Below are 57,671 nucleotides of genomic sequence, written 5' to 3' on the forward strand. Positions count from 1 at the left end.
CGAGGGCTGGGAGATCGAGGACCGCTTCACCGGCACCGACATGGTGGGCTGGACCTACCAGCGCCCGTTCGAGCTGCTGTCGTGGCCGGCCCGCACCGACGGCGCGACCGACCTGCCCGACGCCCACTACGTCGTGGCCGAGGACTACGTCACCGCCGAGGACGGCACCGGGCTGGTGCACCAGTCCCCCGCGTTCGGCGAGGACGACTTCGCCTCGTGCCGCCGCAACGGCGTCGCCATGGTCAACCCGGTCACGCCGCGCGGCGAGTTCGAGGACGGCCTGCCGCTGGTCGGCGGCCAGTTCTTCCGCCACGCCAACACCGACCTGGTCGAAGACCTCACCCGGCGCGGGCTGCTCTTCCGCCACCTGCCCTACGAGCACAGCTACCCGCACTGCTGGCGCTGCCACACCTCGCTGCTCTACTACGCCCAGCCGTCGTGGTACGTCCGGACCACCGAGGTCAAGGACGACCTGCTGGCCCAGAACGAGCAGACCACCTGGTACCCCGCCACCATCAAGCACGGCCGCTACGGCGACTGGCTGACCAACAACATCGACTGGGCGCTCTCCCGCAGCCGCTACTGGGGCACACCGCTGCCGATCTGGCGCTGCGCCGAGGACCACCAGACCTGCGTCGGGTCGCTGGCCGAGCTCTCCGGGCTCACCGGCACCGACCAGTCCGGTCTCGACCCGCACCGGCCGTTCGTCGACGACGTCGCGTTCGCCTGCCCCACCTGCGGGCAGGAGGCCCGCAGGGTCCCCGAGGTCATCGACGCGTGGTTCGACTCCGGCTCGATGCCGTTCGCACAGTGGGGCTATCCCCACGTCGAGGGCTCGGCCGAGCGCCTGGAGCAGGCCTACCCGGCCGACTTCATCTGCGAGGCCATCGACCAGACCCGCGGCTGGTTCTACACGCTGATGGCCGTCGGGACGCTGGTCTTCGAGCAGTCGTCCTACCTCAACGTGCTCTGCCTGGGCCACATCCTGGCCGAGGACGGCCGCAAGATGTCCAAGCACCTCGGCAACATCCTCGAGCCGATCCCGCTGATGGACGAGCACGGCGCCGACGCGGTGCGGTGGTTCATGGCCGCCGGCGGCTCCCCCTGGGCCGCCCGCCGGGTCGGTCACACCACGATCCAGGAGACCGTCCGCAAGGTCCTGCTGACCTACTGGAACTCCGTGGCCTTCCACGTGCTCTACGCCGGCATCGCCCGGTGGACGCCCGGGGCCAGCAGCGCCCCGCCCGTCGCCGACCGCCCGGTGATGGACCGCTGGGCCCTCTCCGAGGCCCACCACCTCGTCGCCGAGGTGACCACGGCGATGGAGGGCTTCGACACCCAGCGCGCCGGGTCGCTGCTCGCGGCGTACGTCGACGACCTGAGCAACTGGTACGTCCGGCGCTCGCGCCGCCGCTTCTGGGCCGGCGACGAGTCGGCGTTCGCCACGCTGCACGAGTGCCTGCGCCTGGTCACGCAGCTGATGGCGCCGCTGGCGCCGTTCGTGACCGAGAAGGTGTGGGGCGACGTGTTCGCCGCCAGCGAGCCCGACCTGGCCGAGTCGGTCCACCTGTCCACGTGGCCCGTGGCCGAGGCGTCGTACGTCGACCGGGAGCTGTCGGCGCAGATGCTGCTCGTGCGACGGCTGGTCGAGCTGGGCCGCGCCGCGCGCGCCGACGCCAAGGTCCGGACGCGGCAGCCGCTGGGACGGGCGCTGGTCGCCTCCGGGGCACACGCCCGGTTGGGCGAGGAGCTGCGGCGCGAGATCGCCGAGGAGCTCAACGTCGGCGCCGTGGAGCCGCTCTCGGCCGCCGGGGCCGACCTGGTCGACCACAGCGCCAAGGGCAACTTCCGCGCGCTGGGCAAACGGTTCGCCAAGGACACCCCGCGCGTGGCGGCGGCGATCGCGGCGGCCGACGCCGCGACGCTGGCGGCGACCCTGGCGGCCGAGGGCCGGGCCACGGTCGAGCTCGACGGCGCGCCCGTCGAGGTGCTGCCCGACGAGGTCATCCTCTCCGAGCGGCCGCGCGAGGGCTGGTCGGTGGTCAACGAGCAGGGCGAGACGGTCGCGCTCGACCTCGAGCTGACCCCCGGGCTGCTCCGGGCCGGCACGGCCCGCGAGGTGGTCCGGATGGTGCAGGAGGCCCGGAAGGGCTCCGGCTTCGAGGTCTCGGACCGGATCGTGCTGCGCTGGCACGCCATCGACGCCGACGGCGACCTCGCACCCGCGGTCACCGAGCACGAGGACCTGATCGCCGCCGAGGTGCTCGCCACCACGGTCGAGCAGGCAGCCACCGACGACGACCTCCCCCACCGCGACGCCGACCTCGGCATCGCGTTCTCGGTGACGCGGGTCTAGCCCGGGTCCGGACGCACCACGGCCCCGACCGGAGTCCCGGTCGGGGCCGTCGTACGTCGTGGGACCTCAGGCCCCGGCGTCGTCCTGCGGGTGGCCGTGGCCGGCCGGGAGCTCCCCGCCCTCGCCGCGCCCGTCGAGCGCCTCGAGCTGCTGGGTGAAGTAGCTCTTCAGCCGGCTGCGGTACTCCCGCTCGAACGCGCGCAGGTTGTCGACCTCGGTGTCGAGGCGCTGCTTCTCGCGCTCGATGTCGGCCAGGGCCTGGCTGCGCTTGCCCTCGGTCTCGGCGTCGAGGTTCTGCGCGCGGGTGCGCGCCTCCTCGTCGAGCTGGTCGGTCCGCTGCCGGGTCTCGGCCTGGAGCTGCTCGGCCTCGGTGCGGGCCGAGGCGACGATCTCCTGTGCCTCCTGGCGGGCCTCGGCGACGACCTCGTCGGCGTTGCGGGTGGCCAGCTCGAGCAGGCGGGTGGCCGCGGAGGACGCCTCGGCCGAGGTGGTGACCCGGATCTGCTCGTGCGGGGAGGGGCGGAGGCCGGAGGCGGCAGGCGTCGCCTGGGGCTCGGCGGCCGTCTGCTCGGCCTCGCCGGAGACCGGCGGCGCCTCGGCGGCGGCCGGCTCCTCGGGCGTCTCAGCCGGGCTGGTGGCCGGGACGGCGGCCGGCGTGGCGGGAGCGCCGGTGGCCGCGTCGTCGGCCTCGGTGGCGCCGGCGCGCGAGCGCAGCTGCTCGTTCTCCTTGAGCAGGCGACCCAGCTCGGCCTCGACCTCGTCGAGGAACTGGTCGACCTCTCCCTGGTCGTATCCCTCGCGCAGCCGCGTCGGGGTGAACCTCTTGGTGCTCACGTCCTCGGGCGTCAACGGCATGACCTCACCTGGCATCCTCACGTCGTCCATCACGGGCTCGTGGAACCCTAGCGGGTCAGCCTCGGAGCAGGATGGCCTGGTTGAGCCCGCGCAGGACGTAGCACAGGATCAGCAGTGCGATGAAGCTCAGGTCGACCGCGACGCCGCCCAGACGCAGCGGCGGGATCACCCGGCGCAGCGCCTTCACCGGCGGGTCGGTGGCGGTGTAGACGCCCTCGAGCACGACCAGCGCGGGGCCACGCGGCACCCAGGAACGGGCGAAGAGCTGCACCCAGTCCACGATGAGCCGGATGAACAGCAGCACGATGAACGTGGTCAGCAGCAGATCGATGACGGAGCCGACGACAACCACGTGCTGAGCCTAGGGGGTCGGTCCAACGTCTCCGGAGGGGGTTCAGCTCTGGTTGAAGAAGCCGTTCTCGGCGATGCGCTGCTTGTCCTCGGCCGCGACCGAGACGTTGGGCGGGGAGAGCAGGAACACCTTGTTGGTGACCCGCTCGATCGAGCCGCGCACCGAGAACACCAGGCCGGCCGCGAAGTCCACCAGACGCTTGGCGTCGGTGTCGTCCATCTCGGAGAGGTTCATGATCACGGGCACGCCGTCACGGAAGTTCTCGCCGACGACGCGGGCCTCGTTGTAGGTGCGGGGGTGCAGCGTGGTGATGCGCGACATCGGGGCCACCGTCGGGGTCGGGGCCGCGGTCCGCTGGACCGGGGCCTGCGGGGCGGGACGGCGGCGCTCGGCGAGGTGGGCCACGGGGCGCGAGCGCTCCACGTCGTCCTCGTCGTCGACGTCGGTCTCCAGGCGGGTGGCCGTGCGGGCCGGGGCACGACGGGTGTCGTCGCGCTCGGCACGGGGCTCGGCGTACTCACCCTCGGCGTCCTCGAGAAGTCCGAGGTAGACGCCCATCTTCCGCATCGCGCTCATTGCCTGTTTCCTCTGCTCTCGTCACGCTCATCTGCCCGCTCGCACGTGGTGGCGGCAGGCGTTTCGGACACTACTTGCTCTCGGGTCTGGGACCGAGGACCGCCGAGCCGATGCGCAGGTGTGTCGCACCGTGCGCGATCGCCTCGTCGAGGTCGCCGCTCATGCCGGCGGAGATCCAGCTCGCCCCGGGGTGGTCGCGGCGTACGTCGGCCGCCACCTCGGCGAGCCGGGCGAAGGCCTCGCCGGCGTCGCCCCCCAGCGGGGCGACCCCCATCACGCCGCGCAGCACCAGGCCCTCGGCGTCGGCCACCCGCGCGGCGAGCGCGGCCACCTGGTCGGGATCGGCGCCGGAGCGCCCGTCGGCCCCCGGCGGGTCGAGGCTGACCTGCACCAGCACGTCGAGGTCGCGGCCGCGCTCGGTCGCCCCCCGGCTCAGCCCGTTCACCAGCTTGGCGCGGTCCAGGGAGTGCACCGCGTCGGCGTACGTCGCGACGGCTGCCGCCTTGTTGCTCTGCAGCCCGCCGATGAAGTGCCACCGCAGCGGCAGCCCGGCCAGCTCCTCGGCCTTGGCCGCGGCCTCCTGGTGACGGTTCTCCCCCACGTCGCGCACGCCGAGGTCAGCCAGGACGCGCACGTCGGAGGCCGGGAAGAACTTGGTGACCACGACGAGGGTGACCTCGTCGGCGTCGCGACCCGCCGCGCGGCACGCCGCGTCGACGCGCTCGCGGACCTCGCCCAGCCGGCGCCCGAGGTCGTCCGCCCGCTCGCTCACGACCGCCTCCGCACCAGGCCGGCCGACCGGCCGGACCGGGCGCCGTCGCGGCGGTGGGAGTAGAGGTCGGGCGACTCCAGCGTGCAGCGCGCGACGTCGTGGACGACGACACCCGCCCGCTCCAGGCGGGCGCGGACGCCGGCGCCGAGGTCGAGTGCGGGGGTGCCCCACGACGTCGTCGCCGCCGTGGCCGGCTCGAGGCCGGCCACCTCGTCACGCAGCGCGGCCGGCACCTCGTAGCAGCGCCCGCACACGTGCGGGCCGATCCAGGCCTGCAGGTCGGTGGCGCCGAGCGCGCGCATCTGCTCCACGCAGGCGTCGACCACCCCGTCGGCCAGGCCCTGCCGCCCGGCGTGGGCCGCGCCGACCACCCCGGCCGCGGCGTCGGCCAGCAGCACCGGCACGCAGTCGGCGACCCGCACCACGAGCACGACGTCGGGCTGGTCGGTGACCAGGGCGTCGCAGCGCTCGCGCGGCGCGTCGCCGGCCGTGGTCACGACCCGGCGGCCGTGGACCTGCTCCATGTCGGCGACGCGGGCGCCCGGGGCGAAGTCGTCGAGCACCAGCGCGAGGTTGCGCCGGCGGTCGGCCTCGTCGTCCTCGCCGACCAGCGCGAGGTTGAGCGAGTCGAAGGGGGCAGCACTGACCCCGTCGTGCCTGTCGGTGAACGCCAGGTCGACGGGGCCGGTGCTGCTGCGGTGGGAGTACACCCGGGGGTGACCTACTTCAGGAAGTCGGGCACGTCGAGGTCGTCGCCGTAGCCCTCGCGGGACGGCGTCGAGGCGGGGCGGCTGCCCCAGCCCGAGGTGCCGCGCGACCCCTCCTGCGGCGCGGGCTCGCGTCGCTCCGGAGCGGGGGTCGCGGCCTGCTGCTGGCCGGCGTCGTTCGAGCGCTGCGCGCCGACCGTGACCGGCTCGCGGCGGGGAGCGGCGGCGGCCTGCTCGGCGCGGCGCTGCTCGGCCAGGGCCCGGGCCGCGGCACGGGTCTCCTCCTGGCTCTGCTGGGCCGGCCGCGGACGCAGGCCCTGGCCCTCGTCGCGACGCTTGGGACGGCCACCCTCGAAGCCGGCGGCGATGACGGTCACCCGCACCTCGTCACCGAGCGCGTCGTCGATGGTCGCACCGAAGATGATGTTGGCCTCGACGTGCACCGCGTCGGCGACCATCGCGGCCGCCTCGTTGATCTCGAACAGGCCGAGGTCGGAGCCGCCGGCGATCGAGAGCAGCACGCCCTGGGCGCCGTCGATGGACTCCTCGAGCAGCGGGCTGGAGACCGCGAGCTCGGCGGCCTCGACGGCGCGGTTCTCGCCGCGGGCCGAGCCGATGCCCATCAGCGCGGAGCCGGCGTTGGACATGACCGACTTGACGTCGGCGAAGTCGAGGTTGATCAGGCCGGGGGTGGTGATCAGGTCGGTGATGCCGGAGACACCCTGCAGCAGGACCTGGTCGGCCTGCTTGAAGGCGTCGAGCATGCTCACGTTGCGGTCGCTGATCATCAGCAGCTTGTCGTTGGGGATCACGATGAGGGTGTCGACCTCCTCGCGGAGACCCTCGATGCCCTCCTCCGCGGAGGTCGCGCGGCGGCGGCCCTCGAAGGCGAAGGGGCGGGTGACCACACCGATCGTCAGCGCCCCGAGGGAGCGCGCGATCTTGGCGACGACGGGCGCGCCACCGGTGCCGGTGCCACCACCCTCACCCGCGGTGACGAAGACCATGTCGGCCCCCTTGAGGACCTCCTCGATCTCCTCAGCGTGGTCCTCGGCGGCCTGCGCACCCACGCTGGGGTTCGCACCGGCGCCGAGACCACGGGTCAGCTCGCGACCGATGTCGAGCTTGACATCGGCGTCGCTCATCAACAGGGCCTGTGCATCTGTGTTGATGGCGATGAACTCGACGCCCTTCAGCCCGACCTCGATCATCCGGTTGACGGCGTTGACTCCACCTCCACCAATACCCACGACCTTGATGACGGCGAGGTAGTTCTGGGGTGCTGCCACGGCGGTGCCTCTCACTGTGTGGTGGTGCGTCCGACGGTTGTCGGTCGACCTCGGATGTTCCTGTGGGGAAGTCCGTCCCAGGAGGGTCAGAACTCTAACCTTGAAGTAGAGGGTTATAGTTATGTCAACCTGGGGCGGTGGGATCAAGTTAGGCGGGAGGGCCCGGCCGACCGAATCGACACGCGGGGGCGCGTCGAGATTCCGCGAAATTCGTCGGGTGGTGTATGCGCGTCCGGCGGGGTGGGTCGGGCGGCCAGCACGGCGGCCCACTGGAGGCTGCGAGGGCGGCCGCGGGGGCGGCCGGGAGCGGCGTACTCCCTGAGGACCTGGCCCCGGGACGGGGCCCGTGCGGGGCGCGTACGCCAGGGACTGCCCGGCCCCGGTCGAGCGGTCCGGGCACGGCAGCTCGGGGTCAGCGGGTGGTGAGGCGGCCGGGGACGGAGACGTCGATCTCGTCGACGCCGCGCGGTAGCTGCGGCAGCATCACGGCGAGCACCTCGGCCTTGGTGCCGGACTGCTCCGCGCTCCCCCACACCACGCGGCGGCCGCTGTCCAGCACCAGGGTGATCTCGTCGACGCTGCCCACCTCGACGGTGCGGGTGCGGCGCGCCACGTCGGCCGGGAGCGCGTCGACCACGCCCGCGGCCTCGACGACCGCCTCGCGGCCGACGCCCCGGGCGGGGGCCACCAGCGGCAGCCGGGCGGGGCGCGCGTCGTAGGACCCGAAGACCACGCCCTGGGCGTCGAGCGCCTGCAGGCCGCCGGACCGCTCGAGGACCGCCACCGGCGTGCGGGGGGTGACCTCGACGTGCAGCGTGTGGGGCCAGCTGCGGGAGATCTCCGCGTGCCGCACGGCCGGGATGGCCTCGACACGTCGCTGCAGCAGGTCGGTGTCGACGCGGGCCAGGGGCGTGCCGGACGGGACCTCGGCCGCCCGGGCGACCCGGGCCTCGTCGGCCACCCCGGCGCCCGCCACCTCGACCCCGCGGGCGGTGAGGTAGGGCGAGAGAAGCAGCAGCCACGCCAGCGCACCGACCAGGGCGACGACCAGCAGCCCGAGCGCGACCCGCCCGATCGTCCGACGACGCCCCTGGTGGTGGCGCCGCCGGCGGAGGTCGTCCAGGGCGATCCGGACGGTCTGCTCGTCGGGGCCGGTCGAGGACGGCACCGACGACCTGGACCGCCCGGGACCGCGGGACCTCCGGGGCAGCAGCCGCATCAGCGGCCTCCCCCGGGACGGGACTCGTCGTCCCGCTCGGCGAGCCGCTCGAGCACCTCGGGGCCGAGCAGGGTGACGTCGCCCGCGCCGAGGGTCAGCACGAGGTCGCCGGGACGCGCCCGGTCCACCAGGTGGCCGGCCACGGCCGACCAGGAGGGCTCGAAGACGACCCGGTCGGCGGGCAGCGGCACCGCGCGCGCGACGAGCGCGCCGTCGACACCGGGCTCGGGGTCCTCGCGGGCGACGTAGACGTCCATCACGACGACCTCGTCGGCGGCGCCGAGCGCGACGCCCATGTCGTGGCCGAAGATGCGGGTGCGGGAGACCATGTGGGGCTGGAAGGCCACGATCAGCCGCCCGTCGCCGGCCACCGAGCGCGCGGCCTGGAGGTCGCCGCGGATCTCGTTGGGGTGGTGGGCGTAGGAGTCGTAGACCCGCACCTGCCCGACCTCGCCCTTGAGCTCCATCCGTCGGCGGGTGCCGCTGAAGGAGCCCAGCCCCGCGGCGAGCGCCTCGAAGTCGAAGCCGAGCCGGAGCCCGCACGCCAGGGCCGCGAGGGCGTCGAGCACGTAGTGGCGACCGGGGATGCGCAGGCGCACCTGGCCGAGCCGCTCGCCGCGGTCCAGGACGGTGAAGCTCGAGGTGGAGCCGACGAAGCGGACGTCGACCGCCCGCACCTCGGCGTCCTCGCGCTCCCCCACCCGCACCACCGTGCGGCCACGCGCGGCGGCGGTGGCGGCCAGGGCGTCGGCGCCGGGGTCGTCGGCGCACAGCACCAGGAAGCCGTCGGGGTCGACGCGGTCGACGAACTCGTCGAACGCGGCGCGGTAGGCCTCCTCGGTGCCGTAGTTGTCGAGGTGGTCGGCCTCGACGTTGGTCACGAGCGCGGCGTGCGGGGAGTAGACGAGGAAGGCGCCGTCGCTCTCGTCGGCCTCGGCGACGAACAGCTCGCCGGTGCCGTCGTGGGCGTTGGAGCCGGTCTCGTTGAGGTCGCCACCGATCGCGAAGGACGGGTCGGCGCCGCAGTGCTGCAGCGCCACGGTCAGCAGCGAGGTGGTCGTGGTCTTGCCGTGGGTGCCGGCCACCGCCACGACGCGGCGGCCCTGCATCACCGACTCGAGCGCGGCCGAGCGCGGCACCAGCCGCAGCCCGCGGGCGCGGGCGCCGACGACCTCGGGGTTGTCCTCGCGCACCGCGGTGGAGACCACGACCGTGTCGGCGTCACCGAGGTGGGCGGCGTCGTGGCCGAGGTGGCAGGTCGCGCCGAGCGCGCGCAGTGCCTCAAGGGTGCGGGAGTCCTTGGCGTCGCTGCCCGTCACGCGGATGCCGCGGGCCAGCATGATGCGCGCGATGCCGGACAGGCCGGCACCGCCGATGCCGATGAAGTGCACCGTGCCGAGCCGGTCGGCCGGCAGCAGCTCGTCGGGGACGGGGACCCTCATCGGCGTGCCTGCTTCCGGGTGTGCCAGGCCTCCACGACCAGGTCGGCGAGGAGCTCGTCGGCGTCGAGGGGGACCACGCCCGACGCGGCCGCCCCCATCGCGGCCAGCCGGGCGGGGTCGGTGAGCAGGTCGGGCAGGGCCGAGGCGACCCACTCGGGGGTGAGCGCCGCGTCGGAGACCAGCAGCCCTCCCCCGGCGTCGACGACGGGACGGGCGTTGAGGGCCTGCTCGCCGTTGCCGATCGGCAGCGGCACGTAGACCGCCGGCAGCCCGACCCCGGAGACCTCGGTCACGGTGTTGCTCCCGGCGCGGCACAGCACGGCGTCGGCCGCGGCGTAGGCGAGGTCCATCCGGCTGACGAACGCCTCCACGACGTACGCCGGTCCGTGCTCGCGCTGCTCCTCGGTCAGGGCCGGGTGGGCCTCGCCACGCGGACCGACGACGTGGAGCACCTGGACCCCCGCCGCGGCGAGGGCGGGGGCGGCGGCGGCGACCGACTCGTTGAGCCGGCGCGCACCCTGGGAGCCGCCGGTCACGAGCAGCACCGGCCGGTCGGCCGCGAGCCCGAAGTGCGCCAGCGCCTCCGCGCGCAGGGCGGCGCGGTCGAGGGTGCTGACCATCCGCCGCACCGGGAGGCCGAGGTGGCGGGCACGGGGCAGCTCGGTGCCGGGGAACGACGTGGCGACGAAGGGCGTCAGCCGCGCGCCGAGCCTGTTGGCGATGCCGGGCAGCGCGTTGCCCTCGTGGACGACCAGCGGCAGGCCGCGACGGCGGGCGGCGAGGTAGGCCGGCACCGAGACGTAGCCGCCGAAGCCGACGACCACGTCGGGGCGGACGCGGTCGAGCACCTCGAGGGTGGCGGTGAGCGCCGCGCGCACCCGGCCGGGGGTGCGCAGCAGGTCGGCGTTGGGCCGGCGCGGCAGCGGCACGGCGGGCACCAGCTCGAGCGGGTAGCCCGCCTCGGGCACGACCCGCGTCTCCAGGCCGCGGGCGGTGCCCAGCGCGGTCACCTCGACGTCGGGCAGCCGACGGCGCAGGGCGTCGGCGGTGGCCAGCAGGGGCGAGGTGTGACCGGCGCTGCCGCCCCCGGCGAGCAGCACGCGGTGGGGTCCGTGGTTCACGCCCGGCCCCGCTCGGTGGGGCGGCGGCGCGAGCGCAGGCCGCCCGCCAGGACGGCGGGAACGCCGCTGCGGGGCGTGGTGGCGTCGTCGTCGCGGGGCGACCGGTCGCGCCGGCGGGCGCGGAGAGCGGCGCGGGCCTCGGGCTCGTCGCGGGCGAAGCCGACGAGCAGGCCGAGCGCCACCAGCGAGGGCACCAGAGCCGAGCCGCCGTAGGAGACCAGCGGCAACGGGATGCCGATGACGGGCAGCAGGGCCAGCACCATGCCGATGTTGATCAGGGTCTGCGACATCAGCCAGATGCAGATGCCGGCCGAGGCGTAGCGCACGAACGGGTCGGCGGTGTTGATGGCGAGCCGGATCATGGCGTACGCCACGGCGCCGAAGAGCGCCAGCACGAGCAGCGTGCCGACCAGGCCGAGCTCCTCGCCGAGCACGGCGAAGATGAAGTCGGTGTGGGCCTCCGGGAGGCTGCCCCACTTCTGCTGGCTGGCCGAGAGGCCCTTGCCGAGCAGGCCGCCGCTGGCCATGCCGAGCAGGCCGTGACCGGCCTGCCACCCGGCGCCCTGGAAGTCGGCGAAGGGGTCGATGAAGCTCGTCAGGCGGGTACGCCGCTCGGCGTTGCTCGCCGCGAGGTAGAACGCCGCGACGCCCACGATCGACAGCGCGAGGCCGAACAGCCGGGCCGGCACGCCGACCACCCAGAGCATGCCGAGCAGGATGGCGAACAGCACGAGGGCGGTGCCGAGGTCGCGCTGGAACACGACGAGGCCGGAGATCATCACCACGACCGGGGCGACCGGCACCAGCGCCTGCATCGGGTTGCCGAGCAGCCGCTCCTTGCGGGCGTAGACGTCGGCGGCCCACAGCACCACCGAGAGCTTCGCGATCTCCGAGGGCTGCACCGTGAGCGGCCCGAGGGCCAGCCAGTTGCGGTTGCCGTTGACCGCGAAGCCGAGGCTGGTCTGGGTCAGCGCGAGCAGCAGCACGGCCAGGCCCACCGCCGGCCAGGCCAGCCGGCGCAGCCAGCGGCGGTCGATCCGGCTGGCGACCCAGGCCGCGGGAAGCCCGATCGCCACCCAGGTGAGCTGCTTGAGCACGATGTAGTAGCTGCTGTCGTGCACCTTGAACGAGTAGACGCTCGAGGCGCTCAGCACCATCATCAGGCCGATCGCCAGCAGCATCGAGGTGCCGCCGAGGATGAGGTAGTAGGAGGTCAGCGGCCGCTCCAGGCTGCGCTTGACCACGCGCCAGCGGTCGGCGAGCGGGGCGAGCGCCCCGGCCACCCGGCCTCGCGGACCGGTCGTCCTCGTGGGAGCCGGGGCCGCCGGTGGCCGGGTCTGGCTGGTGACGCTCACCGGGCTCCTCCTCGGGCCTCCCCGGGGAGGGGGCCGCTAGCTGCTCGTCCCCCGGCGGCGGTGCACCGCGGCGGCGAAGGCGTCACCGCGGGCGCCGTAGTCGGCGAACATGTCCATGGACGCGCACCCCGGCGCCAGCAGCACCGTGTCCCCCGGCCTGGCCAGGGACGCGGCACCCGCGACGACGCGGTCCATCGGTCCTTGCCCCGCATCCTCCCCGGCGGCCACCTCGATCACGGGCACATCGGGCGCGTGTCGCCGCAGCGAGTCCCGGATCACGGGGGCGTCGCGGCCGAGCAGCACGACGCCGCGCAGCCGGTCTCCGACCGCCTGCACCAGGTCGTCGAAGCGGGCGCCCTTGGCCAGGCCGCCGGCCACCCAGACCACGGGGTCGTAGGCGCGCAGCGAGGCGAGCGCCGCGTGGGGGTTGGTGGCCTTGGAGTCGTCGACCCAGCGCACCTCGTCGAGGACGGCCACCTCGGCGATCCGGTGGCCGTCGGGCCGGAACGATCGCAGCGCCTGCTGCACCGCCGCCGGCGACACGTCGTGCGAGCGCGCGAGGGCAGCCGCCGCGAGTGCGTTGGCGACGTAGTGCGGGGCGTCGCTGGCCAGCTCGCCGACGGTGCACAGCTCGGCCGCGCTGGTCTCGCGGTCGGGCACGAAGGCGCGGTCGGCGAGCACGTCGTCGACGACGCCGACCATCCCGACCGAGGGGGTGCCCAGCGTGAAGCCGATCGCCCGGGCGCCCTCGACGACGTCCGCGTCGCGCACCAGCTGCTCGGTCACCGGGTCGGCGACGTTGTAGACGCAGGCCCGCTGCACGCGCTCGTAGACGCGGCCCTTGTCGGCGGCGTAGTCGGCCATCGCGGTCGGGCCGGCGTACCAGTCCAGGTGGTCCTCGGCGACGTTGAGCACCGCCGCGGACTGCGCGGCGACCGAGTGCGTCCAGTGCAGCTGGAAGCTGGAGAGCTCGACCGCGAGCACGTCGTAGGGGTCGGGGTCCATCACCGCCTCGACGATCGGCAGCCCGACGTTGCCGGCCGCGACGGTGCGCAGGCCGCCGGCGCGCAGCATGGCCTCGAGCATCTGCACGGTGGTGGTCTTGCCGTTGGTGCCGGTCACGGCCAGCCAGGGGGCGGGCCGCTCGGGGTCGCGCAGCCGCCAGGCCAGCTCGACCTCGCCCCAGACGGGCACCCCGCGCGCGGCGGCCTGGGCGAGCAGCGGCGAGGTGGGCGACCAGCCGGGCGAGGTGACGACGAGGTCGACGTCCTCGGGCAGGGTGGCGGTGCTGCCCTCCCCCAGCCGGACGGTGGCGCCGAGGCTGTCGAGCAGGTGGGCCCGCTCGACGCGGTCCCCGGCCTGCGACTCGTCGAGCGCGGTGACGGTCGCGCCGAGGAAGGTCAGGTTGTCCGCCGCGGCGTACCCCGAGACCCCGAAGCCGGCCACGACCACGCGCACCCCGGCCCACTCGTCGGCGCGACCGAGATCGGTAACGTCGCGGCGGCTCATACGCCGGCCACCCACTCGGCGTAGAACAGGCCGAGACCGGCGGCCACGAAGATGCCCGCGATCAGCCAGAAGCGGATCACCACGGTGATCTCCTCCCAGCCGAGCATCTCGAAGTGGTGGTGCAGCGGTGCCATCCGGAAGAGCCGGCGGCCCTTGGTGGCCTTGAAGAAGCCGACCTGGAGGATCACCGAGAGGGTCTGGATCACGAACAGCCCGCCGAGCAGCGCGAGCAGGAACTCGGTGCGGGTCAGCACGGCCAGGCCGGCCAGGGCCCCGCCGAGCGCCAGCGAGCCGGTGTCGCCCATGAAGATCTTGGCCGGCGAGGCGTTCCACCACAGGAAGCCGAAGCAGGCGCCCGTGATCGCCGCGGCGAAGATCGCGAGGTCGAGCGGGTCGCGCACCTCGTAGCAGGTGGGGCCGGGCTCGCGTCCGCACCACTGGTTGTTCTGCCAGATGTTGACCAGCGTGTAGGCGCCGAAGGTCATCACCGATGCACCCGCGGCGAGCCCGTCGAGGCCGTCGGTGAGGTTGACGGCGTTGCTGGTGCCGGCGATGAGCAGCCAGATGAACAGCACCACGACGATCGCCGGGAGGGTGAGGTCCTTCGGGTCGCGGATCAGCGAGATCGTCTGGCCGGCGGGCGTCTGACCGCGGGAGTCCTCGAACCACGGCGCCAGCGCCAGGGCGCCGAAGGCCACCGCGACGAAGGTCTGCCCGATGAACTTGGCCCGGCTGCGCAGCCCGAGGCTGCGCTGCCGCGAGATCTTGATGTAGTCGTCGAGGAAGCCCACCGTGCCCAGGCCCACGAACAGGAACATCAGCAGCAGCGCCGAGGCGCTGGGGGTGCGACCGGTGACCAGGCACGCCGCGAGGTAGGACAGCACCGAGGCCAGCACGATCACCAGGCCGCCCATGGTGGGCGTGCCGCGCTTGGTGTGGTGCGTGGTGGGGCCGTCGTCGCGGATCAGCTGGCCGTAGCCGTGCCGCGCGAGCACGATGATGGCGTAGCGCGTGCCCACCAGGGTGAGCACCAGCGACAGGCCGCCGGCGAGCAGGATCGCTCTCAACGCCCACCCTCCTTTCGACGCGCGCCGGCGGTCGGCGCGTCGTGGTCCTCGAGCAGCGTCTGGGCCACCTGCTCGAGGCGGCCGGACCGCGATGCCTTCACCAGCACCACGTCCGGACCGCGGACATTCTCGCGCAACCACGCCGAGGCCTCGGCCACGCCCCGGACGTGGTGTGTCGCCGGGTGGCCCGCGTCGGCGAGCGCGTCGGCGATGCCGGCCGCCCCCTCGCCCACCACCACGACCGCGTCGAGGCCCAGCCGCGCGGCCAGGGCACCGACGGCCCGGTGCTCGGCCGCGGCGTCGGGGCCGAGCTCGCGCATCTCCCCCAGCACCGCGACCGTACGACGGCCCGAGCGCGCGCCGATGCCGGCGAGCGTCTCCACCGCCGACCGCATCGAGTCGGGGTTGGCGTTGTAGGCGTCGTTGACCACGACCAGGCCGTCGGCCCGCTCGGTCAGCTCCATCCGCCAGCGCGAGAGCGCCTCGATGCCGCGCAGGCTGGCCGCGACCTGCGGCAGCCCGAGCCCGACCGCCACCCCCACCGCGGCGGCGGCCGCGGCGTTGGTGGCCTGGTGGGCGCCGAGCAGGCGCAGCTCCACGCGCTCGGTCGCGCCGGCGTGGGCGAGGTCGAAGGCGGGTCGGCCGAGGTCGTCGAGGACGAGGTCGCCCACCCGCACGTCGGCGTCGTCGCCGGCCCCGAAGCGGACCGCCTCGACACCGGCCTCGTCGGTGACCCGCGCGTCCATGCCGGTCACCAGGGGGTCGTCGGCGTTGAGGACCGCGACGCCGTGGCCGGGGCGCAGCGCCTCGACGATCTCGCCCTTGGCCTGCGCGATGTTGGCCTGCGACCCGAACTCGCCGAGGTGGGCCTTGCCCACGTTGAGCACGAGGGCGACGTGGGGCGGCGCGATCGCGCACAGCTCGGTGAGGTGACCGATCCCCCGCGCCCCCATCTCCAGCACGAGGTAGCGGGTCCCGGTCGTCAGCCGCAGCACGGTGAGGGGCAGGCCGAGCTCGTTGTTGAACGACCCGGCCGTCGCGACGGTCGGGCCGGCGTCGGCCAGGACCCGCGCCAGCATGTCCTTGGCGCTGGTCTTGCCCTGGGAACCGGTGACGGCGACCACCACGAGGGCCTCGGGGTCCCTGAGCGGGAGCCGGCCGAGCTCGCGGTCGTCGCGGTGGCGGCGGTCCAGCACGGCGCGCGCCAGCTGCTGCAGCGCCGCCTGCGCGTCCTCGACCACGACGGTGGGCACCCCGGTCGGACGGGTGCCGAGCACGGCGACCGCGCCGGCCGCCACGGCCGCGGCCGCGTGGTCGTGGCCGTCGGCGTTCTCGCCGGCGAAGGCGACGAACAGGCCGCCGGGCTCGGGGGTGCGGGTGTCCAGGAAGGCGGGGCCTGTCACCACCGAGGTGGGGTCGGCGTCGTGCAGCACGCCGCCCACCGTCTCGGCGACCTGGGCCAGGGTCCGCTCGATCACCGCAGCGCTCCCGCGATCGCGGCCCGGAGCTCGTCGCGGTCGTCGAAGGGGTGCACCTGTCCGGCGACCTCCTGCCCGGTCTCGTGGCCCTTGCCGGCCACGACCACGGTGTCGCCGGGCCCCGCGAGCGCCACGGCCCGACGGATCGCCTCGCGGCGGCCGTCGACCTCGAGCACCTCGGCCCGGTCGGCCGCGGGCACCTCCGCGGCGCCGGCGAGCAGCGCGGCCCGGATCGCGGCGGGGTCCTCGCTGCGCGGGTTGTCGTCGGTCACCACGAGCACGTCGGCCAGCCGGGCGCCGATCTCGCCCATCACCGGGCGCTTGCCCGTGTCGCGGTCGCCGCCCGCGCCGATCACCAGCACCAGGCGTCCTCGGGTCAGCGGGCGCAGGGTGTCCATCGCGGCCTGCACGGCGTCGGGCTTGTGGGCGTAGTCGACGACCGCGAGCCAGGGCTGGCCGGCGTCGACCCGCTCCAGCCGGCCCGGCACCCCGCCGGACGCGGAGATGCCGCGGGCCACGACCTCGGGGTCCAGCCCGGCCTCGCCCGCGACCGCGATGGCGCACAGGGCGTTGGCGACGTTGAACGCCCCCGGGATCGGCACCCGGGCCCGCAGCCGCAGGCCGCGGGGGCCGAGCACCGTGAACTCCGAGCCGCCCGGCTCGCCGACCACGTCGACCGCGCGCCAGTCGGCGTCGGCACCGGTCGCGGAGAAGGTCGCCATCGGCACCGAGGCCACCCGCAGCAGCCGGCGGCCGAACTCGTCGTCGACGTTGGTCAGGCCACGCTGGGTGCGCTCGGGGGTGAACAGCGACGCCTTCGCGGCGAAGTAGTCCTCGAGGTCGCGGTGGAAGTCGAGGTGGTCGCGGCCCAGGTTGAGGAAGGCGGCGGCGTCGAAGACCACGCCGTCCACGCGTCCCATCACCAGCGCGTGGCTGGAGACCTCCATCGCGCAGGCCTCGACCCCGCGCTCGACCATCACCGCGAACAGCGCGTGCAGGTCGGGCGCCTCGGGCGTGGTCAGGGTGGAGCGGACGTCCTGACCGGCGATGCGGGTGCCGACGGTGCCGACCACCCCGGCGGTCACCCCGGCGGCGGTCAGGCCGCCCTCGAGCAGCCGGGTGGTCGTCGTCTTGCCCTGGGTGCCGGTCACGGCCACCAGGGTCAGCGCGCGGGCCGGGTCGGCGTACACCCGCGAGGCGAGGGCGCCCAGCACGGCGCGGGGCCGCTCGGCGACCAGCAGCGGGACCTGGAGGCCCGGGGCCTCCTCGGCGAGGACACGACGCACGGTCGCGGCCCCCTCGGCGTCGGTCAGGACCGCCACCGCGCCGGCGGCGACCGCCTGGGCGACGTAGGTGGCGCCGTGGGTGCGGGCGCCCGGCAGGGCGGCGTACACGTCACCGGGGCAGACGCGCTGCGAGCTCAGCGTCAGCCCGGTCACCTCGACGGCGTCGGTGCCGGCCGGGGACAGCTCGGCGCCGGTGAGGGCGCTGACCTGACCCAGCGAGAGCGGCGGCGACGAGCTCGGGCGGGTGGGGATGGTCTCGGGCTCGGGCACCGGTCGAGGCTACCTATTCGGTGCCGCTGGTCGACCCGGCGGCCGTGCCGTCCGAGGCGGCACCGGACCCGTCGGACCCGCCCTCGAGGTCGTCGCTGTCGACCTCGCCCTGCCCGGGACGCAGGCTGCTGGGCGAGGGGACACCGAGGTCCTGGCCGCTGCTCCACTCCGTGGGGATGCTGGGCGGGAGGGCGCCGGTCGGCGCCACGGCGTACTTCTGGAGCAGGTAGGCGAGGATCTTGCGGAAGATCGGACCGGTCGTGCCGGCCCCGCTGCCGCCGATCTTGGGCTTGTTGACCATCGCGTAGACGGTGAAGCGGGGGTCGTCGGCCGGGGCGAACCCGCCGAAGGAGACGGCCTTGCCGCCCATGGCGTAGCACTTGCACTCCCCGCCGGCCTGCTGCGCGGTGCCGGTCTTCCCGGCGACGCGGTAGCCCTGGATGCCGGCGCCGGGAGCGGTGCCGACGTCGGGGGTGGTGACCAGCTCCATCATCTCGGCGGTCTTGCGGGCGGCCTCGCTGCTGACCGCCCGGCGCTTGGTGGCGGTGGCGGTGCCGACCTCCTGGCCCGCCGACGTGCGCTGGCGACCCTCGACGATGCTGGGCTCGACCAGCTCCCCGTCGTTGCCGAGGGCGTTGACGGCAGCGGCCATCTGGAGGGCGTTGACCGAGATGCCCTGGCCGAACGCGATCTGCGCCCGGCTCAGCACCGACCACTGCGAGGCGTCGGTGAGCAGCCCGCGGCTCTCGCCGGGCAGGCCGACCCCGGTCTTCTGGCCGAGGCCGAAGCGGGTCAGGTGGTCGTGCAGCTCCTGCGGCGTGAACTGGCCCGCGGCGATGGCGGTGCCGATGTTGCTCGACTGCGCCAGCGCGCCGGCGACGGTCATCTTGAGCGTGCCGTGGTCGAACCAGTCGCCGATGACGCGGTCGAGCACCGGCAGCTCGCCGGGCACGGTCAGCCTGGTCTCGGGCGAGACCTTGCCGTCGTCGATCAGCGAGGAGAAGGTGAGCACCTTCTGCACCGAGCCCGGCTCGTAGACGTCGGAGACCGCGGTCGAGACGAGCTTGCGCTGCGCCTCGGCGACCTGGGCCGGGGTCATCCCCGGCGTGGTGCCCGTGCAGTCGGCCAGGGCCAGCAGCTCCCCGGTGCGGGTGTCCATGGCGATCGCGACCCCGGACTCGGCCTGCACCGTCTGGACGGTGTTGCACAGCACGCGCTGGGCGTACCACTGCACGTCGCGGTCGATGGTGAGCCGGAGGTCCTTGCCGTCGACCGGCGCGACCCGGCTGTTGTCACCGAGCGGGATCCGGTTGCCGCCGCCGACCTCGTAGGTCTCGCGGCCGTCCTTGCCGGCCAGGAGCGTGTCGAAGGCCAGCTCGAGGCCCGCGGCGGGCTTGCCGTCCTCGCCGAGGAACCCGATCACGTTGCCGGCCACGTCGCCGGAGGGGTAGCTGCGCAGCGGGTCGGGCCGGGTGTCGATGCCGGTCAGCTCCTGCTCGCGCAGCTCGGCGACGACGGAGGAGGCGAGCGTGGAGGGGATGCGGCGGGCGACGTAGGCGAACCGCGTGTCCTTCTCGGTCAGCGTCTCGCGGACCTCGAAGTAGTCGAGGTCGAGCCGGTCGGCCAGGATCCGGGCGATCGCGTCGGCGTTGGGGGCCGTGGTCTGCGGGTCGGCCACGACCATGAGGCCGGCGACCGACTCGGCCAGCGGCTCGCCGTTGCGGTCGAGGATGCGTCCGCGCTTGGCCGGCAGGTCGAGGGTCACCAGGCCGGAGGACTCGGCGCGGGCGGCGTACGACGCGGCGTCGATCCCCTGGATCTGCACCAGCCGACCGGCGAAGAGCGAGAGGAGCATCGCCACCCCGATCAGCGCCACCCGGAGGCGGAGGTGGGTCGTCCCGCGCGAGGAACGGCGGGTTGGGCTCACAGGTGGCTCCGGGGGTCGCGGGCCCGGTCAGCCCGGGCGGGTGGGCGGTGTGCTCTGTCTATCGGCTCAGGGGGTGGCGTCGGCGGCGGCGCGCGGGGTCGCCTCGACGATGACCGTGCGCCGCTCGATCTCGGCCGGCTTCTTCGACGGACCGGGCGTGACCTGGACGGCGTCGCCGCCTCCCGCCGGGGTGGGCGTGCCCAGGACGCGGCCGTCGCTGAGCCGCACGAAGGCCGGCGTCTGCGGGGCGACCATGCCGAGGTCGCGCGCGGACTGAGCCAGCTGCTGGGGGTCGCGCAGCCCGTCGAGCTCGAGGTCGAGGGCCTGCTTGCGGGCGGTGAGCTCGGTGGCACGGTCCTGCAGCGCGGTCGCGGCGAAGGAGGTCTGCTGCATCTGGGTGTTGAACATCAGCAGGCCCACCACGCCACCGGCGAGGACGACCAGGACGAGCACCGCGAACGGCGTCCGGGCGGCCTGGGTGCGGCCCAGGGACCGCGCGGGGACGACGGTGAGCCGGGCCCGCTCGACGGCGGCCTCGGCGAAGCGGGGCAGGCGGCGGCCGCTGGCGGCCTGTGAGGACGAGGTGCTCATGCGGCGTGGTCTCCCCGGTTGGTGTTGACACGTTCGACGGCGCGCAGCCGCACCGAGGCGGCTCGCGGGTTCTGGGCGATCTCCTCGGCGGTGGCCTTCTCCGACCCGCGGGTGACCGAGCGCAGCGGCGGCTCGAGGTCAGCGGGCACGACCGGGAGGTCGTGGGGGGCGGTGGAGCTCGTGCCGGCCGTGAAGACACGCTTCACGAGGCGGTCCTCGAGCGAGTGGTAGCTCATCACCACGACGCGGCCCCCGACCGGCGTCGCGGCCACGGCGGCCGGCACGGCGCGCTCGAGGACGCCGAGCTCGTCGTTGACCTCGATGCGCAGCGCCTGGAAGGTGCGCTTGGCCGGGTGTCCTCCCGTACGCCGCGCGGGCGCCGGGATGGTGTCGTAGAGCAGCTCGACCAGGCGGGCCGAGCGGGTGAACGGCTCGGTCTCGCGCGCCTTGACCACGGCGCGGGCGATCGCGCGGGCGAACTTCTCCTCGCCGTAGCGGCTCAGCACGCGGGCCAGGTCGCCCACGTCGTAGGTGTTGAGCACGTCGGCGGCGGTGCGACCGACGCTGTCGTCCATGCGCATGTCGAGCGGAGCGTCCTCGGCGTAGGCGAACCCGCGCTCGCGGACGTCGAGCTGCATCGAGGAGACCCCGAGGTCGAACAGCACGCCGTCGAGGTGGGCCAGGCCCAGGTCGTCGAGGACGTCGGGGATCTCGTCGTACACCGCGTGGACCAGGGTCAGCCGCTCGGCGTGGGGCGCGAGCCGCTCGCCGGCCAGCTCGAGGGCGTGGGGGTCGCGGTCGACGCCGACGACCCGGGCCTCGGGGCAGCGCTCGAGGACGGCCTCGGTGTGGCCGCCGAGGCCCAGGGTGGCGTCGAGGAAGGTCGCTCCGGGGCGCTGCAGGGCGGGCGCGAGGAGCGCGACGACCCGGTCGAGCATGACCGGGACGTGGCTGGGGTTCGGCATGGGCGGCGCGGACCTAGCCGGCGACCTGGACGAGGAGCATCAGCAGCAGGGCGAGCCCGCAGGAGGCCACGGCCGAGAAGGCCATCACCGCGACCTGGTCGCGGGCCTCGTGGCGCACGCGGCGACCGCCGGGACCGGCGCCGGGGGCGGGACCTCCGCGGCGGTGCGCTGGGTGTGCGTGGTGCTCACGGTGTCGACCCCCTCGGTGGAGCGCTGCTGGTGCGTGGGTGCTGCCGGGTGCGGCAGCGCGGCGGGATCGCAGGGCCAGGTTCTCCGTCCGCTCGTCCCGTGGAGGGAAGAGGTGGCCTTCTGACACCGGGGAAGGTGCGTCAGACGGCCGGGGATGAGCGGACGTGAGCCTCGCCCTGCGATCTCGCTGTGGAGTTGTGGAGTTGTGCCGGTGGTGCGGGGTGGAGCAGGACTCAGAAGCCGGGGAAGACTTCCTCGGAGAGGTTGGCGAAGGCCATCTCCTGGTCCGCGGTGTAGCGGGTCCAGGCCGACGGCTCCCAGATCTCGACGCGGTCGTAGATGCCGATGACCACGGCCTCGCGGTCGAGCCCGGCGTACGCCCGCAGCTCGGGGGTCAGCGAGACGCGGCCCTGCTTGTCCGGCACCTGCTCCGAGGCGAGCGCGAACAGCATCCGGCCGTAGGCCCGGAGACGGGCGTCGGTCTGCGAGGCGTTCTTGAACTTCTCGGTGAAGACGTCGAAGTCGGCGCGGGTGCGGAGGTCGAGGGAGCGGTCCTGGCCACGGGTGATCACGAGCCCCTCCTTCATCTCCTCGCGGAACTTCGCCGGGAGGAACAGGCGCCCCTTCTCGTCGAGCTTCGGGGTGTAGGTGCCGGAGAACATCTGCTGCTCCCCTCGCCGACCCCGAGGACTCCTGGTTCCTCCACTGCGCTCCACTTTACACCACTTCCCTCCACCAGCAACCACTTTCACGCCCCCACCCACCCCTTTCCCCCGCGTCGTCGCAGGTCGGGGCTCCCTGGGGGCCGGCCGCCGGTGGGGCGGGAGCGGCGGCGCGACCCGTGGCCCGGTGTGGCCCCATGGGGTTCACTGGTGGCCAGCCCCGCCCGTACGCCGCGACGAGGTCGCCCGACCGCCGTGGTGCGTGGTGGGTGGTGGAGCGACGTGGAGCAGGTGGAGGACGAGTGGTGAGCGACGTGACGACCCAGGGCCGTGGCAGCACCGGCCCGCGCGGCGACGGCTCCGGCGGGGTGGACGGGGTCGACGAGGTCCGCCTCGTCGCCGAGCGGGTCCAGGCCAACGTGGCCACCGTCATCGAAGGCAAGCCCGAGATCGCCCGCACCGCCCTCGTGGTGCTGCTCTCCGGGGGCCACCTGCTGATCGAGGACGTGCCAGGCGTGGGCAAGACGATGCTGAGCAAGGCCCTGGCCCGCTCCATCGACTGCAGCGTCCGGCGGATCCAGTTCACCCCCGACCTGCTGCCCTCCGACGTCACGGGCGTCTCGGTGTTCAACCAGGACACCCGGCTCTTCGAGTTCCGGCCCGGCGGGATCTTCGCCAACATCGTCGTCGGCGACGAGATCAACCGCGCCAGCCCCAAGACGCAGTCGGCGATGCTCGAGTGCATGGAGGAGGCCCAGGTCACCGTCGACGGGTCGACGTACGGCCTGGAGTCGCCGTTCATGGTGATCGCGACGCAGAACCCCATCGAGATGGAGGGCACCTACTCGCTGCCCGAGGCCCAGCGCGACCGGTTCATGGTGCGGCTCTCGATGGGCTACCCCGTCGAGTCGGCCGAGATCGCGATGCTCTCGGCCCGCGAGGGCACCAGCCCGATCGACGAGCTCGAGCCGGTCACCGACGCCGCCGAGGTGCGCAAGCTCATCGAGGTGACCGGGCGGGTGCACGTCTCCCCCGCCGTCCAGCAGTACGCCGTGGCGCTGGCCACCGCGACGCGCCGCTCCCCCGACCTCCGCCTCGGCGCCTCGCCGCGCTCCACGCTGCAGCTGGTCCGCGCCGCCCGCACGTGGGCGGCGATGCAGGGCCGTTCCTACGTGCTGCCCGACGACGTGCGCGAGCTGGCCACCCAGGTGCTGCCGCACCGGCTGCTGCTGACCATGGAGTCGACCATGGCCGGCCGCAAGGCGTTGCAGGTCGTCGAGCAGATCCTCGCGCAGGTGCCGGTCCCCGGCCCCGCCTCCGGCTCCGGTGCGGGCAGCAGGCGTGCGTGACCTGACCCTCCGGGGTCGCTGCTTCCTCGCCGCCGGGGTCGCGGCCGTCCTCTGCGGCATCCAGGTCGGCGAGCGCGACTTCGTGCGGATGGGGCTGCTGGCCGTGGCGGTCCCGCTCGTGGCCTGGCTGCTGGTGCGTCGTACGCCGCGCACGGTGTGGGTGCGCCGCAACCTCAGCTCGCTGCGGGTCGAGGCCGGCGGCACCGCCCAGGTCGAGGTGGCGCTCGGCAACGACGGCCGCACCACCGGCCGGCTGCTCGTCGAGGAGGGGCTGCCCGAGGAGCTCGGCTCGCGGCGCAGCTTCGTCGTCGACCCGCTGCCCACCGGCGGCCGCACCACGTTGGGCTACCTCATCCGCACCACCGCCCGGGGGCGGTTCCCCGTCGGGCCGGTGCACGTCCACGTCGCCGACGCCCTCGGCATGGTCGACCTCGAGCAGGAGCTCGACTCCCGCGACTCGCTGCTCGTCACCCCGCGCACGGTGCCGCTGCCGCGGATCCCGCTGACCGGCCGGTGGGCCGGCACCGGTGACAACCGCGCCCGCGAGCTGCTCGGCGGCGGCAGCCCGGACGTCACCATCCGGGAGTACCGCCTCGGCGACGACCTGCGTCGCATCCACTGGCCCAGCAGCGCCCGCAACGACGAGCTCATGGTGCGCCGCGAGGAGCAGGAGTGGCAGCTGCGCTGCACCCTGCTCCTCGACCACCGCCTGGCCAACCACCGCGGCCGCGGCGAGGACTCCTCCTGGGAGGCCGCGGTCAGCGTCGCCGCCTCGCTCGTGCAGCACCTCGCGGCCCAGGGCTTCGAGGTGCGCCTGGTCACGGCGGCCGGCGCGAGCGCGTCCCCGGAGTGGCAAGCCGGGCGCGGCAGCCTCGGCGTGCACGAGCAGCTGGAGCGGCTCGCGGTGCTGCGCGGCTCGCGGCAGGGCACGCTGGCCACCGACTGGGTCGACGAGAGCCAGCACGGCGGCCTGCTGCTGGCCGTCCTCGGCGACCTCGACGACGCCGACCGGCGCACGCTCGGCCGGCTCGCGACGGCCGGGGACGCGGCGTACGCCGTGGTGCTGGACGTCGACTCGTGGTCGACCACCGCCCGCGTCGCCGGACGCACCACCCCGACCGCCGAGCTCCGCCGCCACGGCTGGCGGGCCGCCACCCTCGCCCGCGGCGGCTCCCTGGGCGCGACCTGGCAGGAGCTCGGCCGATGACCACCACCGCCCCTCCCGCCGGCAGCGCCACCACCGGCCCCCCGTCCGAGGCCTCCCCGGCTCCCCGCCCCCGCGGTCCCTGGCGCCCGGTGCCCGCGGTCGTCGGCTTCCTCGCGGCCTGGGTGGCGCTGTTCTCGTGGAGCGGCATGATCGCCGAGCCCTCCGGCTTCCTGGTCCCCGTCGGGGTCGGCGGGCTGGTGCTGGCGCTCGTCGGCAGCCTGCTGCGGCTGGCCCGCGTGGCGTCGTACGCCGTGGCGGCGGTGCAGGCGGTCCTCGGCGTGCTGCTGCTCAACCTCTTCTTCGCCTCGGGGCAGTCGCTGCTGGGCGTCGTGCCGACCGGCGCCTCGCTGCAGCGCCTGGCGGTGCTGGTGGAGAACGGCGCCCGGGCACTGAACTACTACGCCGCACCGGTGGAGTCGTTCGCGACCTCGACGCAGGCGCTGCTCGCGGCGTGCGGGCTGCTCGTCGTGTACGCCGTCGACGTGCTCGCGCTGGGCCTGCGACGCCCGCCGCTGGCGGCGCTCCCGCTGCTCGTGGCCCTCAGCGTCCCGGTGACGATCCTGCTCGAGGACCTCGCGCTGCCGGTCTTCGTCGTCGTCGCCCTGCTCTTCGTGCGGCTGCTCGCGGCGGAGCGTCACGACCGGTGGGCCCGCGGTCGTGACGCGCTGCCGCGACGCGGCCCCGACGACGGCCGCACCGTGGCCGAGCCCGGTCGCGGCCTGGTCTGGCAGGTCTCGCTCGCGGCGGTCGCCCTGGCGCTGCTGGTGGCCCCGCTGGTGCCGGTCAGCGACGCCCTGCCCGACGACGGCACCGGCGAGGGCCCGGGCACCGGCGCGGGCGACATCCGGCTCAACACGACCGTGAACCCCTTCATCTCGCTGCGTCGGGAGCTGATCGAGCAGACCGCCACCCCGCTGGTCTACGCACGCACGGACGCCGACCAGACGGCGTACCTCCGCACGACCGTGCTCGACAGCTTCACCGGCCAGCAGTGGCGGCCCTCCCAGCGCGACCTGCCCAGCGACAACCTGGCCGACGGCGTGCTGCCCGGCCCGCCCGGCCTCGCCGCCGGCACGGGCGGTCCGGAGGCCGACTGGGACTTCGAGCTGGCGTCGGCCTACTCCACCAGCTGGCTCCCGCTGCCCTACCCGCTGCGCGAGATCGCGGTCGAGGGCAACTGGCGCTACGACGAGCGCACCTTCGACGTGGCGCTGGTCCGCGGCCGCGCCCCCCAGGGCCTGGAGTACGCCGCCCGCTCGTTCACCCCCCGCGTCACCGCCGCCCAGCTCGACTCCGCCCTGCGGCCGCCGGCCAGCGTCCGCGAGACCGGCACCGCGCTGCCGCGCGACCTGCCGCCGGTGATCGCCCAGACCGCGCGCGAGGTGACGGCGGGCGCCGACACCGCGTTCGCGCAGGCGGTGGCGCTACAGGACTGGTTCCGCACCTCCGGCGGCTTCACCTACTCGCTGGAGCAGCGCAACGGCTCGGGCATGCAGCTGCTCGCCGACTTCGTCACCACCGACCGCATCGGCTACTGCGAGCAGTTCGCCGCCGCCATGGCCACCATGGCGCGCACCCTGGGCATCCCCGCCCGGATCGCGGTCGGCTTCCTGTCGCCGGAGCAGCAGCCCGACGGCCGGCTCCTCTACACCTCCGACACCCGCCACGCCTGGCCCGAGCTCTACTTCTCCGGCGCCGGCTGGGTCCGCTTCGAGCCCACCCCGGGCGGGCGCACCGGCGCCACCCCGAGCTACACCCGGCAGTCGCCCGACGAGCCGACCGCCGCCCCCACCCCCTCGGACGAGGCGTCCCCCGAGGCCGCCCCCGAGCCCGAGCAGCTGCCCGAGGACGCCGCCGACGGCTCCGGTGGCGGCGGCCCGCTGCCCTGGGGGTCGCTGCTCGTGCCCGTCGCGCTGGTCCTGCTCGCCGGCGGTCCGACGCTCGTGCGGCGACGCCAGCGAGACCGGCGCCTCGGCGGGGCCTCCGGCAGCCCCGACGGGCCCACCGCCGAGGACGCCTGGGCCGAGCTGCGCGCCGTGGTCCTCGACGAGGGCCGCGACTGGCCGAGCACCCGGACGCCGCGGGAACAGGCCCGCCGCGTCCTCGCGCAGGCCGACGGCGCGGACCCGCAGGACCTCAGCCGGCTCGAGGCGATGCTCGTCGAGGTCGAGCGGGACCGCTACTCCGGAGCGGGCGGCGTACGGCAGGCGGTGCGGACCGAGGACGTCCGGGACACGCTGGCGACGTGGCAGCGGCTGCTGCGTCGTACGGACGAGGGGCGGGTGGCCCGCTGGCGCCGACGCTGGTGGCCCGCCTCGCTCACGACGCGCTAGGCGTGGGGCGGTGGCGGCTGCGCCTGGTGGTCAGGTCGTCGCCGGTCGCAGGACCGGGGTACGCGCGACGGCGTCGCGGCAGGTCATCGCCGGCGGACGACACCGGTGACGCGGTGGATCAGTAGCCCTGCTGGCGGCGACGCTCCCAGCGCTGCTCCATGCGCTGCATGAAGGTGCCCTGGCGAGGCGTGCTGGAGCGTCCGGAGCGGCGGGGGGCCTTGGGGCCCTTGCTGCGCTTGGTGGCACGACCGCCCTCGATGACACCGAAGCGGTGCGGGTGGTCGTCGAAGTCGAAGAGCTGCTCCTCGCCGCTCCTGGGCTGCTGGGCGGCGGGGGCGTGACGCCCGCGCCACGCGGCCAGGCCGAGGGTGGCCGAGGCGAGCATCACCAGGAAGCCGAGGACGGCGAGCCAGATCTGCTGGGCGACCGCGCCGCCCATGAGCATCCCGATGCCGAGGGCGAACACCGCGGCCGCCCCGACGGTGCGGAGCTTGGCGGTGCGCTCGAGGGCGCTGCCCCGGAGCGTGGAGGCGAACTTGGGATCCTCCTGCGCAAGCGCCTGCTCCATCTGCTCGAGCAGGCGGAGCTCCTCTTCGGAGAGTGGCACGGCGTCCTCCCACGTGGCTGGCCCGGTGATGGGCCCGGTGAATGACCCGGTGACCGTCCCTGTGCAGGGGGCGGTCGGTGTCGGTGCGTCAAGTCTAGGCAGGCGGTGGGCGTGGCGGTAGCCGAGATCACAAATAGTGGCCAGATCAGTGGTAGGAGCCCGACCCGATCCCGGTGCCGGCGTCAGGGCCGGTCCCCCTGCAGCAGCGTGGCCCGGCGCACGGCGCCGCCGCCGAACCTGCTGGCGGCCGCGTCGACCGCCCGGTCGGCGTCCTCCCAGCCCCGCTCGCGAGCCCCCAGGACGAGCTGGCGCTGGACCTGCTCCCGTGGCACCAGCCCCTCCACCCGCACCCCGACGAGGCGGATCCGGGCCCGCTGCAGGCCGAGCGCGTCGTAGAGGCCGGCCGCAGTGGCGTGGACCTCGGCCGTGACGTCGGTGGCGTCGCCGAGGGTGCGCGAGCGGGTGAGGGTGGTGAAGTCGGCGAACCGCACGCGCAGCGTGACGGTGCGGCCCGCGACCCCGGCCGTCCGCATCCGGCTGGTCACCTTGGCCGAGAGGCGGAGCAGCTCGCGGAGCACCACCGCCCGGTCGTCGGTGTCGCGGCCGAAGGTCTCGTCGGCGCCCATGCTGCGGTCGGGCTCGTGGGTCGGACGGCGGGGGGTCAGGGTGCGCCGGTCGGTGCCCCACGCGAGGTGGTGCAGGTGGGCACCGGCCGCGTTGCCGATGCCGCGCTGCAGCGTGGCCACCGGCGTGTGGGCGACCTCGCCCACCGTGCGCAGCCCGAGCCGGTGCAGCTGGTCGCGGGTCTTCTCCCCCACGCCGTAGAGCTCCCCCACGTCGAGCGGGTGCAGGAACCGGGTCACCTCGCGGGGCGGCACCACCAGCACCCCGTCGGGCTTGGCGCGCCGGCTGGCCAGCTTGGCCACCGCGACCGTCCCGGCGACCCCGACCGAGCAGGTGATCCGCTGCTCGTCCGACACGCGGGCCCGGACGTGCTCGGCGATCCGGCGCGGTGAGCCCAGGCGCCGGGTCGCCCCGGAGACGTCGAGGAACGCCTCGTCGAGGGAGGCCGCCTCGACGACCGGGGTGACCTGGCGGAAGATCTCCATCACCGAGGACGAGACGCTCTCGAAGTCGCCGTAGTCGGGGGGCAGCACGACCGCCTCGGGACACAACCGCCGGGCCCGGGTCATCGGGAGCGCCGACCGGACGCCGTAGCGCCGGGCCGGGTAGTTGGCGGCGAGCACCACACCCCGGTGGCCACCGCCCACGATCACCGGCACCGACTGCAGGTCGGGCCGGTCACGGGTGGCCACCGACGCGAAGAAGGCGTCCATGTCGACGTGCAGGATCGGGCAGTCCCACGACGGGTCCGCCGGTGCGCCGGCACCCGGACGCCCCGGTGAGCCCGGCGGGCCCGCCGGGCTCACCGGGGCCCCCGGTCCGGTGCGCCGCTCCGGCGCGGGAGGCCGGTCGGGCCGGTCGGTCCCGTGGGGTCAGGCCGGCCGGGCGGGGGTGAGCCGGGCGAGCACGTGGAGCTGGCTGGCGACGGTGAGGTACTCCGGACGCTCGGCCACCGCCCGCTCCAGCTCGAGCAGCGCCGCGCCGGCCCCCGGCTCGAGGTCGAGCAGCGAGGACGGCACGAGGTCGGTGAAGACCCGGACCCCGTGGACCGCGGTGACGTCGAACCCGGCTGCGCCGAGCCGGTCGCGCAGCTCCTCGGCGGTGAAGCGGCGCTCGGTCGCGGTGCCCCCGCCGTCGGCGGTGAGCAGGTCACGCGCCTGGGTGAAGTGGCCGGCCATGGCACGGGCCAGGACGGCCGCGTGGCGCTGCCCCACCTGGAGCGAGAGCGTGCCCCCGGGGCGCAGCACCCCGGCGATCGCCGCGAGCGCCACCGCCGGCTCGTCGACGAGACCGAGCACGCCGTGGCACAGCACCAGGTCGACGTCCTGCGCCACCTCGGCGAGGGTGCCGAGGTCGCCCTGGACCCCGGTGACGCGACCCGCCACGCCCTCGTCGTGGGCCCGGCGCCCGAGCGCGGCGAGCGCGTCGGGACTGGGGTCGACGACGGTGACGTCGTGGCCGAGCGCGGCCACCCGGACCGCGAAGCCGCCGGTGCCGCCGCCGATGTCGAGGACCCGTCGGCTGCCACCGTCGAGCACCGCCTGCACGGCGTCCCACACGACGGCGGTGCGCACGGCGTTGCGGCGTTCGAGAGGGCGCTCCATGGCGCCCACCCTAGGGGGTGCCGGTCCCCCAGGAGCGCCCGGAGCACGGGCCCGGGGCCGGGTCGCGGGGCGCTCACCCGGCGCTCCCGGGACTGCGGTGCCAGAGCGTGCGCGCCACCTCACCGGTCACCACTCCGGCGCGGCTGCCGGCGGGCGCGACGTCGGCGTAGGGGGACGTCCGGAACCCGCTGGTGTGCACCATCACCCGGCGGGGGCCGGCGTCGCCCGCGGCCCCGTCCTGCCCCGACCCGGCCGGGCCGGAGCCGCGCGGGACGCGGGCGAGCTCGTCGTGCACCGCGGCCATCCCCCCGGCCTCCCCGAGGTCCTGCAGCGCTCCGAGGTCCCACGCCCCGGTCGCGCGCAGCGAGACGCCCCGCCGGCCGGTGCGGCGCAGCACGCCACGGACCACCAGCAGCCAGGACCCGAACACCGTCGCGGCGTAGGGACCCTGGACGTCCTCGAAGAAGGTGGCGTCGACCGGCCCGGTGGCGTCGTCCAGGGTCAGGAAGACCACGCGCCGGCCCGAACGGATCGGCGGGGTCTGCGTGGCGACCTTGACCCCGGCGACCAGCAGCTCGGCACCGCTGCGCGCCCCGAGCAGACCGGCCGAGCGGGTCACGCCGAGCCGGTCCAGGAACTCGGCGTGGAAGTCGACCACGTGCCGGCTGACGTCGAGCCCGAGGACGTCGAGCTCGGCGCGCACCCGGTCGGCGGGCGTCATCTCGGGCAGCCCGCTGACCTGCGGCGCGGGACCACCGAGGTCGAGGGCGAGCTGCACCGTGTCGTCGGCGGCGGCCCCGGCCCGCCGGGTGCGGCCCAGACCACGCGCCCGGCGCAGCTCCGCGCCCGCGGCGGCCCGCTGCAGCCGGTCGAGGTCGCCGACCTCGAGCAGCAGGTCGCGCCGCGTCACCCGGTGACGTCGACCGCCGCCCTCGCACCCGTCGAGGCCGTGGACGCTGTCGAGGCCACCGGCCTGCACCAACCGCTCCACGACCGGGCGGGAGACCCGGGCGCGCTGCCACAGGTCGGTCAGCGAGGCGTACGGCGCGCCCTCCCGACCGGCCACGATGCGCCGGACCTCGGCGTCGGTGATGCCGCGGACCTCGCTGAGCGAGAGCCGGATGCCGTAGCCCTCGCTCAGCCGCTCCACGGTGTAGGTCGCCGCGCTGGCGTTGACGTCGAGGCCCAGCACCGCGATGCCGAGCTGCCGGGCGTCGTCGAGGATCAGCCGCTTGGGATACATCCCCGGGTCGTGGGTCAGCAGCCCGGAGATGAAGTGGGCCGGGTAGTGGGCCTTGAGCCAGGCCGACTGGAAGGTCGGCAGCGCGAAGGCGGCCGCGTGGGCCTTGCAGAACCCGAACGAGGCGAAGGCCTCGATCACCTTCCAGATCTGCTCGACCACCCCGAGGTCGTAGCCCCGGCCCAGCGCCCGGGGGAAGAACCAGGCCCGCGTCTCGGCCATCCCGTCACGGTCGCCGAGCGCACGGCGCCACTCGTCGCCCTCGGCGTAGGAGCAGCCGGCGAACAGGGCGATGATCTCGATGACCTGCTCGTGGAAGACGACCACGCCGCGGGTGTCGCCGAGGATGGGGCGCAGGTCGTCGTGGAGGTAGCGGGGCAGCCGCCAGCCCTGCTTGGCCTCGAGGTAGGGGGTGATCATGTCGCTCTTGACCGGCCCGGGCCGGAACAGCGAGATGTCGGTGATGATGTCGGAGAACTCCTCGATGCCGGACTTGCCGACGAGCTCACGCTGGCCCGGGGACTCGATCTGGAAGATCCCGAGCGTCTTGGCGCTGGAGATCACGCGGTAGGTCGTCGGGTCGTCGAAGCGCACCTGGGTCTCGTCGTCGAGGTCGACGTGGTGTCCCTCCACCCGCTCGATCTCGGCGACGGCGTGGGCCATCGAGGACTGCATCCGGATGCCGAGCACGTCGAGCTTGAGCAGGCCGAGGTCCTCGACGTCGTCCTTGTCGAACTGGCTCATGGGGTAGCCCAGGAAGCTGCGCTCGACCGGCGTGCGCTCGAGCAGGCTGCGGTCGGAGAGCAGGACGCCGCAGGGGTGCATCGCGATGTGGCGGGGCAGGCCGTCGAGGCTCTCCACCAGCCGGAAGAACAGGTCGAGGCTCCCCCATTCCCCTGCGGCCCGGGCCGGGCCGGCCCGACCTGGGGAGCCGAGCGAGGAGGCGTCTCGCAGGGCGCGCAGCTCGGGCAGGTCGCGCAGCGCCAGCCGCGCGTCGCGGGCCCGCACGTGCGGGAAGGCCTTGGCGAGGGCGTCCACCTCGCCCGGCGGCATGCCCAGCGCGGCTCCGACGTCGCGGATGGCGTGGCGCACCTTGTAGGTGTCCATCATCGAGACCGTCGCGCAGCGCTCGCGGCCGTAGCGCTCCAGGATCGCGTCGTAGACCTCGAGCCGACGCGCGGACTCGACGTCGACGTCGATGTCGGGCAGCGAGCGGCGCCGCGGGGACAAGAAGCGCTCCATCAGCAGCCCGTGCCGGATCGGGTCGACCCCGGAGATGCCGAGCAGGTAGTTGACGAGGCTGCCGGCGCCCGAGCCGCGGGCGGCGCTGCGGATGCCGAGCCCGCGGACCATCTCGGTGACGTCACCGACGGTGAGGAAGTAGGAGGCGTAGCCGAGGTGTCGGATCGTCTCGAGCTCGTCGTCGAGCCGCTTCCAGATCCGCTGGCGGCCCACGTCGCCGAAGCGCCACCCGATGCGGGCCTCGCACCGCGCCCGCAGCACCGCGTCGGAAGGCCCCTCGGCCCCCACCCCGGCCGGGACGACGGTCGTGGAGAGCTCGAACTCGGGGAAGTGGACCTCGCCGAGACCGAGGTCGGCCCGGGGATCGAGCACGCACCGGTCGGCGACCCCCCGAGTGCCGGCCAGCAGCGCGGTCGCGCTGTTGGTGCCGGCGAGGCGGCACACCTCCTCGGCGACCTCGTGCATCTGCTTGCCGGACTTCAGGAAACCCTCGGCGTTGCGCCGGTCGAGGTGGCGCAGGTCCATCGGGACCAGCCGACGCGTGGCGTCGAGGACGTCGGTGGTGGGGGCGTCGAGGCGGTCGGCGAAGCGGACGGCGTTGCTGAGCACCACGGGGACCCGGCGACCGCGCCGCGAGGCCACCCCCAGCATCCGCGCGGCGTGGACCGAGGTGCCCGGACCGTCGCCCCGCAGCCGGTGGGAGGTCAGCTCGACCGCGAGCTGCCCGGGTCCCACGAGGTCGACCCACCGCGCCAGCACCTGCTCGGCGAGGTCGTCACGGCGGCGCGCTGCCGCCAGGCCGAGCTCCGAGGCGGGTCCGAGCAGCACCTGGACCGGCTCGCCGGCGACGTGCTCGGCGACCAGCCCCGCGCTGCACGCCGGCGCCCCCCGCTCGCCCGGCGCCGACCCGCGGCCCGTCCCGTCCGCCAGGGCCGCGCCGTGGGCCGCCGAGACCAGCCGGCACACCGCCGCCCAGCCACGGCGCCCCTGCGCCAGGAAGACCACCCGGGGCAGCCGGAGGTCGCGGTCGGCGCCGCCGCGCACCGGCGTGCGGGACGCCGGGCCGGCCCGGCCGACCGGCTCGGGCCGGAACGCGAGGTCCACGCCGAGGATCGGCCGCACCCCGTGGGCGGCGGCGGCCTTGGCGAAGCGCACCGCGCCGTAGGTGCCGTCACGGTCGGTCAGCGCCAGCGCGTCCATCTCCTGCTCCGCCGCGCGCTCCACCAGGACGTGGGGGTGCGAGGCGCCGAAGCGCAGGGAGTAGCCGGACGCGACGTGCAGGTGCACGAAGGGGTCGGACACGAGCGGCCCGGCTCAGGCGACACGGATGGGAGCGTGCTCGGTCAACCCGAGCGAGGTCTCGACCAGCGCCAGGAACCGGTCGGCGTCGCGGACGAGGTCGTCGGCCTCCCGCGGGGTCACCGCGCGCCGGGAGCCCGCCTCGGCCGCAGCCCGCTTGGCGGCGCCCGCCGCGAAGAACGTGGCCCACTCCTCCAGCTCGGGGGCGACCTCGGCCAGCAGCACCCAGGCGTTCTTCTGCCGGGACCGGCGACCGGTGGTGGGTCGGGCCCGCGCCGCGAGCAGGGCGGCCGTGGCGCGCAGCGCCGAGACGTGGGCCTGGGCGTAGCGCTCGGGCACCCCGGCGGTGGTGATCGCCTCGCGCAACGAGGTGGCGGCCCGCTCGAGGTAGGCGTGGGTGGCGGCCGGCAGGAAGGCCGGCGGCGAGTAGTCGACGGCAGCGCTCACGGTCGGCCCCCTCAGTCCATCGCCCGGGCGAGCTGCCAGCTGCCGTCGGACCAGCTGAAGACGAGGTCGAAGACCCCGTAGCCCGGGTCGGCGTCGCCACCGGCTCCGCCGCGACCCGCAGCCGCCGCCAGCGCCGCGACCCTTCCCCGGGCCGCGGTCACCCGCCAGACCTCCTGCTCGCGGAGCAGGTCGGTGACCGCGCCGCCCGTGTCCTCACCGGCCGCCGGACGGGCCCACCAGGCGCCGGTCTCCACCCAGTGCGCCACCACCTCGCGCACCTGCCACAGCCGCCCCCGCCACAGGAACTGCTCGGGGTCCTCCTCCGCACCCTTGCGGACCTCCACCGGGTCGTCGTAACGCCGCACGTCGTGCTCCTCGTCTTCTCGCAGCCGTCTCGACCCGCTGGGTGCCCCGGTGGAGGACGGGGGTCGAGGTCGTCCCCCACCGAGGCTGATCGAACACCTGTTCGAACAACCCCAAGGTACACCCGCCCTCCGACAACCCGTCAAGCGTCGGACGGGCCGGTACGGTGCCCGCCATGAGCGACCCGGTCACCGAGCACGCCGCGATCACCCGGTTCCGGGAGGCCCTCGCCGCCCGCGGCGGCACCGGCGAGGTCGTGGTGCTGCCCGAGGGGGTGCACACGGCCGCCCTCGCGGCCCAGGCCCTGGGCTGCGAGGTCGGGGCGATCGCCAACAGCCTGCTGTTCGCGGTGCCCGGAGCTCCCGGGGCGACGGGACCCGCCGAGGGCACCCCGCTGCTGCTCCTGACCAGCGGGGCGCACCGGGTCGACACGGCGGCGGTGGCCGGCCGGATCGGCGTACCCGCCCTGCAGCGGGCGCGGCCCGACTTCGTGCGGCACCACACCGGGCAGGTGATCGGCGGGGTCTCGCCGCTGGGACACCCGGCACCGGTGCCGACCTACCTCGACCCGTGGCTGCGGCGCCACGAGGTGGTGTGGGCGGCGGCCGGCCACCCGGCCGCGGTGTTCAGCGCCACCGCCGAGGAGCTGCTGCGGATGACCGGCGCCACCGAGGTCGACGTCGAGGCCTGACGCCGCCGGGTCTCCCGCGGGGGACCGCCCCCTAGGGTGACCGCCATGGCACGGGTGGTGGTGGTCGGCGGCGGGTACGGCGGCCTCGCCAGCGCCGCCCGGCTGGCCAAGCTCGGCCACGACGTCACCGTCCTCGAGGCCCGCGACACCCTCGGTGGCGCCCAGGGCCGCGTCGAGCGCGACGGGTTCACCTGGGACGCCGGACCGACCCACACCCTGCTGCCGGCCGTCGCCCGCGACCTGTTCCGCAAGTCCGGCCGCCCCCTGGAGCGCGAGCTCGAGCTGGTGCCGCTCACCCCGCTGCGCCGGCACCGCTTCGAGGACGGCACCGAGCTCGACCTTCCCGCGGGGCGCGCGGACCAGCTGGCGGCGGTCGACGCCGCGCTCGGCCCCGGCGCCGGCACGGCCTGGGTCGAGCACGTCGACGCGTTCGCCGACGACTGGGCCGCACTGCGCCGCGACTACTTCGAGCGGCCCTTCTCCCGCGACCTCGCCGGCGACCACGCCAAGGCGCTGCTGGGCACCCGGCTGACGTTGCACAAGGTGCTGCGCTCGACCTTCCGCAAGGACGAGCGGCTCCGGCTGCTGGCCGGCACCGCCGCCCTGCTGGAGGGCCACGCGCTGCGCGACGTGCCGGCCTGGGTCGGGCTGTGGAGCTACGTCGAGCAGAACTTCGGCTCCTGGACGCTGCCCGGCGGCATGGCCGGGCTCACCGACGCCCTCGCCGCCCGCCTGACCACCCGGCGGGTGCAGGTCGAGCTCGGCACCCGCGTGCGCGACCTCGAGGTCCGCGACGGCCGGGTGCGCGGTGTCCGCACCGACGCCGGCGACCTGGACGCCGACGTCGTCGTGGTGGCTGTCGACCCGCGCCAGCTCCCGGCGCTCGCCTCCCACGTGCGCCGGACCAACCCGGTGATCCCGCCGGTGGTGGCCCACGTCGGCCTGGCCGGCGAGGTGCCCGACCTCCCCCGCGAGACGGTCTTCCACGGCGACCCGACCCTGGTGGTGCGCACGGGCGGCGTCGCGCCCGCCGGCCACCACGCCTGGACGCTGCTCGCGCGCGGCCGGATCAGCGAGGACCCGGTGACGGCGCTGGCGCGGCTCGGCGTCCGCGTGCGGGACCAGGTGGTCGTGCAGGTCGACCGCTCACCCCTGGAGCAGGTGCGCACCTACGGCGGCTCGCCGTACGGCGTGCTGTGGGAGGGCCGCGGCACCGTCGCCCACCGCCTCGGACCTCGTACGCCGGTCGCCGGGACCTATCTCGCCGGGGCCAGCGCCAACCCCGGGGCCGGCATCGCCGCCGTGGGTCTCTCGGCCTCGCTCGTCGCGCAGGCGGTCGGCCCGGCGTCCTGAGGGCGACCGGTCAGGCGCTGAGCGACAGCGCCGACCAGATCTCGCGGGTCGCCTTGGAGCGGTTGAGCGTGTAGAAGTGCAGGCCCGGCGACCCCTCGGCGAGGAGGTCGTCGCACAGCTCGGTGGCGATCGCGATGCCCTCGGACCGCACGGCCGCGGGGTCGTCGGCGAGCGGCTCGATGCGGGACCGGACCTCCTCGGGGATGTCGCGCCCGGAGAGCTCCACCATCTTGGTCATCGAGGTGATGCCCAGGATCGGCATGATGCCGGGGACGATCGGGATCGTGACCCCGGCGGCCCCGGCGCGCTCGACCAGCCCGAGGTAGTCCGAGGCGCGCAGCACCATCTCGGTGACGGCGAACTCCGCGCCCGCGTCCTGCTTGGCGCGCAGCACCGCGACGTCGTCGTCGAGCGTCGCCGCGTCGCGGTGGCCCTCGGGGAAGGCGGCGACGCCGACGCACAGGTCGCTGCTGCGCCGCACCAGCTCGACCAGCTCGTTGGCGTAGTCGACCCCGCCGGGCGTGGGCTCGAACGCCGTCCCCGGGCCACCGGGCGGGTCGCCGCGCAGCGCCAGGACGTTGCCGACACCGGACCCGCGGAGCGCCGCGAGGATGTCGAGCAGCTCGGCGGTGGTGTGGCCGACGCAGGTGAGGTGGGCCATCGGGAGCAGCGAGGTCTCCTGCGCGATCCGCGCCGTGATGGCCAGGGTGCGGTCGCGGGTGGTGCCGCCCGCGCCGTACGTCACGGAGACGAAGGAGGGCTGCAGGGGCTCCAGCTCGCTGATCGAGCGCCACAGGACGTCCTCGCCCGCCTCGTCCTTGGGCGGGAAGAACTCGAAGGAGAACGAGCGCTGTCCGCTCCCGAGCAGGTCGCCGATGCGCGCAGGGGTCCCGGACATGCTGCGAGGATACGGGGCTAGGCTCACCCGGTGACCGTGCCGCACGCAGCGTGGGACACCGCCGGTTTCCGGACCTCGGTCGAGTCCACGCTCCTCGACTTCGTCGACGCGCAGGCCGCCTGGCTGGCCGAGCTGGGGCCCGACGCCGACCGGCTCGTCGCCCACGCCCGCACCAGCGTCACCGGCGGCAAGCGGCTGCGCGCCGCCTTCTGCTGGTGGGGCCACCACGCGATCGACGACGCCCCCCTCGACGACGCGGCGCAGACCGCGCTGCTGCGGGCATGCGGTGCGCTGGAGCTGCTGCACGCCAGCGCTCTGGTGCACGACGACCTCATGGACGCCTCCGACACCCGGCGCGGCCACCCCTCGACCCACCGCGCGTTCGAGCGGCTGCACCGCGAGCAGGGGTGGCGCGGCGGCGCCGTGGAGTACGGCGCGTCGGCGGCCATCCTGCTCGGCGACCTGCTGCTCAGCTGGTCCGACGAGCTGCTGCGCACCTCAGGGCTGCCGGCCGAGCGCGTGCTGGAGGCGCTGCGCTTCCTCGACCTCACCCGCAGCGAGGTGGTGACGGGCCAGTTCCTCGACGTCTCCGCGCAGGCCCGCGGCACCGCCGACGTGGACACCGCGATGACGGTCCTGCGCTACAAGTCGGCGAAGTACAGCATCGAGCGGCCGCTGCACGTGGGCGCGGCGCTCGGCGGCGCGACGGCGGCCCAGGTCTCCGACCTGACCCGCTTCGGGCTCCCGCTCGGCGAGGCCTTCCAGCTGCGCGACGACGTGCTCGGCGTCTTCGGCGACCCGGCCGCGACCGGCAAGCCCGCGGGCGACGACCTGGTCGAGGGCAAGCGCACCGTGCTGGTCGCCCTCGCCCTCGACGCCCTCCCGCCGGAGCAGGGCCGACGTCTCGACGCCGCGCTCGGCACGCCGCTGGATCCCGACCAGGTGGCCGAGCTGCGCGACCTGATCAGCGCGAGCGGGGCGCTCGCGCAGCTGGAGCAGGTCATCGAGCACCTGACCGGCACGGCGCTCGGCGCCCTGGAGCGCGCCGAGGTCACCGACAGCGCCCGCACCGCCCTCGCCGGGCTGGCCGAGCAGGCCACGCAGCGCACGGTCTGAGCCCGGGCCCCAGGAGGCGGGCCGTCAGGACAGGGCCATCAGGACAGGGCCATCGCCTGGGCGCGGCGCTTGACCTCCGAGCCGCGGTTCTCGCGCAGCGCGTCGATGGGACGGCCCGGCAGGGTGTCGTCCTCGGTGAAGAGCCAGGTCAGGATCTCGAGGTCGTCGTAGTGGCCGTCGTGCAGCAGCGTCAGCAGCCCGGGAACGCCCTTGACGATCTCGCCGTCCATGACCAGCGCGGCGGGGACCTGCTGGCCGGCCTTCGGGCGCGGCACGGCGGCGGCGAGCTGGTGCTCACGGATCCAGGTGCGCACCCGGCTGACCGTCACGCCGAGCGCCTCGGCGGTCTGCTTCCAGTCCCACCACTCGCCCACGAGGGCGTCGAGGTCGGCCGGCGGGGCGTCGGCGGTGTCGTCGTCACTCACCGGCCCATGCTCCCACCCGATCGCCGGAGCGGCGTACTCGGCCGTAGATCCTGCTGCTGCGCCGGAGCCGTGGTCCCGGCGCGGCGCCGGTTTCCCAGGCGACCTTGGGAAACCGAGCCCCCCACCCGCGACTCCACGCCGACGGGGCGCACGGTCCCGGGCCGGGGCCCCCGCGCACCGTAAAGTGGCTGGTCAGTCGGGCTCTCTTCCCCACCCGCGCCGGAGGACACCGTGGACCGCACCCGTGACGCCCTGACCGGGCGCGTCCTGGACGGGCGCTACCGCCTCGGCGCCAGGATCGCCCGCGGCGGCATGGCCACCGTCCACGAGGCCGTCGACCTGCGGCTGGACCGGCCGGTCGCGGTCAAGGTGATGCACGAGGGACTGGCCGCCGACGACGAGTTCGTGCGCCGCTTCCAGCGCGAGGCCCGCTCCGCCGCCCGCCTCTCCGACCCCCACGTCACCGCCGTCTTCGACACCGGCGACGACGACGGCACGCTGTTCCTCGTCATGGAGCTGGTGCCCGGGCGCACGCTGCGCGACCTGATCCGCTCCGAGGCGCCCGTCCAGCCGGCCCGGGCGCTCGCGCTCGTCGAGCCGGTCCTCTCCGCGCTCGCCGCCGCCCACCGGGCCGGCATCGTCCACCGCGACGTCAAGCCCGAGAACGTGCTGCTCGCCGACGACGGCCGCGTCAAGGTCGCCGACTTCGGGCTGTCGCGGGCCGTCAACGCCGAGACCCAGCACTCCGCGACCGGCGGGGTGCTCATCGGCACCGTCTCCTACCTCGCGCCCGAGCTCGTTGTCGACGGCACCGCCGACGCACGCACCGACGTGTACGCCGCCGGCGTGGTGCTGTTCGAGCTGCTCACCGGGAGCAAGCCGCACCAGGCCGAGAACCCGATCCAGGTCGCCTACAAGCACGTCCACGAGGACGTCCCGCCCCCGTCGAGCCGGGTCCCAGGGCTGCCGGCCTACCTCGACGCCCTCGTCGCGCGGGCCACCTCGCGCGAGCCGGCGCTGCGGCCCGCGGACGCCCAGGTCCTCCTCCAGCAGGTACGCCGGGTCCGGCTGGCCCTCGACCAGGGGGTGCTCGAGGACGACGAGCTGACCACCGACCTCGCCCCCGTCGCCCTGGCCCGCTCGGCCGGCGGCGTGGTCGAGGAGCTCGACGCCGCGACCACCGACGAGATCCCCGACATCCTCGCCCCCGCCGAGGCGGCCCGCGCCGCCCGGAGCGACCTGACCGACCGGGCCGACCTGACCGACTCGGCCGACGACCACGAGCACACCCGCACCGTCCGGCGCGACGACCTCGGGGTCGACACCGTCTACGACCAGGAGCAGGACCGGTCCCCCGACGGGTCGGGTGGACGCGGCGCCCTGCTGGCCCCGCCCCGGCCGCCCCAGCAGCGCCGCGGCGACGACGGGGTCCCGGGCTGGGGGAGCGAGCGGCTGGTCGGCGGCCCGGGTGGCGACGGCCGCGACGAGGACCACGACGACGAGTGGCCGCACGAGCGTCGCCACCGTCGCGGACGCGGCCCCGTCGCGCTGCTGCTCGTGCTGCTCCTGGCCGCCGGTGCCGCCGGCGCCGGCTGGTGGTTCGGCGTCGGTCGCTACACCGACGCCCCGGCGGTGCTCGGGCTCTCGCAGGCGGCCGCCGAGTCGCGCCTCGAGGCGGCCGGCCTCGACCTGCGGGTCGGCGACCCGGCGTACAGCGAGACCGTGCCGCGCGGCCGGATCGTCGCCACCGACCCCGAACCGGGCGGCCGCGTCCTCCAGGACGGCACCGTCGTGGCCGTGCTCTCCCGCGGGCCCGAGCGCCACGACGTCCCCGCGGTCGCCGGCCGCACCCTCGACGCCGCCCAGCAGGCCCTGCTCGACGCGCGGCTCGGGTTCGGCGAGGCCGTCGAGCGCTTCTCCCCCGAGGTCCCCAAGGGCCAGGTCGTCACCAGCGACCCCGTCGCCGGTACCGCGCTGCGCCGCGACGCGGCCGTCGACCTCGTGGTCAGCAAGGGCCCCCGGCCGATCACGGTGCGCGACTGGACCGGCGAGGACGCCGACGAGGCGCAGGCGGCGCTGGAGAAGCGCGGCTTCGAGGTCGAGGTGAGCGAGGAGAACAGCGACAGCGTCGACGCCGAGACCGTGATCGGCCAGTCCCCCGACTCCGGCACCGCCTTCAAGGGCGACACCGTCGAGCTCACCGTGAGCAAGGGACCGGTCCTCGTGGAGGTCCCCGACGTGGTGCGCATGGGCGTCGCGGCGGCCACCGCCCGGCTCGAGGCGGCCGGCTTCGACGTCGAGGTGGAGGAGTCCAGCCTCTACATTGGGGTGCAGTACGTCGTGGCGACCGACCCCGGCGCCGGCGGCCGGGCACCCCGCGGCAGCACCGTCACGCTGAGCATCGTCTGACCCCTTCGTCCGGTAGGTCCGGCGACGAGGTCACGATCCGGACTCAGCGGTCCGCATCCTGATAACGATGTCCGTCATGCGGACGTGAGCGTCCTACGCTCGCCGCATGGTCGTGGTGATGTCGCCGGAGGCCACCGAGGAGCAGATCGCGCGGGTCACGTCCCGCGTCGAGGGGACCGGTGGTCGCGCGTTCGTGAGCCGCGGCGTCGTACGCACGATCATCGGGCTGGTCGGCGACATCGAGTCCTTCCACGGCCTCAACCTGCGCAGCATGCCCGGCGTCGAGGCGGTCCACCGCATCTCCGACCCCTACAAGCTCGTCAGTCGTCAGCACCACCCCGACCGCTCGACGGTCCACGTCGGCGAGCCCGGCGCCCAGGTCGCGATCGGCCCCGACACCTTCACCCTCATCGCCGGCCCCTGCGCCGTGGAGTCGGCCCAGCAGACCCTCGAGGCGGCCGAGATGGCACGTGCCGCGGGAGCCCGGCTGCTGCGCGGCGGAGCCTTCAAGTCGCGGACGTCGCCGTACTCCTTCCAGGGCCTCGGCCCCCAGGGCCTGGAGATCCTCGCCGACATCGGTCGCGCCACCGGGCTGCCGGTCGTCACCGAGGTGGTCGACGCCCGCGACGTCGCCCTGGTGGCCGAGCACGCGCACATGCTGCAGGTCGGCGCGCGCAACATGGCCAACTTCGGGCTGCTCCAGGCCGTCGGCGACGCGGGCCGACCGGTGCTGCTCAAGCGGGGCATGAACTCCACCGTCGAGGAGTGGCTGATGGCCGCGGAGTACGTCGCCCAGCGCGGCAACCTCGACATCGTGCTGTGCGAGCGCGGCATCCGCACCTTCGAGCCCGCCACCCGCAACACCCTCGACATCTCCGCGGTCCCGGTCGTGCAGGCGTCCAGCCACCTGCCGGTCATCGTCGACCCCTCGCACGCCGGCGGTCGCCGCGACCTCGTCGTCCCCCTCTCGCGCGCCGCGATCGCGGTCGGCGCCGACGGCCTGCTCGTCGACGTCCACCCCGACCCGGAGAACGCCCTGTGCGACGGCCCGCAGGCGCTGGTCGGCGCCGACCTGCGCGAGCTGGCCTCCGCCGTACGCCGCCTGACGCCGGTCGTCGGGCGTCGGGCCTAGGCCCCCCGACCGTCAGCCGACGAGCCGGGAGAGCACCGTCGCGGCCCGCTCGACCTCGTCGCGGTTGACGTCGAGGTGGGTGAGCAGCCGCACCCGGGTGGGGCCGACGGCGCCGATCAGGACGCCCTCCTCCCGGGCCGCCGCGACGACGGCCGCGGCGTCGGGCGCCTCGACGACCACGATGTTGGTCTCCGTCAGGGCGGGGTCCTGACCGCACGCCTCGGCGAGCAGCCGGGCGTGCTCGTGGTCGTCGGCGAGCCGGTCGAGGTGGTGGTCGAGCGCGTGCAGCCCGGCGGCGGCGAGCACGCCGACCTGGCGCATCCCCCCGCCCATCCGCTTGCGGCGCACCCGGGCCACCTCGATCGCCTCGGTCGTGCCGAGGACCAGCGAGCCGATCGGGGCCCCGAGCCCCTTGGACAGGCACACCGCCATGGCGTCGGCGACCGCGCCGTACTCCCGCAGCGGGGTGCCGGTCGCGACGTGGGCGTTCCAGATGCGGGCGCCGTCGACGTGGACGCCCACCCCCACCTCGTCGGCCCAGCCGCGCAGCTCCTGCAGGTCGGCCAGCGGCAGCACGGTGCCGCCGGCGAAGTTGTGGGTGTTCTCCACCGCGATCGCGGTGGTGCGCACGAAGAACGGACCCATGTCGGGGGCGTACATCGACTTCACCGTCGGCAGGTCGAGCTGGCCGCGCTCCTCGACCCAGGTGCGGCTGGTGATGCCGAGCAGCGCACCGTGGGCACCGAGCTCCGCGCGCAGGATGTGCGAGCGCGACTCGCACAGCACCTCCTCGCCCGGGCCGACGAGGGCGGCCACCGCGAGCACGTTGGCCATCGAGCCGGTCGGGGTGAACAGCGCCGCCTCGAAGCCGAACAGGTCGGCGACCCGCTCCTGCAGCTGCTGGACCGTGGGGTCCTCGTCGTAGACGTCGTCGCCGACCTCGGCCTCGGCCATCGCGCGCCGCATGGCCGGGGTGGGGCGGGTGACGGTGTCCGAGCGCAGGTCGATCATGCGATCGAGCCTAGGAGCGGCCACCCGCCGGGACGGGCACGGGGGTCAGGCGAGCAGGTCGGGCACCACCCACTCCTCCCCCAGCACGTGGTGGGAGAGGAAGGCGAAGACCGTGGCGTACCAGAGCTGCGCGTGGTTGGGGGTGAGCACCCAGTGGTTCTCGTCGGGGAACAGCAGGAACTTGTGCGGCATCGAGCCGTCCTCGGCCTCGGCGTGCGCGGCCAGGTCGGCCCACAGCCGCAGCCCCTCCCCGATCGGCACCCGGTAGTCCTTGTCGCCGTGGATCACCAGCACCGGGGTGACGATGTCCTGGACGAAGCGGTGCGGTGAGTTCTCGGCCGCCATCTCGGGCGTCATCTCGCGCGACCAGTACCACGGGGCGTCGGTGGTCGGCCCGAACTGGTCGAGCGCCCACAGGCTGGCGTGGGTGACGATCGCGTCGAAGCGGTCGGTGTGCCCGGCCACCCAGTTGGCCATGTAGCCACCGAAGGAGCCGCCCATCGCCGCGGTGCGGGTCTCGTCGACGTCGTCGCGCGCGACGGCGGCGTCGGTGGCCGCCATCAGGTCGGTGTACGGCGCCCCGCCCCACGCGCCCCAGCCCCGGGCGATGAAGTCGAGCCCGTAGCCGGTCGACAGGGCCGGATCGGGCAGCAGCACGGCGTAGCCGCGCGACACGGCGAGCCACGGGTTCCAGCGCCAGGACCAGGCGTTCCACGAGCCCAGCGGGCCGCCGTGGATCCACAGCAGCAGCGGGGCAGGGGCGTCGGCCGACGCGCCGTGGGGCAGGCACAGCCACGACCGCACCCGGGTGCCGTCGGCGGCGGTGGCCTCGACGTCGACCAGCGTGCCGGGCAGCGCCGGCGGCTCGGCCGGCCCTCGCAGCGGCACGGAGTCCTGGTCGGGGGTGGTGGCGTCGAGGCGGACCGGGCGGGCGGGCTCGGCGTAGGAGGTGCGCAGGGCGTAGACCACGCGGCCGTCGGGGCCGACCTGCACGTCGGAGTAGGCGAAGTCGTCGTGGGTCAGCCGGGTGAACACGCCGGTCGCCACCTCGCAGCGGAACACCGGCGAGCGGCCGTCCTCGTCGGCGTGGAGCAGCAGCGCCGAGCCGTCGGGCGTCCAGCGCAGCTCGCCCGCGGGCCAGTGGTCCCAGTCGCCGCTGAGGTCGCGCAGCTCGCCGCTGGCGAGGTCGACCACGGCGAGGCGGACGTCGCCCGGGTCGTGGGGGGTGGAGCGGCGCTCGGTGGTCACGGCCAGCGTGGCCCCGTCGGGGCTGAAGGACGGGGAGCCGAACTCGACCTCGGGGTCGTCCAGGAGCAGCCGTCGCTCGCCCGTCGCGACGTCGACCAGCGCCATCGCCGAGCGCAGCCCGCCCCGCTCGCGCACGGCCCAGGTCGCGGCGACGGTCGTGCCGTCGGGGCTCACGTCGTGGGCCTCGGAGTAGAAGCTCTCCAGGCCGCGGCCGGCACCCGGCGTCAGGTCGCGCAGCTCGACCCGGTCCTCGCCCCCGGGGAGGGTGCCCGCGAAGAGCCGGGGGTGGTCGGGGCCGAGGTCGTGGTCCCAGAAGCGGACCCCGGCGCCCTCGTGCAGGATCGCCGAGACCTTGCCGTCCTTGCGCGCCTTGCGGGTGCGCGCCTCGGACTCCTCGTCGGTCGAGGAGGGGAAGGTGGCCGAGGACAGCACCAGGGTGCCGGCGTCGCGCGCGACCCGGACGTCGCCCACGCCTCCCGGGCGGGAGGCGACGACCCGGGCCTCGCCGCCACCGGCGGGCAGCTGCCACAGCAGCGCCTGCTCCTCGTCGTCCTCCGCGGAGGGGTCGGGGCGCGCCGAGGTGAACAGCACCGAGCCGTCGGCGGCGAAGGTCGCACCGCCCTCGCCCTTGGCGCTGCGGGTCAGCCGGCGCGCCGGCTGCTCGCCGGCCGGGTCGACCTCCCACAGCGCGCTGACCCAGCGGGCACCCGCCGGGTCGAGGGTCTGCACCGAGGTGACCAGTCGGGTGCCGTCGGGAGACAGCGCCAGCCCGCCGACGCGCGGCAGGGCGACGTAGGCCGCGAGGTCGTGCAGCGGGTCGGCGGAGACGGCGTCGGGGCCGTCGGGGGCGCTGGTGGGGTCCGGGTCGCTCACCCGTCACACCCTGCCACGCGCCTCCGACAGCCCCGGTCCGTCGTACCGGTGGGTCGACCCTAGGCGGCGGTGAAGCCGGCCGTCCGCGGGCTCTCGGGCTCGCCCGCCGCCGCGTCCTCGAGCGCCAGCGCCAGGATCTCGGCCACGTCGGCCACGGGCCGCACGTCGAGCGCCTCCAGCACCTCGGCGGGCACGTCGTCGAGGTCGGGCTCGTTGCGCGCCGGGATGAAGACCGTCGTCGCCCCGGCCCGCTGCGCGGCGAGCAGCTTCTGCTTCACCCCGCCGATCGGCAGCACCCGCCCGTTGAGGGTCACCTCACCGGTCATGGCCACGTCGTGGCGCACCGGGCGACCGGTCGCCAGCGAGGCCAGCGCGGTCACCATGGTCACGCCCGCGGACGGACCGTCCTTGGGCACCGCCCCGGCGGGCACGTGGAGGTGCAGGCTGCGGTCGAGCGCCGTCGCGTCCACGCCGTGCTCGGCGCCGTGCGCGCGGAGGTAGGACAGCGCGATCTGCGCCGACTCCTTCATCACCTCGCCGAGCTGGCCGGTCAGGTGCAGCCCGCGCTCACCGGGCATCGACGTCGCCTCGATGAAGAGCACGTCGCCGCCGGTGCCGGTCACGGCCAGCCCGGTCGCGACACCCGGCACGGCGGTGCGCTCGGCCGTCTCGGGCGTGAACCGCGGCCGACCGAGGTAGTCGCGCAGCGTGCTCGCGTCCACCGTCAGCGGGGCCGCCTCGCCCGAGGCCAGCCGGGTCGCGGCCTTGCGCAGCACCCGGGCCAGGGCCCGCTCGAGCTGGCGCACCCCCGCCTCCCGGGTGTACGACGCGGCGACCGATCGCAGCGCCTCGTCCTCGACGACCACCTCGGCCTCGTCGAGCGCGGCCCGCTCCAGCTGCCGGGGCAGCAGGTGGGTGCGCGCGATCGAGACCTTGTCGTCCTCGGTGTAGCCGTCGAGGGTGACGACCTCCATCCGGTCCAGCAGCGCGTCGGGGATGGACTCGACGACGTTGGCGGTGGCCAGGAAGACCACGTCGGACAGGTCGAGGTCGACCTCGAGGTAGTGGTCGCGGAAGGTGTGGTTCTGCGCCGGGTCGAGCACCTCGAGCAGCGCCGCCGCGGGGTCGCCGCGGTAGTCCGAGCCGACCTTGTCGATCTCGTCGAGCAGCACGACGGGGTTCATCGAGCCGGCCTCGGAGATGGCCCGCACCAGGCGGCCGGGCAGCGCCCCGACGTAGGTCCGGCGGTGGCCGCGGATCTCGGCCTCGTCGCGGACGCCGCCCAGCGCCACCCGCACGAACTTCCGGCCGAGCGCGTGCGCGACCGACTCGCCCAGGGAGGTCTTGCCGACGCCGGGAGGACCGACGAGGGCCAGGACCGCGCCGGAGCCACGCCCCCCGACGACCTGCAGGCCGCGCTCGGCGCGGCGGGCACGCACGGCGAGGTACTCGGTGATCCGGTCCTTGACGTCGTCGAGGCCGTGGTGGTCCGCGTCGAGCACGGCGCGGGCGGCGGCGACGTCGGTGGTGTCCTCGGTGCGCACCGACCACGGCAGCTCCAGGACGGTGTCGAGCCAGGTGCGGATCCAGCCGGCCTCGGGGGCCTGGTCACTGGCCCGCTCGAGCTTGCCCACCTCGCGCAGCGCGGCGTCGCGCACGTCGTCGGGCAGGTCGGCGGCCTCGACCCGGGCGCGGTAGTCCTCGGTGCCGTCGGGCTCGCCCTCGCCCAGCTCCTTGCGGATCGCGGCGAGCTGCTCGCGGAGCAGGAACTCGCGCTGCCGCTTGTCCATGCCCTCGCGGACGTCCTCGCTGATCTTCTCGGTCACCTCGAGCTCGGCGAAGTGCTCGCGGGCCCACGCCAGGACGCGGGTCAGCCGCTCCTCGACACCCGCGGTCTCGAGCAGCTCGCGCTTCTGCTCGTTGGAGAGGTACGGCGCCCAGCCGGCGAGGTCGGCGAGGTCGGAGGGGTCGGTGATCCGCTGCACGTTGTCGATGACCTGCCAGGCGTTGCGCCGCTGCAGGATGGCGATGACGACCTTGCGGTAGTCCTCGGCCAGCTCGTGGGCCCGCGAGGACGGCTCGTCGGTCTCGACCGGCTCGGCCTCGACCCACAGCGCCGCACCGGGACCGGGCACGCCCGAGCCGATCCGGGCGCGGGCACCGGCGCGCAGCACGGCGACGGGGGCGCCGCCGGGGAGGCGGCCGATCTGCTCGACGGTCGCCACCACGCCGTACGTCGGGTAGCGGTCGGCGAGCCGCGGCGCGAGGAGCAGCGTCGCCCCGGGGTCCGCACCGCTGTCGTCGTCGGCCGCGGCCCGCGCGGCGTCGACCACGGGGCGGGTGTCGGCGTCGAGCTCGACCGGGACGACCATCCCGGGCAGCACCACGGTGTCGGGCAGGGAGAGGAGCGGGAGGGTCTGCACGTCGGTCATGGGGGTCTCCGATTCTTGAGTCTGTCCGGCTCAACCTCGGGTCGGGCGCACCGCTTCCCCCACGACGTCCGCCCACAGCGAACGCCTCCGCGACCGGGCACTCCTGCTCGGTCCCAGCACACCGACCGGGCGGCTCTGCGCAGCACCACGACGCCGACCGGGCAGGTGCGTGCAGGGTGGCGTCCGTAACGTCCGGCCCTCCCCCGCGTTGCACCTGGGGACCCCGATCCCTGGAGCTCCCGTGCGCCGCCACCTCACCGCCCTGTCCCTCGGCCTCGCCGCCGCCGTCACGACCGGCCTGGTCACGACCGCGCCCGCCTCGACGGCGACGACCGGATCCACGCCGACCGACCCGTTGTACGTCGCGCTGGGCGACTCCTACAGCGCCGCCTCCGGCGTGCTCCCGGTCAGCCCGACCGCGCCGCCGCAGTGCCTGCGCTCGACCCGCAACTACCCCCAGGTGATCGCCGCGACGACCGCGACCCCGGTGCGCGACGTGACCTGCGGCGCCGCCGAGACCAAGGACTTCCGCGAGTCGCAGGGCCCCGGCATCGCGCCTCAGCTCGACGCGGTGAGCAGCAGCACCGAGCTGGTCACGATGACCATCGGCGGCAACGACAGCGGCGTCTTCATCGGCGCCATCACCAGGTGCGGCACCGCCGGGGCGAGCACCGCCGGTCGCGGCAGCCCGTGCCGGGACCGCTACGGCAGCTCCTTCGAGGACACCATCCGCACCACGACCTACCCCGCGCTCGTCCGGGCGCTCCAGGACGTCCGCGCCAAGGCGCCCGACGCCCGCGTCGCGATCCTGGGCTACCCGTGGATCGTGCCGAGCAGCGGCCGCTGCTTCCCGCAGCTGCCGATCGCCGACGGCGACGTGCCCTACCTGCGCAGCCTGCAGGCCACGCTCAACGACGCGGTCGCCCGCGCCGCGGCGGCGACCGGAGCGACGTACGTCGACCTGGGCGGCGTCTCCGAGGGCCACGACGCCTGCCAGCCGATCGGCACCCGCTGGGTCGAGCCGGTCGTCGGCACCACCAACCCCGTGATCGTGCACCCCAACGCGCTCGGTGAGCGCCGGATGGCCGAGCAGACGATCTCCGTGCTCGGCCTCGGCTGAGCACAGTCGCCCGGTCGGCGGCTCCCGGGTTAGCAGAAGCGCCCGGTCGGCGGCTCCTGGCTCAGCAGAAGTGCCCGGTCGCGGTCAGACGTTGCCGATGACCTGGGTCAGGGTGATGCGCAGCGCGACGCGGGCGGGGTTCTCGCGGGGCTGGCGGTAGCGCTCGGCGTAGCGACGCACCGCCTCCGCGACCGAGTCCGGGTCGTCGAGCACCTCGGCGGTCCCCTCGAGGGTCGACCAGCGACGGCCGTCGACCTGGCAGACCGCGACCCGGGGGTCCAGACCGGCGCGGAGGTTGACGACCTTCTGGGAGCTGCCCGAGGTGATCCCCCAGGCGAAGCCGCCGGTGCCACCGGCGTCGGGGTCGACGGCGATGCCCATCGGCACGACGTGCGGGGAGCCGTCACGTCGCAGCGTGGTCACGGTGCACAGGTGGCGCTCGCGCCAGAACTCGAGGTGGTCGCCCACCAGGGCGTGGGTGCGGGGCACGGACCCACCCTGGCACAGCGAACGTGGAGAACCACCCGCGCGGGCGGCGGGGAGCCGCGACCATGGACCCCACGACCGGCACGTTCCTCGGGGGGACCATGACCACGACCGCACCGACCCCACCCACGACCGGCTCCGCAGCGGAGCCGGCACCCTCCGGGTTGCGCGACCCCGTGCTGGACCTGGTGGCGCTGCTGCTGGTGGCGGCCGCGATCGCCTGGGACCTGCTCTCGCTCTCCGAGGTCGGCCCGGCCACGCTGGTCGCCGGCGCGCTGGTGCTCGCCGCCGTCGGGTCGGTGCACGTGGCCGCGGTGGTGACGACCACGCCCCGGGCCGGCGTGCTGCTCGTCGTGCGGCTGCTCCTCGTCCTGGGGGCGGTGCTCGTCCTGCTGCCCGCCGTGCGCTCGCAGCCCGAGCTCACCGAACTCCAGGTGCCCTACCGGCCGGCCGCCGCCACGCTCGGCCTGCTCCTGGCGGCGGCCGTCGCGGCCCTGCTCCCCCGCCGGCCCGACCGGACGCCCGGGGCGGTCCTCTGGCGCCGGTACGCCGCGACGGCGCTCGTCGTGGTCGGTCTGCTCGACCCGGCGACCGAGGTGGTCCGGGAGGTGCGGCTCTCGCCGACCACCCTGCCGGCGGGGCTCGGGCTGGGGCCGATGTCGGTCTACCTGCTGAGCGCCCTCGTCGTCCCGACGCTCGCCGCCGGCCTTCTCGTGCTGGGTCGCCCGGGCGCCGGCGCGGTGCTCGGGTGCGCCTCGCTCGCAGGCCTGCTCGTCCTCGTGCTGCTCGGCACCGTCACCTCCGGCGACTGGTACGCCCAGGAGGCCAGCCCGCTGTCGTGGGTCGTCGCGACCTCGCTGCTGCTGCTCGCGGGCGGGATCGCCGTCGGCAGCGACCCGGAGCCACCGCCGAGCGGGAGGTACGCCGACCCGGCTCTCACCGCCGGGCTGGTGCTCCTCACCGTTCCTGCCGTGGGGCTGCTGCTCGCGCTGCTGGCCCTGGCCGGACGTCGGCTGACCCTCGACCCGGCGTACGCCGAGCAGCTGCGTCCCGACGTGCTGGGACTTGCGGGCGTGCTCGTGCGTCTGGTGATCGCCGCCGGAGTGCTCGCGCTGCTCCACCACGGCGGTCGCGGCACCCGGGTCGCCGCCGGCGCGATCGCGGGCACCGTCGCGCTGCTGACGCTGGTCTGGCTCGGCGTCGCCCACGCCGTGGTCGGCACCGTCGTCACCCCGTGGAGCCTGGCCGCGGTGCTCGCCCCGCCGACGGCGGTCGCCCTGCTGGCGCTCAGGCCTTCCGGAGCATCTCCGCGACCAGGAACGACAGCTCGAGGCTCTGCACCCGGTTGAGGCGCGGGTCGCACACCGACTCGTAGCGCCCGGCGAGGTCGGCCTCGCTGAGCTCCTCGCCGCCGCCGACGCACTCGGTGACGTCGTCACCGGTCAGCTCGACGTGGAGACCACCGGGCCAGGTGCCGACGGCGCGGTGCACGTCGAAGAAGCCCTGGACCTCCTCGATGACGTCGTCGAAGCGACGCGTCTTGTAGCCCGAGGACGCCTCGAAGGTGTTGCCGTGCATCGGGTCGCAGACCCAGGCGGCCTCGACGCCGGCGGCGTGGACCTTCTCCAGCAGCGGCGGCAGGTGGTCGCGGATCTTGCCCGCGCCCATCCGGGTGATGAAGGTCAACCGGCCCGGCTCGTTGGTCGGGTTGAGCTTGGCGGCGAGCGCGATGGCGTCGTCGGAGCTGGTGGTGGGGCCGAGCTTGACGCCGATCGGGTTGGCGATCCGGCTCATCAGCTCCACGTGGGCGCCGTCGAGCTGGCGGGTGCGCTCGCCGATCCAGACGAAGTGGCTGGAGACGTCGTAGGGCAGCTGGGTGCGGCTGTCGGTGCGGGTCAGCGCGTGCTCGTACTCCAGCACTAGCGCCTCGTGGCTGGAGTGGAAGTCGACCCGGCGCAGCTCGTCGACGTCGACGCCGATGGCCTCCATGAACGACATCGCCTTGTCGATCTCGGCGGCCAGCTGCTCGTAGCGGCGGCCCACCTCCGAGCCCAGCACGAAGTCGGTGTTCCAGGTGTGGACCTGGCGCAGGTCGGCGTAGCCACCGGTCACGAAGGCGCGGACCAGGTTGAGCGTGGCGGCGGAGGCGTTGTAGACGTCCACGAGCCGGCTCGGGTCGGGCACCCGGGACTCGGGGGTGAAGTCGAAGCCGTTGACGGCGTCGCCGCGGTAGGCGGGCAGCGTCACGTCGCCCCGGGTCTCGAGGTCCGAGGAGCGCGGCTTGGCGTACTGCCCGGCGAGCCGGCCGAGCTTGACCACCGGGACCGAGGCGGCGTACGTCAGCACGACGGCCATCTGGAGCAGCACCCGCAGCTTGTTGCGGGTGTTGTCGGCGGTGACGCCGGCGAAGGTCTCGGCGCAGTCGCCGCCCTGCAGCAGGAACGCCTCGCCGCGCGCGACGGCGGCGAGCTTGGCCTTCAGCTCGTCGCACTCACCGGCGAAGACCAGCGGCGGCATCTGGCGCAGCCGGGTGACGGCGGCGTCGACGGCAGCGCGGTCGGGGTAGCTCGGCTGCTGGGCGGGGGCGAGGGCGTGCAGCTCGGCCAGGGACGGGACAGACGGGACGGACACCGCTCCAGGGTACGGCGCTCCCGGCGACCCGCCGAAACGCGACCCCGCGGTGGACTCCCGGCCGGCGCGGGCCGGGAGCCCTGTCACTCCCCCAGGTGCTCGACGTCGCGGAAGCGACCGCCCTCGGGCTTGTGCACGAACATCGTGACGACCCAGAGGACCACGCCGATGAGCATGAGCACCGCGGCGATCTGGTAGACCAGCGCGCCCCGGTCGACCCACGGGCCGACCAGGAAGGCGCACAGCACGGCCGCCACCGCGGGGGTGAACCCCGGGGAGCGGAACCCGCCCTCGTGGGAGTGGTCGCGACGCAGCACCAGGCAGGCGACGTTGACGATGAGGAAGACCACGAGCAGCAGCAGCGAGGTCACGCTGGCGAGGTTGAGCACGACCTCGTCCTCGGCACGGCTCGAGACGTAGACGATCAGGGCGAGCGCGAGGACCGTGGAGAAGGCGATGCCGACGTACGGCGCGTGCGACGTGCGCGAGACCTTGCCCAGCACCCGGGGCAGCACGTCCTGGTTGGCCAGGCCGTAGAGCAGCCGGCTGGCCATCAGCATGTTGATCAGCGCGGTGTTGGCGACGGCGAACACGGCCAGGAACGGGAAGACCCGGTCGATCGGGAAGTCCGGGGCACCGACGCGGACCACCTCGAGGAGCGCACGGCCCTCGGACGCGTCGGCGATCTGCTCGGAGGTGAGCACGGAGACGACCGAGACCGCCACGAGCATGTAGATGATCACCGCGATGCCGAGGCCGGTGAGCAGCGCGCGGGGGAAGATGCGGGCGGGGTCCTTGGTCTCCTCGACCATGTTGACCGAGTCCTCGAAGCCCACCATGGCGAAGAACGCGATCGAGGTGGCCGCCGTGACGGCGAGGAACAGGCCCTTGTCGCCGGAGTCCTCGAAGGTGACCACGCGGCTGAAGTCGACGTTGCCCTGGGACATCGCGAAGAACCCGACGCCGATGACGATCGCGAGGGCGGTGACCTCGACCAGCGTCAGGAGCACGTTGAACTTCACCGACTCCCCGACGCCGCGCAGGTTGATCAGCGCGAGGAGCAGCATGAAGGCCATCGCGATGCCGGTGATGACGCCGGTGCTCGGCTCGGCGTCCAGCCACCCGTTGGCGACGAACCCGCCGGCGAGGTTCTGCGCCAGCACGTTGGAGGAGGTGGCGGCGCTCGTGATGCCCGAGCAGATCACCCCGAAGGCCACCAGGAAGGTCACGAAGTGGATGCCGAAGGCCTTGTGCGTGTAGAGCGCGGCGCCCGCGGCGCGGGGGTACTTGCACACCAGCTCGAGGTAGGACAGCGCCGTCAACGAGGCCACCAGGAAGGCCACCAGGAACGGCAGCCAGACGATGCCGCCGACGATGCCGCTGAGCTGGCCGGTGACGGCGTACACGCCCGCGCCGAGGATGTCGCCGACGATGAAGAGCAGCAGCAGACCCGGCCCCATCACCCGCTTGAGGTCCGGCTGGTCTTTCGTGGTCTGTTCCGAGGTGCTGCTGGCCATGACGGTCCTCCGACGTGAGCGGTTCCGGCCATCGTGGACCACGACACGCCTGCTGACCAGCGATTCGGCGTACGACGCGCCGTGGTCACGCCACCGTCATCATCGCGTGACGCCGCGGGAACAACTCAGCCGAAGAAGACCTCGGCCTCGGCGTACTCCGCCGGGTCGACCAGCTTGAGCTCGCCCGTGCCCTCGATGAGCGGGACCCGCTCGATGTGCGTGCCGCGCAGCGCCATCATCGTGCCGAAGTCGCCGTCGTGGACCGCGTCGATGGCGTGCAGCCCGAAGCGGGTCGCCAGCCACCGGTCGAAGGCGGTCGGCGTGCCGCCGCGCTGCACGTGCCCGAGCACGACGGCGCGGGCCTCCTTGCCGGTCCGGTGCTCGATCTCGCTGGCGAGCCGGTCGCCGATGCCCCCGAGCCGGACGTGCCCGAAGGCGTCCTTCTCCCCCGAGACAAGGCTCATCTCGCCGCCCTCGACGGGCACGGCGCCCTCGGAGACGACCAGGATGGGTGCGAAGTGGTCCTCGAAGCGACGCTCGACCAGCGCGCAGACCTGCTCGATGTCGAACGGCTTCTCGGGGATCAGCACGACGTTGGCCCCGCCCGCGAGACCGGCGTGCAGCGCGATCCAGCCCGCGTGACGGCCCATCACCTCGACCACGAGGACGCGGTGGTGCGACTCGGCCGTGGTGTGCAGGCGGTCGATGGCCTCCATCGCGATGTTGACCGCGGTGTCGAAGCCGAAGGTGAAGTCCGTGGCGTTGAGGTCGTTGTCGATCGTCTTGGGCACACCGACGACGTTGACGCCCAGGTCGTGCAGCTTGGTCGCGACCCCGAGGGTGTCCTCGCCGCCGATGGCGATCAGCGCGTCGACCCCGAGCTCGGCGAGGTTGGCCTTGATGCGCTCCACGCCGTCGTCGACCTTGAACGGGTTGGTGCGCGAGGAGCCCAGGATCGTGCCGCCGCGGGGCAGGATGCCGCGCACCTGCGGGATGCCCAGCTCGGTGGTCACGCCCTCGAGCGGGCCCTTCCAGCCGTCGCGGAAGCCGACGAAGTCGTAGCCGTACTCCGAGACCCCCTTGCGGACGACCGCCCGGATCACGGCGTTGAGGCCGGGGCAGTCCCCGCCTCCGGTCAGGACTCCGACGCGCATCTGCTCTCCTCGTGTCTGGTGGCTCAAACGCATTGGATCGTTCCACACCTGCGGACGGAAACCCAGGGCTCGGGGTCGTCCGCTCAGGCCGGGCCGAGGTCGTCCAGCGCGGTGCGGGCGCGCTCCTCCTCGCGGACGGCCTCGTCGAGCACGGCCCGGGCGTCGTCGAGCGCCTCCTGCGACTCCTCGCGCTCCTCGTCGCAGCGGTCGACCTCGTCCTCGAACTCCGCGAGGCGGCGGCGGAGCTCCTCGGCCTCGCCCTGGAGCTGCAGCCGACGCGCGTCGAGGCGCGAGACCGACGCCGCGACCTCGTCGTGCTCCGCCCGGGCGGCGTCCAGCTCCTCGGTCGCCTGCTCCAGCGCTTCCTCGGCCTCGCGCCGCGCCCGTCCGTCGTCGGGCACGAGCGTCAGCGTCGGCGGCGCGGGGTCGGCGTCCCCCTCGGGCTCCCGCGGGGTGGCCCGCACCCCGAGCGCGTCGGGAACCGCCACGACCGAGGCCACGTCGAGGTCCGAGACGCCGGTCGAGGTGAAGGAACGGACCAGCCGACCCGTCAGCACCACCTGTGCGGCCACCGGGTCGAGCATGGCGGCGGTGAGCACGTCCTCGACCTGCTCGACGACCGCCTCGGAGAGCCGCGTGCCCTCGTCGCGGGCGCGGCTGCGGGCGGTCGTGGCCAGCGCCGCGGTCAGCTGGCGGCGCTGCCGGGTCAGGGCGCGCAGCTCGTCGCCGTCCAGCGCCTCCGCCGCACTGCGCAGCGAGGCCGCCACGGCCAGCACCTGGTCGATCTGCTCCGCCTCCACCCGCACCAGCAGGTTGACCGCCCACGCCGCGACCGACGGCTTGCGCAGCCGACCCACGTCGCGCGCCAGGGCCGGCTCGCCGGCCTGCTTGGCCGCGCGCACCGCGGCGTCGCGACGCGGCACGAACTGCTCGACGTGCCCCGCGTAGAGGTCGTCCGCGACGGCGGCGAGACCCGCGGTCGTGGTCGGCTCCTCGGGCTCGTCGGCGCGTGCCATGCCTGCACGCTAGCCCGTCCAGGTCTAGTCCACGGGCCACCCGTCACCGTCGTGCGTTCCCGTCGGCGCCACCGACCCCCACACTGGCGGAGGTCCCGTCCATCACCCCGGTCCTGCCCAGGCCGGGTGGACACGGACCAGGAGGTGCCCACCGCGGTGGGCAGGGGGAGAGACATGCGCGTGCCCGACGACTCGACCGACCACAACCGGACCAGCCACCAGACCGGCCCCACGACCGGCCCCACGACCGGCCCGGGCCATCCGACGGCGCCCGTGCGCCGGGCCGAGTGGACCGCCCCGGACCACGGTCGAGCGGCGTTGACGCTGCTGCTCGTGATGGCCGTCGCCGGCTGCGCGGTGCTCGCGCTGCGCGGGCTCACCCGCCCCTCCCCCGCGCACCTGGCCGAGCTGGGCCTCGGGGTCCTGGTGACCCTGGCGGTGGCCCTCGCGGTGCTCGCGAGCGCGCCCCGCGTGGTCCGGGTGCACGGCACGGTGGTGAGCCTGCACCGCGGTCGGCGGCAGCACCGGTTCGACCTCGCCGACGCGGCCGTGGTCGCCGAGCTCAGCGGCCGGCCGACCGACCCCGCGTGGAGCCTGCTGCTGCGCGACGGCGCCGCCGGGGTCGAGGTGACGGTGCGGCGGCGCGAGGTCGACGCGTTCGCGCTCGACGGGGTGGTGCGCCACCACCGGTCAGCGGCCGGGGTCGTCCGCCCCGTGCGCCCGCGGACCACGCCGCGCCTCGACGGGCTCGACGGCGACGGGCACCGGCGCTCCGCCTGAGCCGGCGACGACCGGCTCGTCCCCTGCCGACGGGCCGTCGGGCTCCTCCAGGCGCACCACGACCACGCCACCCAGGATGAGCAGCCCACCGGCCAGCTGCACCAGGCCCGGCAGCTGGCCGAGCAGCAGCCACGCGAAGAGCACGGCGAACAGCACCTCCGAGAGCCCCACGAACGACGCGACCTTGGCCCCGAGCAGACGGGCCGCCACGATCCCGGTGACGTACGCCGTGGCGGCGGCGACCGCGCCGAGCTCGAGGACCGGCACCCACCAGGGCAGCACCGCCCCGGCCAGCTCGACGTCGTCGGTGCGGAAGGTCATCGGCAGCACGCCGAGCAGGCCGAGCACGCCGAAGCCCACCGCGGCGACCACCAGGCCCGACCCGGCCAGGGCCAGCGGCGGCAGCGCGTCGTCGTGGGAGGCGCCCGACATCACGAAGTACGACGCCAGGCCCAGCGCCGCGAGCAGGCCCCAGGCGACGCCCACGCCGCTGACCTCGACCTGGCCGCCCTGCAGCAGCGAGGGCAGGTCGAGCACCAGCGTCAGGCCGCTGACCGCCAGCACGATGCCGGCCAGCGTCGGCAGTGCGGGCCAGCGCCGGCGCACGACGGCCTGGTAGGCGACGACCAGGACCAGCCCGAGGTACTCCAGCAGCAGGGCGACGCCGACCGAGAGGGTGTCCACGGCGTAGAAGAAGGCCAGCTGCGGCAGCGCGACGGCCATCGCGCCGTACACCAGGACCTGGCGCCACGAGCCGCGCAGCAGGTGCCAGCGTCCCGAGAGCGCGCGCACGGTGGGCACCAGGAGCAGCAGCGCCGCCCCGGCGATGCGCAGGAAGACCGTGGACCCGGGGGTCCAGCCGGTCTCGAGCAGCGACTTGGCGAACGGGCCCGAGGTGCCGAAGGTGGCGGCCGAGACCAGGGCCACGAGCAGGCCCCCGCCGGCCAGGCCGCGGCCGCGTCCGGACGGCCGGGCGTCACCGCGCGCGTCGGGGCGGGTCCCGCTCGGGGTGCCGGGCAGGGTCTCGGGGAGCGCCATGGCGGGCCCCTCTCACGTCGTCAGGAGTCAAAGTGTCG

Annotated in this window: 47 protein-coding genes (1 of these 47 running past the window's edge); 12 read left to right on the forward strand and 35 right to left on the reverse strand. The window is 74.8% G+C overall.

Going from position 1 to position 57,671, the window contains the following annotated elements; genetic code table 11:
- On the forward strand, positions 1-2,356 hold the 3' portion of the coding sequence (gene ileS, locus EDD33_RS14325) for an isoleucine--tRNA ligase (RefSeq protein WP_123391641.1). Its footprint begins 869 nt before the window's first position; 2,356 of the gene's 3,225 nt are visible here — the last part of the coding sequence; the start codon falls outside the window, past its left edge; its stop codon occupies positions 2,354-2,356.
- A 66-nt stretch (positions 2,357-2,422) separates the two neighbouring features.
- On the opposite strand, the gene EDD33_RS14330 is transcribed toward ileS, so the two are convergent.
- The 18 genes from EDD33_RS14330 to mraZ form a co-directional block, all read right to left on the reverse strand.
- Complete coding sequence (locus EDD33_RS14330; RefSeq protein WP_342773623.1) at positions 2,423-3,241, reverse strand: DivIVA domain-containing protein; 819 nt, start codon at positions 3,239-3,241, stop codon at positions 2,423-2,425.
- Between the two features lie 25 nt (positions 3,242-3,266).
- A complete protein-coding gene (locus tag EDD33_RS14335; protein ID WP_056542388.1) occupies positions 3,267-3,563 on the reverse strand; it encodes a YggT family protein in 297 nt (98 codons plus the stop codon).
- A 42-nt stretch (positions 3,564-3,605) separates the two neighbouring features.
- Entirely contained in the window at positions 3,606-4,139 is a 534-nt protein-coding gene (locus tag EDD33_RS14340; protein ID WP_056542386.1) for a cell division protein SepF, read from the reverse strand.
- A 70-nt stretch (positions 4,140-4,209) separates the two neighbouring features.
- On the reverse strand, positions 4,210-4,911 hold the full coding sequence (locus tag EDD33_RS14345) for a YggS family pyridoxal phosphate-dependent enzyme (RefSeq protein ID WP_123391642.1): 702 nt from the start codon (positions 4,909-4,911) through the stop codon (positions 4,210-4,212).
- Positions 4,908-5,621, reverse strand: coding sequence for a peptidoglycan editing factor PgeF (pgeF, locus tag EDD33_RS14350; RefSeq protein WP_123391643.1), 714 nt, complete (start codon positions 5,619-5,621; stop codon positions 4,908-4,910). Before pgeF ends, EDD33_RS14345 begins: the two co-directional genes overlap by 4 nt.
- An 11-nt stretch (positions 5,622-5,632) precedes the next feature.
- Positions 5,633-6,907, reverse strand: a complete 1,275-nt coding sequence (ftsZ, locus tag EDD33_RS14355; protein WP_123391644.1) for a cell division protein FtsZ — start codon at positions 6,905-6,907, stop codon at positions 5,633-5,635.
- Between the two features lie 412 nt (positions 6,908-7,319).
- A complete protein-coding gene (locus EDD33_RS14360) occupies positions 7,320-8,075 on the reverse strand; it encodes a cell division protein FtsQ/DivIB (RefSeq protein ID WP_170169835.1) in 756 nt (251 codons plus the stop codon).
- Positions 8,076-8,125: 50 nt separating this feature from the next.
- Positions 8,126-9,568, reverse strand: a complete 1,443-nt coding sequence (murC, locus tag EDD33_RS14365; RefSeq protein WP_123391647.1) for a UDP-N-acetylmuramate--L-alanine ligase — start codon at positions 9,566-9,568, stop codon at positions 8,126-8,128.
- Complete coding sequence (murG, locus tag EDD33_RS14370) at positions 9,565-10,689, reverse strand: undecaprenyldiphospho-muramoylpentapeptide beta-N-acetylglucosaminyltransferase (protein WP_211332557.1); 1,125 nt, start codon at positions 10,687-10,689, stop codon at positions 9,565-9,567. Before murG ends, murC begins: the two co-directional genes overlap by 4 nt.
- Positions 10,686-12,044 carry a putative lipid II flippase FtsW gene (gene ftsW, locus EDD33_RS14375; protein ID WP_246003527.1) on the reverse strand — a complete coding sequence of 453 codons (1,359 nt, stop codon included), beginning with the start codon at positions 12,042-12,044 and terminating at the stop codon, positions 10,686-10,688. Before ftsW ends, murG begins: the two co-directional genes overlap by 4 nt.
- Positions 12,045-12,080: 36 nt before the next feature.
- Positions 12,081-13,553 carry a UDP-N-acetylmuramoyl-L-alanine--D-glutamate ligase gene (gene murD, locus EDD33_RS14380; protein ID WP_123391648.1) on the reverse strand — a complete coding sequence of 491 codons (1,473 nt, stop codon included), beginning with the start codon at positions 13,551-13,553 and terminating at the stop codon, positions 12,081-12,083.
- Positions 13,550-14,620, reverse strand: a complete 1,071-nt coding sequence (gene mraY, locus EDD33_RS14385) for a phospho-N-acetylmuramoyl-pentapeptide-transferase (protein WP_123391649.1) — start codon at positions 14,618-14,620, stop codon at positions 13,550-13,552. The genes murD and mraY overlap by 4 nt, the downstream gene beginning before the upstream one ends.
- The gene (locus EDD33_RS14390) at positions 14,617-16,098 is read right to left on the reverse strand and encodes a UDP-N-acetylmuramoyl-tripeptide--D-alanyl-D-alanine ligase (protein WP_123391650.1); all 1,482 of its coding nucleotides are present in this window, start codon (positions 16,096-16,098) and stop codon (positions 14,617-14,619) included. Before EDD33_RS14390 ends, mraY begins: the two co-directional genes overlap by 4 nt.
- The gene (locus EDD33_RS14395; protein ID WP_123391651.1) at positions 16,095-17,654 is read right to left on the reverse strand and encodes a UDP-N-acetylmuramoyl-L-alanyl-D-glutamate--2,6-diaminopimelate ligase; all 1,560 of its coding nucleotides are present in this window, start codon (positions 17,652-17,654) and stop codon (positions 16,095-16,097) included. Before EDD33_RS14395 ends, EDD33_RS14390 begins: the two co-directional genes overlap by 4 nt.
- A 13-nt stretch (positions 17,655-17,667) precedes the next feature.
- Positions 17,668-19,581, reverse strand: coding sequence for a peptidoglycan D,D-transpeptidase FtsI family protein (locus EDD33_RS14400; RefSeq protein WP_246003528.1), 1,914 nt, complete (start codon positions 19,579-19,581; stop codon positions 17,668-17,670).
- Positions 19,582-19,647: 66 nt separating this feature from the next.
- Positions 19,648-20,172 (reverse strand): cell division protein FtsL, encoded by a 525-nt coding sequence (ftsL, locus tag EDD33_RS14405; protein ID WP_123391652.1) that lies wholly within the window; start codon positions 20,170-20,172, stop codon positions 19,648-19,650.
- The gene (gene rsmH, locus EDD33_RS14410; RefSeq protein WP_123391654.1) at positions 20,169-21,137 is read right to left on the reverse strand and encodes a 16S rRNA (cytosine(1402)-N(4))-methyltransferase RsmH; all 969 of its coding nucleotides are present in this window, start codon (positions 21,135-21,137) and stop codon (positions 20,169-20,171) included. The genes ftsL and rsmH overlap by 4 nt, the downstream gene beginning before the upstream one ends.
- Before the next feature lie 422 nt (positions 21,138-21,559).
- Positions 21,560-21,988, reverse strand: a complete 429-nt coding sequence (gene mraZ, locus EDD33_RS14420; RefSeq protein WP_123391656.1) for a division/cell wall cluster transcriptional repressor MraZ — start codon at positions 21,986-21,988, stop codon at positions 21,560-21,562.
- A 305-nt stretch (positions 21,989-22,293) separates the two neighbouring features.
- Between mraZ and EDD33_RS14425 the strand changes: the two genes are divergently transcribed.
- The 3 genes from EDD33_RS14425 to EDD33_RS14435 are packed head-to-tail and all read left to right on the forward strand — an operon-like array spanning position 22,294 to position 26,877.
- Positions 22,294-23,337 (forward strand): AAA family ATPase, encoded by a 1,044-nt coding sequence (locus EDD33_RS14425; protein WP_425463854.1) that lies wholly within the window; start codon positions 22,294-22,296, stop codon positions 23,335-23,337.
- Positions 23,330-24,544: a DUF58 domain-containing protein gene (locus EDD33_RS14430; RefSeq protein ID WP_123391658.1), complete on the forward strand. Its 1,215-nt coding sequence runs from the start codon at positions 23,330-23,332 to the stop codon at positions 24,542-24,544. Before EDD33_RS14425 ends, EDD33_RS14430 begins: the two co-directional genes overlap by 8 nt.
- Positions 24,541-26,877: a transglutaminase TgpA family protein gene (locus EDD33_RS14435; protein ID WP_123391659.1), complete on the forward strand. Its 2,337-nt coding sequence runs from the start codon at positions 24,541-24,543 to the stop codon at positions 26,875-26,877. Before EDD33_RS14430 ends, EDD33_RS14435 begins: the two co-directional genes overlap by 4 nt.
- Positions 26,878-26,995: 118 nt before the next feature.
- Here the strand turns inward: EDD33_RS14435 and EDD33_RS14440 are convergent, their stop codons facing one another.
- The 6 genes from EDD33_RS14440 to EDD33_RS14465 all read right to left on the reverse strand — a co-directional run bounded on the left by EDD33_RS14440 (position 26,996) and on the right by EDD33_RS14465 (position 34,305).
- Entirely contained in the window at positions 26,996-27,484 is a 489-nt protein-coding gene (locus EDD33_RS14440; RefSeq protein ID WP_123391661.1) for a DUF3040 domain-containing protein, read from the reverse strand.
- Between the two features lie 182 nt (positions 27,485-27,666).
- Positions 27,667-28,914: a DNA polymerase IV gene (gene dinB / locus EDD33_RS14445; RefSeq protein ID WP_425463855.1), complete on the reverse strand. Its 1,248-nt coding sequence runs from the start codon at positions 28,912-28,914 to the stop codon at positions 27,667-27,669.
- Between the two features lie 66 nt (positions 28,915-28,980).
- Positions 28,981-29,712 (reverse strand): methyltransferase domain-containing protein, encoded by a 732-nt coding sequence (locus EDD33_RS14450; RefSeq protein WP_123391663.1) that lies wholly within the window; start codon positions 29,710-29,712, stop codon positions 28,981-28,983.
- Positions 29,713-29,785: 73 nt separating this feature from the next.
- Complete coding sequence (locus EDD33_RS14455; protein ID WP_123391664.1) at positions 29,786-33,496, reverse strand: DNA polymerase III subunit alpha; 3,711 nt, start codon at positions 33,494-33,496, stop codon at positions 29,786-29,788.
- A 12-nt stretch (positions 33,497-33,508) separates the two neighbouring features.
- Positions 33,509-33,940 carry an SAV_6107 family HEPN domain-containing protein gene (locus EDD33_RS14460; protein WP_170169836.1) on the reverse strand — a complete coding sequence of 144 codons (432 nt, stop codon included), beginning with the start codon at positions 33,938-33,940 and terminating at the stop codon, positions 33,509-33,511.
- A gap of 11 nt (positions 33,941-33,951) precedes the next feature.
- Positions 33,952-34,305, reverse strand: a complete 354-nt coding sequence (locus EDD33_RS14465) for a DUF6504 family protein (protein WP_123391665.1) — start codon at positions 34,303-34,305, stop codon at positions 33,952-33,954.
- Positions 34,306-34,478: 173 nt separating this feature from the next.
- Between EDD33_RS14465 and EDD33_RS14470 the strand changes: the two genes are divergently transcribed.
- Both EDD33_RS14470 and EDD33_RS14475 read left to right on the forward strand, forming a co-directional pair.
- On the forward strand, positions 34,479-34,994 hold the full coding sequence (locus EDD33_RS14470; protein ID WP_123391666.1) for a YbaK/EbsC family protein: 516 nt from the start codon (positions 34,479-34,481) through the stop codon (positions 34,992-34,994).
- Between the two features lie 45 nt (positions 34,995-35,039).
- Positions 35,040-36,347 carry a phytoene desaturase family protein gene (locus EDD33_RS14475; protein ID WP_123391667.1) on the forward strand — a complete coding sequence of 436 codons (1,308 nt, stop codon included), beginning with the start codon at positions 35,040-35,042 and terminating at the stop codon, positions 36,345-36,347.
- Positions 36,348-36,357: 10 nt separating this feature from the next.
- Here EDD33_RS14475 and metF read toward each other — a convergent pair whose 3' ends face one another.
- Positions 36,358-37,245 (reverse strand): methylenetetrahydrofolate reductase [NAD(P)H], encoded by an 888-nt coding sequence (metF, locus tag EDD33_RS14480; protein ID WP_123391669.1) that lies wholly within the window; start codon positions 37,243-37,245, stop codon positions 36,358-36,360.
- Between the two features lie 30 nt (positions 37,246-37,275).
- On the opposite strand from metF, the gene EDD33_RS14485 reads away from it, so the two are divergent.
- Positions 37,276-38,361: a polyprenyl synthetase family protein gene (locus EDD33_RS14485; protein WP_123391670.1), complete on the forward strand. Its 1,086-nt coding sequence runs from the start codon at positions 37,276-37,278 to the stop codon at positions 38,359-38,361.
- A gap of 38 nt (positions 38,362-38,399) precedes the next feature.
- On the opposite strand, the gene EDD33_RS14490 is transcribed toward EDD33_RS14485, so the two are convergent.
- Positions 38,400-38,786 carry an Rv2175c family DNA-binding protein gene (locus tag EDD33_RS14490; RefSeq protein ID WP_123391671.1) on the reverse strand — a complete coding sequence of 129 codons (387 nt, stop codon included), beginning with the start codon at positions 38,784-38,786 and terminating at the stop codon, positions 38,400-38,402.
- Positions 38,787-39,017: 231 nt separating this feature from the next.
- Between EDD33_RS14490 and EDD33_RS14495 the strand changes: the two genes are divergently transcribed.
- Both EDD33_RS14495 and aroF read left to right on the forward strand, forming a co-directional pair.
- Positions 39,018-41,195 (forward strand): Stk1 family PASTA domain-containing Ser/Thr kinase, encoded by a 2,178-nt coding sequence (locus tag EDD33_RS14495; protein ID WP_123391672.1) that lies wholly within the window; start codon positions 39,018-39,020, stop codon positions 41,193-41,195.
- Between the two features lie 106 nt (positions 41,196-41,301).
- The gene (gene aroF / locus EDD33_RS14500) at positions 41,302-42,327 is read left to right on the forward strand and encodes a 3-deoxy-7-phosphoheptulonate synthase (RefSeq protein ID WP_123391673.1); all 1,026 of its coding nucleotides are present in this window, start codon (positions 41,302-41,304) and stop codon (positions 42,325-42,327) included.
- 12 nt (positions 42,328-42,339) lie between these two features.
- Here aroF and EDD33_RS14505 read toward each other — a convergent pair whose 3' ends face one another.
- The 3 genes from EDD33_RS14505 to lon are packed head-to-tail and all read right to left on the reverse strand — an operon-like array spanning position 42,340 to position 47,891.
- The gene (locus EDD33_RS14505; protein ID WP_123391674.1) at positions 42,340-43,338 is read right to left on the reverse strand and encodes a threonine aldolase family protein; all 999 of its coding nucleotides are present in this window, start codon (positions 43,336-43,338) and stop codon (positions 42,340-42,342) included.
- Positions 43,339-43,383: 45 nt separating this feature from the next.
- Positions 43,384-45,459, reverse strand: a complete 2,076-nt coding sequence (locus tag EDD33_RS14510) for a S9 family peptidase (RefSeq protein ID WP_211332558.1) — start codon at positions 45,457-45,459, stop codon at positions 43,384-43,386.
- Positions 45,460-45,518: 59 nt separating this feature from the next.
- Complete coding sequence (lon, locus tag EDD33_RS14515) at positions 45,519-47,891, reverse strand: endopeptidase La (protein ID WP_123391675.1); 2,373 nt, start codon at positions 47,889-47,891, stop codon at positions 45,519-45,521.
- A 241-nt stretch (positions 47,892-48,132) separates the two neighbouring features.
- Between lon and EDD33_RS14520 the strand changes: the two genes are divergently transcribed.
- Complete coding sequence (locus EDD33_RS14520; RefSeq protein ID WP_246003529.1) at positions 48,133-49,011, forward strand: SGNH/GDSL hydrolase family protein; 879 nt, start codon at positions 48,133-48,135, stop codon at positions 49,009-49,011.
- A gap of 84 nt (positions 49,012-49,095) precedes the next feature.
- Here EDD33_RS14520 and EDD33_RS14525 read toward each other — a convergent pair whose 3' ends face one another.
- Positions 49,096-49,500 (reverse strand): PPOX class F420-dependent oxidoreductase, encoded by a 405-nt coding sequence (locus EDD33_RS14525; RefSeq protein WP_123391677.1) that lies wholly within the window; start codon positions 49,498-49,500, stop codon positions 49,096-49,098.
- 62 nt (positions 49,501-49,562) lie between these two features.
- Between EDD33_RS14525 and EDD33_RS14530 the strand changes: the two genes are divergently transcribed.
- Entirely contained in the window at positions 49,563-50,846 is a 1,284-nt protein-coding gene (locus tag EDD33_RS14530) for a hypothetical protein (protein ID WP_123391678.1), read from the forward strand.
- Here EDD33_RS14530 and EDD33_RS14535 read toward each other — a convergent pair.
- From EDD33_RS14535 to EDD33_RS14550, 4 genes are all read right to left on the reverse strand, one after another.
- Complete coding sequence (locus EDD33_RS14535) at positions 50,785-52,128, reverse strand: class II 3-deoxy-7-phosphoheptulonate synthase (protein ID WP_123391679.1); 1,344 nt, start codon at positions 52,126-52,128, stop codon at positions 50,785-50,787. The two genes, EDD33_RS14530 and EDD33_RS14535, sit on opposite strands and share 62 nt — an antisense overlap.
- Positions 52,129-52,211: 83 nt before the next feature.
- Positions 52,212-53,645, reverse strand: coding sequence for an APC family permease (locus tag EDD33_RS14540; protein WP_123391680.1), 1,434 nt, complete (start codon positions 53,643-53,645; stop codon positions 52,212-52,214).
- 125 nt (positions 53,646-53,770) lie between these two features.
- A complete protein-coding gene (locus EDD33_RS14545; protein ID WP_123391681.1) occupies positions 53,771-54,799 on the reverse strand; it encodes a 6-phosphofructokinase in 1,029 nt (342 codons plus the stop codon).
- Positions 54,800-54,882: 83 nt separating this feature from the next.
- The gene (locus tag EDD33_RS14550) at positions 54,883-55,815 is read right to left on the reverse strand and encodes a hypothetical protein (RefSeq protein ID WP_123391682.1); all 933 of its coding nucleotides are present in this window, start codon (positions 55,813-55,815) and stop codon (positions 54,883-54,885) included.
- A 174-nt stretch (positions 55,816-55,989) separates the two neighbouring features.
- Here EDD33_RS14550 and EDD33_RS14555 point away from each other — a divergent pair, with 174 nt between their 5' ends.
- Complete coding sequence (locus tag EDD33_RS14555) at positions 55,990-56,595, forward strand: hypothetical protein (RefSeq protein WP_123391684.1); 606 nt, start codon at positions 55,990-55,992, stop codon at positions 56,593-56,595.
- Here EDD33_RS14555 and EDD33_RS14560 read toward each other — a convergent pair.
- Positions 56,506-57,633, reverse strand: a complete 1,128-nt coding sequence (locus EDD33_RS14560; RefSeq protein ID WP_123391685.1) for an EamA family transporter — start codon at positions 57,631-57,633, stop codon at positions 56,506-56,508. The two genes, EDD33_RS14555 and EDD33_RS14560, sit on opposite strands and share 90 nt — an antisense overlap.
- Positions 57,634-57,671: the final 38 nt, after the last annotated feature.

The organism is Nocardioides aurantiacus, assembly GCF_003752505.1.
GTDB lineage: Bacteria > Actinomycetota > Actinomycetes > Propionibacteriales > Nocardioidaceae > Marmoricola > Marmoricola aurantiacus.

Bases quoted from the DNA above. Each gene is read 5' to 3' on its own strand.
- EDD33_RS14330 (WP_342773623.1), bottom strand. From the start codon at position 3,241: ATGGACGACGTGAGGATGCCAGGTGAGGTCATGCCGTTGACGCCCGAG.
- EDD33_RS14340 (WP_056542386.1), bottom strand. From the start codon at position 4,139: ATGAGCGCGATGCGGAAGATGGGCGTCTACCTCGGACTTCTCGAGGAC.
- murC (WP_123391647.1), bottom strand. From the start codon at position 9,568: ATGAGGGTCCCCGTCCCCGACGAGCTGCTGCCGGCCGACCGGCTCGGC.
- murD (WP_123391648.1), bottom strand. From the start codon at position 13,553: ATGAGCCGCCGCGACGTTACCGATCTCGGTCGCGCCGACGAGTGGGCC.
- ftsL (WP_123391652.1), bottom strand. From the start codon at position 20,172: ATGAGCACCTCGTCCTCACAGGCCGCCAGCGGCCGCCGCCTGCCCCGC.
- rsmH (WP_123391654.1), bottom strand. From the start codon at position 21,137: ATGCCGAACCCCAGCCACGTCCCGGTCATGCTCGACCGGGTCGTCGCG.
- mraZ (WP_123391656.1), bottom strand. From the start codon at position 21,988: ATGTTCTCCGGCACCTACACCCCGAAGCTCGACGAGAAGGGGCGCCTG.
- EDD33_RS14435 (WP_123391659.1), top strand. From the start codon at position 24,541: ATGACCACCACCGCCCCTCCCGCCGGCAGCGCCACCACCGGCCCCCCG.
- EDD33_RS14450 (WP_123391663.1), bottom strand. From the start codon at position 29,712: ATGGAGCGCCCTCTCGAACGCCGCAACGCCGTGCGCACCGCCGTCGTG.
- EDD33_RS14470 (WP_123391666.1), top strand. From the start codon at position 34,479: ATGAGCGACCCGGTCACCGAGCACGCCGCGATCACCCGGTTCCGGGAG.
- EDD33_RS14475 (WP_123391667.1), top strand. From the start codon at position 35,040: ATGGCACGGGTGGTGGTGGTCGGCGGCGGGTACGGCGGCCTCGCCAGC.
- metF (WP_123391669.1), bottom strand. From the start codon at position 37,245: ATGTCCGGGACCCCTGCGCGCATCGGCGACCTGCTCGGGAGCGGACAG.
- aroF (WP_123391673.1), top strand. From the start codon at position 41,302: ATGGTCGTGGTGATGTCGCCGGAGGCCACCGAGGAGCAGATCGCGCGG.
- EDD33_RS14505 (WP_123391674.1), bottom strand. From the start codon at position 43,338: ATGATCGACCTGCGCTCGGACACCGTCACCCGCCCCACCCCGGCCATG.
- lon (WP_123391675.1), bottom strand. From the start codon at position 47,891: ATGACCGACGTGCAGACCCTCCCGCTCCTCTCCCTGCCCGACACCGTG.
- EDD33_RS14530 (WP_123391678.1), top strand. From the start codon at position 49,563: ATGGACCCCACGACCGGCACGTTCCTCGGGGGGACCATGACCACGACC.
- EDD33_RS14540 (WP_123391680.1), bottom strand. From the start codon at position 53,645: ATGGCCAGCAGCACCTCGGAACAGACCACGAAAGACCAGCCGGACCTC.
- EDD33_RS14545 (WP_123391681.1), bottom strand. From the start codon at position 54,799: ATGCGCGTCGGAGTCCTGACCGGAGGCGGGGACTGCCCCGGCCTCAAC.
- EDD33_RS14550 (WP_123391682.1), bottom strand. From the start codon at position 55,815: ATGGCACGCGCCGACGAGCCCGAGGAGCCGACCACGACCGCGGGTCTC.
- EDD33_RS14555 (WP_123391684.1), top strand. From the start codon at position 55,990: ATGCGCGTGCCCGACGACTCGACCGACCACAACCGGACCAGCCACCAG.
- EDD33_RS14560 (WP_123391685.1), bottom strand. From the start codon at position 57,633: ATGGCGCTCCCCGAGACCCTGCCCGGCACCCCGAGCGGGACCCGCCCC.